Below are 57,671 nucleotides of genomic sequence, written 5' to 3' on the forward strand. Positions count from 1 at the left end.
AGTTCTTAATGCAATAACAAATAATTAAAAAAATTTATGATTACGCGATATAACGTTCCTATAATGTTATATCGCGTAACTATTAAAAGAGAACAATAATGAAGAACCTTTGGCTTTTCTTGGTTAGATATAATGCCTTTTTTTGGTTTATTCTCTTTTTTGTTGCCTCTCTCCTATTAGTTGTCCAAAACAACAGGTACCAACGCTCAGCCTTCATCAATTCTTCAAACGTAGTCGTAGGATCTTTTTACGATAAGTTGAATTCTTGGAAAAGTTATTTGGCTTTGGAAGAAACCAATAAAAACCTGGCGCTGGAAAACTCTGAACTTAGAAAACAACTCCAACACTATTTGTTGACCGACACCTTGGATTCTGTACAGATCAATGATTCCATCGATATGAACAGGTACCAGTTCACGATGGCAGAGGTCGTTAACAACAGTGTACACCAGAAAAGTAATTTCATTACGATCAATAAAGGCTCATTGGCAGGCATTCAGAAAGGATTAGGTGTCATCACTTCCAATGGTGTTGTCGGTATTGTCCTGAATGTATCAGCACATTTTAGTACCATTCAATCTTTATTGCATCCAGATACCCGGGTTTCAGTGACCATGGATACCACAAATGTCTTTGGATCTTTGGTCTGGGGAAATACAACCGACCCGCAGTTTGCCATTGTCAAGGATATCCCAAACCATCTTAAAGTCCAAAAAGGACAAAAGATCTACACGTCAGGGTTTTCCCTGTTTCCGAAAGGTATTGAAATTGGATCGGTGGAAGAAACTGGTATAAGTTCAGGAGGCTCCTTCCTGGACATCAAGATTAAATTGAGGACGAATTTCAGCAATCTAAACCATGTGTATGTGGTGAAGGATCTGCTGGAGAATGAAAAAAATGAATTGGAAGCCGTAACGGAGGATAATGATGGGTAAGGTGATAATTTTCAATATTATTCGATTTATTGTATTGATCGCGATGCAAGTTGTATTGTTCAAGAATATTGGATATTATAACTTAGCGACTCCTTTTCCGTATATCCTGATCATCTTTTTGTTACCCATCGGTACACCAAACTTTGTATTGTATGTATTGGCCTTCCTAACAGGACTAACCGTAGATGCCTTTTATGATTCGATAGGTGTGCATGCTGCAGCCTGCGTAGCCCTGACCTGGTATAGGATATTTTTCCATAGAATTACCTTGGACGTTGATGTTCAGGATTCCTTTGAAACTCCTTCATTAGGCAATATGGGCGCCAAATGGTTCCTTTCCTATATTTCTATCGGAACGTTGATCCACCATTTCGTTCTTCTGCATGTAGAATATTTTAGTTTCTCAAACTATTTAAGCACACTACTGAGCATATTACTAAGCAGTATTTTTACTATCTTGTTAATCATATTGATTAGTATACTTATTTACAAAAGAAAATCTCGCTTATTAAGTAATTAAAAATTACGGTCTTATTCTCATGAACAATAGTTATTTCAACCGTAAGTTCGTTATCCAAGGAATCTTCATTGCTATTGCACTCGTTATTGTAGCAAGACTCTTCTATATACAGGTCATCGACGACAAATACCTTCTATCAGCCAACAACAACGTCATGCGGAAAAAGATCATCTATCCCGCACGAGGTGTTATTTTAGACCGGAATGGTAAAGTCTTGGTCCAGAATGAACCTGTTTATGATATCATGGTTACCCCTAGGGAAGTCAAGGATCTGGACACCCTGTTGCTATGTGACCTATTAGGGATCGACACGGTTGATTTCAATGTTCGGATGAGAAAGGCGAAAGCACACTCACCCTATCGGGCATCACAATTTATGAAGCAGGTTTCATCGACTGTCTATGCCAAATTTCAGGAACACCTGTATAAGTTCAGGGGTTTCTACCCTCTTAACCGTACCGTTCGTAGTTATCCTGATAGTATTGCCGCGCAGTTTTTGGGTTATATCCAGGAGGTGAATGAAAGAGATATTGAAAAATCGAATGGCTTTTATCGCCCTGGAGATTATATTGGAGCATCTGGAGTAGAACGTGCCTATGAAGAACTTTTGAGGGGTAAACGTGGGGTGGAAAACCAAATGGTTGATGCCTTGAACAGACCTCAGGGTAGTTTTATGGATGGTAAATATGACACTCTTGCTGTTACAGGGGATGGACTTGTTTCTTCCTTGGACAAAGACCTTCAGATATTGGCTGAAAAGCTGATGAAAAACAAACTAGGTTCTGTGGTTGCCATCGAGCCTTCCACGGGTGAGATCTTGAGTTTTGTAAGTAGTCCATCTTACAATCCAAATATGATGGTTGGACGTGAATTAGGAAACAATTACATGAAATTGTTGAATGATGAAACCAAACCTATGTTTATCCGTCCCATTCAAGCTTCTTATCCTCCGGGATCCGTTTTTAAAGTGGTTTCTGCTCTAACTGCCCAGCAAGCTGGTGTGATAAATGATCAGACTGTGTTTTATTGTCCAGGTGGATATCGCTATGGTGGTGGACGTGCGATAATGCGCTGTACTCACGTTGATGGTGCAACCGGACTGGTAAAATCCATCAAGATGTCCTGTAATACCTATTATGGGTATGTATATGCCAAAATGATCGACAGCAGAGGAATGAGCGGTCCGAAAGCCTATGACCTCTGGAAGGAAGCATTGGGAAAATTTGGCCTTGGGCATAAATTGGGGATAGACCTTCCAGGCGAAAAACCGGGACTTGTACCTACATCAGACTTTTATACCAAAAGATATGGGAGCGGAAATTGGAGATCTAGTTTTAATATTTCCCTCTCTATCGGTCAAGGTGAACTAGGGATCACACCATTGCAAATGGCCAACATCATGGCCATTGTGGCAAATCGAGGATTCTATTACCGCCCGCACCTCATTAAGGGAATTGGCGAAAAGCAGATCGTGAAGGAAGAATTTACAGAGAAGATCTCTGCTGGTGTTGATGCCAGACACTATGAGCCTGTCATTGAGGGAATGAGCCAAGCAGTGAACCAGGGTGGTACCGGCGCGGCCTCAAGAATAGCTGGAATTGAGATGTGCGGAAAAACGGGTACCGTTCAGAACCCACATGGTGAAAACCACGCCGTATTCTTTGCTTTTGCACCAAGGGATAATCCTAAAATCGCCATTGCGGTTTTCGTAGAGAATGCTGGTTATGGAGGGACATGGGCGGCTCCGATCGCGAGTATGATGGTTGAAAAATACCTGAAGGATACCATCTCCTTGCCTAAATATATTCAGGACAGGATCTATAATGGTAACTTAATGCCGAAGCCAAAAGTGAAGAAAGAGGAAAGCATCAAAAAGAACAGTACTAAGAATAACAATAAACCACAAACGGTACGTACCGCAGCAGTAGACCCAAAGAAAAAAACGGAATCTGCAGTATTAGTGCACCATAGCCAAGTGAGGAGAAACCATGAATAACCTACATAAGAAAAGTTTTTTCGGTAGAATTGATTGGTTGACCATTGGATTGTGGTTGGCTTTATGTTTGATCGGTTGGTTCAATATCCACGCTGCAGTATACGATGCTGAGAATCCAGGTTTATTTAATCTGGCGACCAACTACGGAAAGCAATCCATTTATATCTTTACGGCACTGATCATTGGTATCTGTATCCTGATCATTGATTCCCGATTTTTCATATCCTCGGCCCCTATTATCTATATCATCGTCATTCTGCTTTTGGTGGCTGTATTGGTGGTTGGTCGAAATGTTGGGGGTAACCAGGCATGGATACCTTTAGGTAGTTTTAGGTTGCAACCTTCTGAGTTTGGAAAGTTGGCAACCTGTCTATTGTTGGCCTACTACCTCAGTAACCAGACGAACAAAAACCCCAATATGAAGACCTTGTTCATAGGTGCATGTATTGTATTGTTTCCTGTTGCTTTGGTTATGTTGCAACCTGATACGGGTTCTGCCTTGGCTTTCTTTGCCTTGATCTTTGTGTTCTATAGGGAAGGTTATGTGAGCACAGGATTATTGATCATTGGTGGCTTGGCGATATTCCTTTTCGTCTTGGCATTATTGGTCAATCAATGGATCCTGATCGGTATATTGGCCTTGGTCTGCGGTTTTTTCGCCTTTATGATGCGCAAAAAACGAAAGAACCTGATCAATATGGCGATCCTATTTGTGGTTTCCAGTGTGTATGTGCTCTGCGTGGACTTCGCTTATGAGCAAATCCTACAACCGCACCAAAGAAACCGTATCGATATTATCTTGGGCAAAATGGATGACCCCAAAGGTCAAGGTTATAACCTGAACCAATCGATGATTGCCATTGGTTCCGGTCAGCTTTTTGGAAAGGGCTATCTCCAAGGTACCCAAACAAAATATAACTTTGTGCCAGAACAAAGTACCGACTTTATTTTCTGTACGGTGGGTGAAGAATGGGGTTTTGTAGGTTCTGTAGTATTGATTTCCATCTATGTTGCTTTGCTGGTAAGACTTGTGAATATTGCGGAAAGACAACGTACCGCCTTCGCCAGGATCTATGCATACGGGGTAGCTTCTATCCTATTCTTCCACTTCTTTATCAATATCGGAATGACCATCGGAATCGTCCCTGTAATTGGTATCCCATTGCCTTTTATTAGTTATGGAGGATCCTCATTATGGTCCTTTACCATATTGTTGTTTATTCTGTTGAAGTTTGATTCGACAAGGAAAGGGACGGGGTAGCTTATATTCTCTCTAACACCAATCTTATTGCCTTATCAACAATTTCTTGGGGATTTTTACTAAAAGATTCACTCACTCGACTGGCAAGTATTGCGTTGATGGAGATGGCATGGTGACCAAACATATTACTGAGCGCATAGATCCCCGCAGTTTCCATTTCTAGATTGGTGATGTTTCTTCCTGAAATTTCAAAACTGTTGGCATTCTTGATGAGGTCCGGATAGATATTGTTGGACCTTACATTCCTGCCCTGGGGGCCATAGAAACCTGGGGCTGTCATGGTTATTCCCTTTGGAAGGTCGAATGCAAATTGATCCAAAAGCTTTTGGGACGCCCGGCCTACATAGGGTTTGAATGTTAGGCTATCAAAGTGCTTGACTACGGCATCCTGCAATTGGACTTCGGGCTCGGTATAAGGTTTTCTATAGTATTGCATTAAGGTATCGAATCCTATTGCAAATTCGGAAGCTAATACGGTACCCATGGAAATATTCCCTTGGATAGACCCGGAGGTTCCAATTCGGATAATATCTAAGGATTTGATTTCAGGCTTTAGGGTTTTGGTCTGGAAATCGACATTGACCAAAGCATCCAATTCATTCAGGACGATATCAATGTTATCTGTTCCAATCCCTGTAGAAATAACGGTGATCCTTTTTCCCTTGACGGAACCAGTATGGGTAATAAATTCTCGTCTTCCTTTTTTGATCTCGATATCATCGAAGTATTTGGAAACTTCAGGAACACGGTCAGGATCTCCGACGAAAATTACAGTTTCGGCAATATCAGATGGCAATAAATTCAAATGGTAAATACTTCCATCGGAATTAATAATTAGTTCAGAATCGTTAATCATATGGTTCGCAAGTAATTGATCTCTACCCCCTCAATCTTCTCCATTCTCCCGATCACTTCATTTACCTGTAATTTACGGATTTCGAAGGTAATTTTACAATTCGTATCAAAATCTTGACTCAAAACGACTAGATCTGTTTCCTTAACAATCCGCATGACATCATTCATCTGTAGGTAATCGAACTTCAATTCGTAGACATCATTTACGGTCTTTTCCACGACTTCTGCTTCTGCAAGGGCTTCTTGGGTTGCTGTTTTATAGGCATTGATCAAGCCTGATACTCCCAATAAGGTTCCTCCAAAATAACGAACGACCACCACCAGGATATTTGTGACATCCATGGAGAGCAAAACATTCAATATAGGTCTCCCTGCAGTCCCTGAGGGTTCTCCATCGTCATTTACCCGGAACACTGCACGGTCTGGGCTAAGCCGATAGGCATAACAATGGTGGCGGGCTTTGGGGTGCATGGATTTCAATTCAGCGATAATATCCTTAAGCTTACTTTCGTCCCTGAAGGGATAGGCATAGGCGATAAACTTGCTTCCCTTGTCCCTAAAAATTCCTTCTGAAGGTGCTTCAATAGTTTGGTATGTATCTTCGAATAAACTCACAGCAATGCAATTAATAAAACTGAAATAATGGCCAAAAATAGCCCAATTTTATTGTAAACGCTAAGTTTCTCCTGAAATAGTATCACTCCTGCCATCGCTCCCACCGCAATCACGCCAATATTCATCCCTGTGAAAACTAGGGATGGACTATCAGGCAGTGCTTTGTGCGCTTTCATGTAAAAGACTATGTTTCCAAAATTAAAAACGCCTAAAATAGCGCCGTAAAGGAGGGATTTTTTGTCAAAGTCCTGTTTTTTGACAAATAGGAGGTAAACTAGAAAGAGCAATGCAAATCCTAAAGCCAGGGTAAATACTATCCAAAGGGAGGACATGTAGGTTATCTGGCTGTTTAAGGCTATCTGCTTGAAAAGAATATCAATGATACCCATCCCGAAGAACACCAACAAAGGGTATATCCAAATTTGCTTTCCCTGAACTCGATCATTCTTATTCCAACCTATAGAAAACACGATAGCAACCAATCCTACTGCGATACCAATAAACTTATTGGCTGCAAATTCTTCATTCATCCAGAAATAGGCTGCTAACAATGGAATAAATAGGGATAATCGCTGAGCAACCTCCGTTTTGACAATTCCTCCATAACGGATAGAAAGGGCCAGACATATGAATATAAAGGGTAAAAGGAACCCCAAAGGAACATAGATTGCCCAAGGAAGGTTGGAAGTCCAAGGAACAATTTGGGGTTTCAGCACCAGATAGGTTAGGAAAAGTGCAATGGGATAATTCCAGACCAGGAGTTGTAAGTAGTTCACTCCACGCTGTCTGGCCAATTTGATAATGATGGCAACAGTCACTGAACAGAGAACCGAAATGAGGATATAATGCATTTTTGTACTATTCTTCGAAATGCTACAAATATATCCTTTTCTAGATAGCAAATAGAGTAGGAAAAGGATCAATCAAGTATTGAGAAATCAGAAATTGCTTCAAAACATCATTTTTTTGACTGAGAAATGAGCTGATTTTTGTTAAATTTTTAAATATTTTTTCACCATTTTTATGCGCTATTTTTTGGTGTTTTTTATGCTTTTTTTTAGACGAATTTTATAAGTCAAAATTTTAACAAAATCACATTAATTCGTTTTAAAGGCATATTTTATTATTTATATAGACATATTATCCATAATTTACGACTATTTTTTAGGCTATTTTTATAGTAAATTTTAATGTATTTTTACGTTATTTTTGATTAGTTTTTATAGCATAAAACAATATTTTTTAAAAAAATATTTTGCACTTAAATAAAGAAGCTCTATATTTGAAAACAAATAAACGGGAAATGAACATACAATATACATATACCAACTTTTGGTTCTTTTATTTTAAAGATAAGAGCTGGGACTAGTATATGGTATTTAGAAAATATTGAAGGGTCCCAGCTGAAAAGTTTGGGACCTTTTTTTTGACAAAAAAGTAAAGCATAATAAAGATAATGAGTGAGAAAATAAAGATTGCCATCCAAGGAGTAAAAGCTTCATTTCATGAGGAAGCTGCCTATAAATATTTCGGCAAGGACATAGAAACGCTTGAATGTTCATCATTTAAGAAAACATGTGACCTCCTGAAGCAAGGAAAAGCAGACTATGTCGTGATGGCGATTGAAAATTCAATTGCTGGAAGCATTCTACCTAATTACAATCTTTTAAGGGACTACCGCTTTCATATCATCGGCGAAGTTCATCTTAATATCCAACAGCATCTTTTGGCATTGCCTGGAGTTAAAATTTCAGATGTACAATTTGTCGAGTCCCACCCTATTGCCATTAGGCAGTGTGATGAGTTCCTAAGTGATCACCCTGAGTGGACCATCAAGGAAGGAATGGATACGGCAGCTTGTGCCAAAAAGATCTTGGATGAGAAATTGACCCATACCGCCGCTATCGCAAGTGAAGCCGCCGCAAAACTGTATGGTTTGGAGATCTTGGAAAAGAGAATTGAAACCAATAAAAAGAATTCTACCCGCTTCCTGATCCTTTCAAACGAATTAGAAGAGCAGAAAAATGCTAACAAAGCTTCATTATCTTTCCAGACTTCCCATGCTATTGGTGCATTAGCGATGGTCTTACAATGCTTTGCTGAACAAAATGTCAACCTGAGCAAAATACAATCTATGCCCGTTGTAGGCAGAAGAAATGAATATGATTTCTATGTGGATGTGGAATGGAAAAAACAAGCTGACTATGATGCTGCCATCCGTAAGGTCCTGAAGCACACCGTGAACTTCAGCATCATGGGTGAATACCTGAAAAACGAAAAGATCTAAATCAAAAAATAATTTAACAAGTAAATAATCAAACTAAAATACAATGAAACATTCATTAGACATTCTCCCTTTAAAATCTTGGTTGGATACAGGGGATAAACCTTTAATCATTGCCGGACCATGTAGTGCTGAGACAGAAGAGCAAGTGGTATCTACAGCACATTTATTAGCCAACACTGGAAAAGTGAATGTTTTGCGTGCAGGTATCTGGAAACCTCGTACTAGACCAGGAGAATTCGAAGGAATTGGCAGCATCGGTTTGGAATGGATGAAGAGAGCTAAAGAAGAAACCGGCTTGTTGACCGCAACAGAAGTAGCTACGGCAAAACATGTTGAGGAAGCATTGGCCGCTGGAATTGATATTTTGTGGATTGGTGCTCGTTCTACTGCGAACCCATTTACAGTTCAAGAGATTGCAGATGCATTGCAAGGTGTTGATGTTCCTGTATTGATTAAAAACCCAGTGAATCCAGACCTTTCTCTATGGATTGGTGCATTGGAACGCGTAAATAGAGCTGGAATCAAGAAATTAGCTGCTATCCACCGTGGATTCTCTTCTTTCGAAAAGACAGCTTTCCGTAATGAACCAATGTGGGATATCGCTATCCAATTGAAAGCGATCGCTCCTGAATTGCCTATCATCAACGACCCTAGCCATATCTGCGGTAACCGTGAATTAATCCCTTACGTTACGCAAAAAGCAATGGATATGGATATGCAAGGTTTGATCATCGAGTCGCATATCGATCCTTCAGTTGCTTGGACAGATGCTAAACAACAGGTTACCCCTGCAGCTTTGTCTGAACTATTGGATAATGTAGCTGTACGTAAGCCTGAATCTAACAATCCTGCATTCGAAGATAAATTAGCTGAATTGCGTGGACAGATCGATAAGTTGGATGACCAAATCATCAAACAGATCGCTGACCGTATGAAAATTGCTGAGAAAATCGGAGAGTTCAAAAGAGATAACAATGTAACGATCCTTCAGATCAACCGTTGGGATGAAATCGTTCAGAAACGTATTCAATTAGCGAAGGCCCTTAACCTAAGCGAAGAGTTTACTTCAAAATATTTAGAGTTGTTGCATAACGAATCGATTCGTAAGCAAAACGAGGTTATGAACACTAAACCGGTTGCGGAGGCTTAAGAATGACGGCGAAAAGCTTAATTTTAACTCACCCTTCGCAAGAAATTAAAGGCACGGTTCAACTTACTGGTTCAAAATCAGAGAGCAACCGTGCTCTTATTATCAGAGCATTAAGTAAAGGTGCTGTACGCGTTGAAAATCTTTCTGAAGCAGCTGATACCGTAACTTTAAATGCTGCCCTGAACCAAGCTTCTAATCCTAATCCTGGAATCAACAGCATCGATATCGGTCCTGCAGGTACCGCAATGAGGTTCTTGACTTCTTACCTGAACTTGATCAAAGGAAACTTTATCTTAACGGGAACTGAAAGGATGCAACTGAGACCTATCGGGATTCTCGTGGATGCCCTAAAGGACCTGGGTGCTGATATCCATTATGAAAACAAGGCGGGTTATCCACCATTAAAAATTGAAGGTGGAATGATTCAAGGCAAAGAACAAATTTCAATTCAAGGTAATATCAGTAGCCAGTATATTTCTTCGCTATTGCTGATCGCTCCTTCCTTAAAGAAAGGTTTGACCATTGATATTATAGGCGAATTGACTTCTAGGCCTTATGTAACCATGACTTTGGAAATGCTGAAGGAATGTGGGATCCAATACAATTTTGAAGAAAATAAAATCCAGATTGCTAAGCAGGATTTTACTGAGTCAGTGATCTATGTTGAACCAGATTGGAGTGCAGCTTCATATTGGTACTCTATCGTTGCTCTTTCCCAAAACGGGGAAATTGTGTTGCCTGGATTAAAAGAACATAGTTTGCAAGGCGACATGGCAATCGTTGAAATCATGACGCATTTTGGAGTGGAGTCAAGCTTTGAAAAAGATGGTCTCCATTTGAAAAAAGTGGACAGCAAGTCTGAAAAATCTTTATTCGACTTTAAAGAATGTCCTGATCTAGCTCAAACAGTTGTCGTTATTGCTTCAGCTTTAAAAAAGGACGTTTCATTTACAGGGTTAGAAACCTTGAAAATCAAGGAAACAGATAGAATCCTTGCCTTACAGACTGAAATCGGTAAGTTCGGAGCAAAACTGATCGCAGATGGTGAAACTTATCACTTGAAGACCGCTGATGTACAAGATCCAGGAAACCTTACTATTGCAACCTATGAAGACCACCGCATGGCAATGGCTTTTGCTCCACTGGCATTAGTATTCAATCAAGTTACCATTGAAGAACCTATCGTGGTTGAAAAATCATATCCTATGTTTTGGCAGCATCTAGAAGAACATGGCTTCCAAATCACTGAAAAATAATATTATTATAAGCTAAGCAATTTTCATATCTATTTTTATATATTTACGGGCATTATCGAATTATGGCAGGAAATACTTTTGGAGATTTATTTAAGATAAGCACTTTCGGGGAATCACATGGAAAGGCAATTGGGGTGATAGTGGATGGATGCCCAGCGCTGGTTGAAATTGATGAAGAATTCATTCAATCAGAATTGGACAAACGCCGCCCTGGCCAATCCAAGATCACAACCCAAAGAAAAGAAAGCGATACTGCACAAATTCTATCCGGTACTTTTGAGGGAAAATCTACAGGCACGCCCATTGCCATCGTAATTCCAAATGAAGACCAACGTTCTAAGGACTATTCTCACATTCAAGATAAATTCAGACCCTCTCACGCAGATTTCACTTATCAAATGAAATACGGCATCCGCGATTACCGTGGTGGTGGTCGGTCATCAGCAAGAGAAACTGCAGCTCGTGTAGCAGCAGGAGCAATTGCAAAATTATTCTTAAAACAATACGGAATCGAAATATTTGCCCATGTTTCTGCCGTAGGGAATATCCAGGCTCCTAATCTGGAGCTAAATGATTTAAATGGATTGTTGGAAACCAGGGAGAGCAATATCGTAAGATGTGCTGACCCTGCCAGTGCTTCCGAAATGGAAGAATTCATCAATCAAGTCCGTAAAAATGGAGACACAGTTGGCGGTGTTATTTCCACTGTCATCAGAAAGGTTCCAGTCGGACTTGGAGAGCCAGTATTCGACAAACTTCATGCAGACCTAGCCAAGGCAATGATGAGTATTAATGCTGTTCATGGCTTTGAATACGGATCGGGATTTGAAGGTTCAAAAATGTTAGGCTCAGAGCACAACGACATCTTTGTAAAGGAAGATAATCAAGTAAAAACATTAACCAATTTTTCAGGAGGTATTCAAGGAGGCATTTCTAATGGAATGGATATTACTTTCCGCACTGCATTTAAACCTGTTGCTACGATCATGCGTGATCAGAACACAATAAATGAAGAAGGAAACGAAACAACCATTTCAGGAAAGGGACGCCATGACCCTTGTGTTGTACCTCGTGCAGTTATTATCGTGGAAGCCATGGCTGCCCTTGTAATAGCTGACCATTTATTAAAATATAAGGCCTATTTAAAGAATGCAGAATAGCAATTATATTCTTTCATGTGATATTGGCGGGACACATATCACTTCAGCGATCGTTGAGAAGGATTCTTGGAGAATTCTTAACGAAACCATCACCCGTTCGCATGTAAATTCATTGGAAAATGCTAAATCGATTTTTCTTGACTGGACCACTAACATGAAATCCTGCCTAGAAAAAACTGATTTAGAAGTAGTTAACATTGGAATTGCTGCTCCAGGCCCCTTTGATTACGATAAGGGAATTGCCCTCATGAAGGGTCAATCAAAATACGATAGTATTTATAATATCAAAGTTACTGAGCCTATTTTAGAAGGGCTTGGTCAACAAGATTTCAAAATTCTATACATCAATGACGCTGCTGCCTTTCTACAAGGCGAGGTCTTTGGATGTGGATTAGACCATAAAGATAGGATTTTAGGAATTACTTTGGGAACAGGTTTAGGGAGCGCAGTTTGGAGTCAGGGAGAGAAAGCATTCGATGCTGATCTTTGGGATACGGTCTATAAGGACTCTATCTTTGAAGAATACCTGGTAACAAGATGGTTTGTAAAGCGATTTGAGGAATTAGCAGGATTTAAGGAAAGCGGATTAAGGGAGATCCTTGAAAAACATGCTGAAACCAAAGAAGTAACTCAATTGCTTTCAGAATATCAGGGACACTTATTGCGTTTTATGGAGTTTTTTAGCCAAAAGCATGATTGCAAGTCCTTTGTAATTGGCGGGAACATTGTAAAGGCTTGGGACCGTATTTTCCCAGACAAATCTGTTCTGGAAGGATTTGAGGTTCAGATTGGTCAATACCAAGAGCATGCTGCGATTATCGGAGCGGCATCCCTATTCTCAAACGGTATATAATATTCAGGAACATTTCCTCCTAGAAGATAGGAGGAAATGTTGTTGGATTACTGTCAGACATCATTTGATAAGCCGTTTCCACGACATCATCAACAGCTGGTTTAGTAAAATAGTCTCCATCGGAGCCGTAAGGCGGACGATGAGCTTTTGCAGTCAAGGTTTTAGGTTGTCCATCCAAATGGTAATAACCACCTTGTTTTTCCAATATTTCATGGGTGATATAAGAAGAGGCTCCTCCAGGGAAATCTTCATCCACCACTAATAATCTATTTGTTTTCTTTAAGGATTCAACAGAAATCTTGTCTCTATCGAACGGTTGCAAACATTGAGCATCAATGATTTCTATGGAAACACCCAATTTATCCAATTCCAAAGCAGCTTCTTGCACAATCCTAAGTGTTGATCCATAAGACACTACCGTAATATCAGCACCTTCCCTTATCTTTTCAGCTTTCCCAATCGGAACGGTAAATTCACTGATATTGACCGGCATTTTCTCTTTCAATCTATAACCATTCAGACATTCTACCACTACTGCAGGTTCATCGGATCTAAGAAGCGTATTATACATTCCAGCAGCTTGGGTCATGTTCCTTGGCACACAGATATGCATTCCTCTCAAACCGCCCAAAAGCACTGACATCGGTGATCCAGAATGCCAAATACCTTCCAATCGATGACCACGGGTCCTTACGATCAAAGGAGCTCTTTGCCTTCCTTTTGTTCTATAACTCAAACTCGCTAAATCATCGCTGAGAACAGGCATTGCGTAAATCAGATAATCCAAATATTGAATTTCAGCAATAGGCCTAAAGCCACGAACAGCTAAGCCTATCCCCTTTCCAATTATTGCAGACTCCCGAATTCCGGTATCGAAGATCCTCTGGCTCCCAAATTCTTCTTGCAAGCCTGCGAATCCTTGATTTACATCACCAATCTTACCAACATCTTCTCCGAATGCCAACAGTCGCGCATCTTTATCAAAATTAGCTTTGAAGCAAGCATTCAGTACCTCACGACCATCCACTATAGGAGAATCCTCATCAAATTCAGCAGGAACGGTTTCCACTAACAGTGGAGAATATTTAGTATCAACGAATAGCTTATCGTTGAATCGACCATGGTTAATTTTCTGTTTTTCGCGGAACCATGATATCAACTCTTCTTTCCCTAAAACATCCACTCCACGAAGCTCCCTAATGACGCGTCTGACATTTACATAAACCTCCTTAAGAGAAGGCTCTGTAGTTGACAACAAGGTTTTTAAAGGTATTTCTGCAGCATGATGATTGATCCCTTCCAACTTAGCAATAGCTTCCTGTAGGTCCACCTGCAGCGTTTTTCTATAATCTGCCCAGGCACGTTTCTGTTCTTTCCTCACAAAATCCTTTGCTTCCGAATCGAGAGCTGCCAATTCTTCCTCGGTAGCCATTCCAGAATCTATCAACCAATCCCGCATTTTCTTATTGCAATCAAACTCGGTTTCCCATTCCAATCGTTCATGGCTTTTATAGCGTTCGTGCGATCCGGAGGTGGAGTGACCTTGCGGTTGGGTCATTTCGACAACATGCACCAGGCAAGGTTTACTGTTGTTTCTGGCAAAATCCGCAGCTTTCTCATATACCTCGCAGAGACCGGCATAATCCCAGCCTTTCACGCGAAATATTTCAAATCCAGGACCTGCTTCATCCTCCTGAAAACCTCTCAGCAGAGCAGAGATATCACCTTTGGTGGTTTGGATTTCATTAGGAACGGAGATTCCATAACCGTCATCCCAAATGGAGATCACGACAGGCAGTTGCTTCACACCGGCAGCATTCACCGTTTCCCAGAACACCCCTTCCGAGGTCGCGGCGTTTCCTATCGTACAGAAAACCACCTCTTGTCCATCATTGCTAAACTTATCTTTATGGGAGAGATTAGGATTGTTTTTATAAAGTTTCGATGCCAATCCTAAACCTAGGATCCTTGACATCTGTCCACCGGTGGTGGAAATATCAGAAAAGCAGTTAACCTGCTTGGTTTGGTCGATCCACTCACCGTCCTCATTCAGAAGAGGTGTGGCGAAGTGGGCCACCATTTGTCTTCCCGCAGAAGATGGATCCGCTTCTACATCAGGATTAGCATACAATTGCGAAAAGAAATTATAGACATTGCTGATCCCTAGGGCGAAAGCCAAAGTTTGGTCCCTATAATACCCTGATCGCCAATCCCCAGGTTTAAAAACCTTGGATAGAGCAATCTGAGCCAATTCCTTACCATCTCCGAAAATTCCAAATTTAGCTTTGCCTGTAAGCACTTCCTTTCTTCCCAATAGACTGACAAATCGGCTTTGCGTGGCTAGTTTATAATCTTCTATGAGTACCTGGCGGAATTCCTCGTAGCTTATTTTTGATGTATTATATTGCACTGATCGTGTCGTATTTAATTCTGACATTAAAGTGGTTCCTTTTTTAACAAAAATAAGAAAATAAACGAGTTTATCTTACCCTAATTGTCCTTTAAATCCCATCATTTTTGAATAAAACACTTTACATTAAGACAATAATCCTTACTTTTAGCCGTATTTTCAAAGGACTTATGAGTAACATACATTTTTTTGATGCTAATGCGGGATCCGGGAATTTAGGAGATCTTGAAAAAACACTAGTCATTAACAACCTGCTAACAATCCCTTTAGAAAAGAGGAACAATGATTGGGTAGCGGAGTTTATCGATAATATTGCTGAAGCAAACCTAGCGGTATCCGAACCAGAGATCATCATGAGTACGGAGGGCTTCCCCTATTTCAACCTTCGTTCGGTAGAACCGGGAGAGAACTTCCAAGCCTATGTCATTAAGAATAAATTAGGCAACCTTTTACAGAATGGTTTTGGGGTGGCATTGAATACCAGGAAAGAAAATCCTGACTGGATGTTCAGCTATGGAGATTTATTGAACTATGCCTTGCGCCATGAGTTTTATACCGACGAGCACCATTTCTCGATAAACAACCAAGATTTTGTAATCGGCAGTGATGAAGAGCTTTTGGTCGGACAACCAGCCCAAGAGATTTTACCTGATTATGCACGTCGTCAGATCCGCGAATTCTTACAGTATTCAGGCGTGAAGAACCCGATGGTCATGTTGATCGCCAGAAATTATACGGATGAAGAGAAGGTCACACAAGATCTTGTATTCAACATTACTCCAAAAAACTTTTCGAACGAAAAAGAGTACAAACAAGCGATGAATACCATTTCTTGGTTTTTACCAAAACACTACTCCTTGGTTGGCTTAGAAACAGAATCCGTGGATTCTGGTTTCCAACCATTATAATATTGATGGTGAAGGCAGGGATACCCTACCTTCACCTTTTACCAGACTCAGAATTTACAAATTACTACATCTAGATTTTGCCCCTTCCAAGGCAAGATCCAATATTTTTAACTATGTTTTTATTTAATGTTAGGGTTTATGGCATAATGATCAACGAACGTAATGAAGTTTTGATTAGCGATGAACGAACGGAGAATGTATCCTTCACTAAATTCCCTGGTGGCGGATTGGAATATGGAGAAGGATTGATCGATGCATTAAAAAGAGAATATCTGGAAGAAACCGGGATGGAAGTTGAGGTCATCAAGCATATTTACACCACAGACTTCTATGAAAAATCAAGTTTTAATGATAGTCAAATTATTTCCATATACTATCAAGTAGAGCAAAAAAACAACGTAGAATTAAACATTAGGACAAAATCTTTCGACTTTACCGAAAAATCCCTAGAAGGAAAACTACAAGCGTTTAGGTTAATTCCTTTAAACGAACTGCAAGAAAATGACTTAACATTTAAAACTGACCAGGTTGCGTGGGTTGAATTTTTAAAAAGTACAGATAAAATTCAATTATAATATAAATGTTGCAACTTTTATTTGATTTTATAATAAAAGGTTTTTACTTTTACAGTGGGTCTTGGAGATAGACTGAAGTCTAGTCTAAGATCTATGTTTTGAAAACACCTAGTTCTATAGGGTTTTATTAATAGTTAGTGTGATTTTAAGGCGATACTCCCCGTATCGCCTTATTTATTTATACCCCCCACACATCCTTTACTGAGCTACTTCTCCCCTAGAATCATTAAACCTTGTTACAAGAACCCAAATAAGCCTCTGGGGACACAAAAAAAGCCTTATCCATTAAATGATAAAGCTTTTTGAAAACCTTTAAAGTTTTTTAACCCGAAACTGTCTTTTTTACTTTCCTTTTTAGAACACTTTTTAATTCATTTTGGTTATTTAATCCAACATAAGGATTAGTCAAAACTAAGCGCTCCTTGAAGTTCAATGGTAGATCATTCAGGGATTTATCATCATCAATGATCAAGACTTCCTCCGGTTTTAATTTATGCCTGCTAATCCAATCAATTATCTCCGTTTTTCTACTGACCGTTGAGGTAATTATTTATAAACATACCTTGACTTGAACAGTCTTATATCCAATAACTATTCTGGACAATAAATTCTTCAAATCTATCCCTTGTCAACTCTTCAAATTCTTGCAAAACAGAATAATCTGCCCCCCTATCTCAACAGATAAGCCAATAATATCACTATTGCTCCGCCGATGATAATGATCCATTTATTGATCCCACCACCATGAGCACCCTCTTGGCTCTTAAATTTATAGTCCCTTTTAAATTTATTATCGTCCATGTTTTCCTTTACTTTTAATATATGATGCTTTAAATATTCAATTTACATAAAATTATTCGTGATGATAGGGTTCACCTCTCATTATCGTATAGGCGCGATAGATCTGTTCCACAAAGAACAATCGGACCATCTGATGGGAGAAAGTCATCCTAGACAGCGATATCTTCGCATTGGCGCGCTGATAGACCGTCTCATCAAAGCCATAAGGGCCACCGATCATAAAAACCAAATGTGTCACACTGGATACCATTTGCTTCTCTAGAAACGCGGAAAACTCCACGGAGGTATATTCCTTTCCTCGTTCGTCCAGTAGGATGATAAAATCCTGGTTACTGCAATTCTTAAGCAATAGCTGAGCTTCTTTCTCTTTCTGCTGGCTTTCACTTAAGTTCTTGGAGTTTTTGATATCAGGGATGGTCACAATCTGAAAGTTCACATAATGTTTCAACCTTTTTGTATAGATCTCAATCCCCTTCACAATATGTTGGTCATCTGTCTTCCCGATACAGATCAGCGTAATTTTCATTGGCAATGAATTAATTGAATTACAAAAATAAGATATTAAGTCTGTTCCCGAGGGAGAAGCTCACAAAAAAAGCCTTTGATCTATGACCAAAGGCTCTTATTATAGAATTAAATAAAATTATTTATTTGCAACTAAGGTAATGTCGAAGTTGATTTCTTTAGAGATCAAATCATCAGATTTTCCTTCATAAGTTACACCCCAATCAGCTCTAGTGATGTTGAAATTAGCAGTAGCTTTCACTGCAGTTTCAGTAGATTCAACAACTTTTGCATCAAATGTAATGTTCTTGCTAACACCTTTGATAACCAAGTTACCAGAAATGTTCAGGTCTGCATCTGTCGCACCTGGTTTAACCTCAGTGATCGTGAAAGAAGCTTCAGGGAATTTTTCCGTTGCAAAGAAATCATCAGACTTCAAGTGTCCATCCAATTTTCCTTTGAACTCACCTTCTAGGTCAGTCGATCCAATTGTAGTCATATCCAATACTACATTAGCACCAGTTAATTTACCGTTATCAACGTTTACTGTACCAGATTTAACAGTTACTGTACCTGTATGTTTACCGGTAACCTTTGTACCCGTCCATACTACTTTGGATGCAGCTGTATCAACTGTATAGGCATCTCCAGTTACTTCAGTTTGTGTGATCGAAACTGAATCCTTGGTTTCAGCTTTTTTACCTTCTGGGTTTCCAGCGCATGAAGCCAATACTAATGCCGCAACTGCTGATAATAATGTGATTTTTTTCATCTGTGTGTTTGAACAATTAATTTGAGTACAAAATTATATAGACTTAGTAGATTATCCAATTCTGATTCCTTTTTTAACAATAGGCAGACAATTCAGGTTTAATGCCCAGCTGGCTGTGCCTCAACCCTTCTGATGTCTGCACCTAATGCTTTTAGGCGTTCCTCGATATGCTGATAACCTCTTTCTATCTGCTCGATATTGTAGATTACGGACTTTCCTTGTGCCGATAATGCAGCAATTAATAATGATACACCAGCACGGATATCTGGAGAGGTCATCTCAATTCCACGAAGTTTATTTTGCTTGTTCAAGCCGATAACGGTCGCACGGTGAGGGTCACAAAGAATAATCTGTGCTCCCATATCGATTAATTTATCGACGAAGAACAACCTGCTTTCAAACATCTTCTGGTGGATCAATACATTTCCTTTGGCCTGGATCGCTGTCACCAAAACGATACTCAAAAGATCCGGTGTAAAACCTGGCCATGGAGCATCAGAAATGGTCAATATCGAACCATCGATAAAGGTGTCGATTTCATAATTCTCTTGAGCAGGGATAAAGATATCATCGCCTCTCAACTCAAACTTGATTCCTAAACGGGAAAATACCGATGGAATAATCCCCAATTCCTGGAAACATACATCCTTGATGGTGATCTCAGACCCAGTCATGGCAGCTAAACCAATGAAAGAACCGATTTCGATCATATCTGGAAGCATTTTATGGCTTGTGCCACCTAATTGCTCAACACCTTCAATTGTCAAGAGGTTTGAACCGATCCCAGAGATCTTAGCTCCCATCCTGTTCAACATCTTACATAACTGTTGAAGATAAGGCTCACATGCAGCATTATAGATCGTGGTTACCCCTTTTGCAAGAACGGCAGCCATCACGATATTGGCCGTACCCGTAACTGAAGCCTCATCCAATAGGATATAAGTCCCCTTCAACTGGGTTGCATCCACATTGAAGAAATGGTTCTCTGCATCATAGACAAATTTAGCCCCTAACTTTTCAAAACCTAAAAAGTGGGTATCCAGACGGCGTCTACCGATCTTGTCACCTCCAGGTTTAGGGATAGCAGCCTTTCCAAATCTTGCCAACAATGGCCCAACGATCATGATCGATCCGCGTAGGCTTCCCCCTTTTTTCTTGAACTCCTCCGATTGAAAATAATCTATATTGATATTCTTAGCCTCAAACTCATAGGTATCGTCACTGATTCTGTTTACTTCGACACCCATTGCTGCCAAAAGATCGATCAGTTTATTGACATCCTTAATGTCGGGGATATTGCTAATGGTCATTTTCTCAGCAGTCAATAGTACTGCAGAGATAATTTGTAATGCTTCGTTTTTTGCTCCTTGCGGAACGATTTCTCCTTTTAATGGTTTGCCACCGTAAATTTCAAATGCATTCATAGTTTTTTCATATCAACCATACCTCAGGAATGATTATGCCCAAAGGTCTGTTCAATTCATATCAAGCCCACATGAAAAAAGCAATTGTCCCGTTGCGATTCAATTGCTTTCTTCATCCGGTCTTATTTATAACTTTTTTTCTGTCTGTTATTGTTGTTGTTATTGTTGTTCGAGGGCCTCTTATTGTTATTGTTGTTGTTATTGTTGCTCCTCTTGTTGTTATAGCTGTTTTGCGGCTTGTTCTGCTGCTGATGGCCAGTGCTGCTGCCTGAGGATTTAACACGGTTCCCTGGAGGCGGAGTTTTGAAGTCTAGCTTGGTCAGGACTGTATCGCCCGGAAGAACCAATTCTCCATGCGACAAAGTCTTCAGGTCCTGAAGGATTTGATCATCCGATACAGAATCTTTATTCCAAGTCAGGTATGCCATTTTCATGAAATTGGCAATGCTCAGGGTCATTTTCAATCTAGCTTCTGGATTGCTGATGTTCAATGTTTTATTGATCATGTCCTCCACCGTATGACCATAATGTTTGAACCTGATATTATGGTTCGGGTATTTTAGAGGCTCCGGTTTATGGTGGATATTTTCCTTGGTAGGAATGGGATATGGGGAATCCACATCGATCTTAAAGTCCGAAATAATATAGAGATGATCCCAAAGTTTATGCTTAAAATCAGATACATCACGTAAATGCGGGTTCAATACCCCCATCATATCGATGACAACCTGGGCTAAGCGGTTTCTTTCTTCCCTATCTGACAGCGTACAGATATAGTCGACCATATTCTGTACATTTCTGCCATATTCTGCCAAAATTAATTTTGGTCTAGTGCTGTTATAATCAAAAATCATATGTTTATTTTGCTTTAACCCTATAAAGGCGTTAAATATGTAATTCTAAATTGGGTATCAATTTACTATTCTAAGCTTGGCAAATTTAAGCAACAATTGCTTCTGTCCCAACTCTTTGAAGAAAATAGTTGCTTTTATGTCCGGTTTGTTTCCCTCAAGGTTAATTACCTTACCAAAACCGAAGCGTTCATGTTCCACTTCCATACCGACCTGCAGGCCTGAAGTATCCGATGGTGCAAAGTCTGCACTCGGCTTATGGGCCTTCGGCAAAATCGATGTGGTCTTTATCACTTTTGGCTTAGGCTTCGAGAACACATCACCGCCGGAATTGCCTTCCTTACGCTGCCATTGCACTCTTTCCGAACCAAAATCATCGTCCATCATCCCGCCTCCACGTGGTTTGAAGTCAAGGTCTAGGCAACTTGGATTCAGTTCATCCAAGAACCTGCTCGGCTCACAATTGTTCAAGGTTCCCCAACGGTACCTCGATGTCGCATAGGAAATGTGCAATTTCTTCTCTGCTCTTGTAACGGCAACATAAAACAACCTCCGCTCTTCTTCCAGTTCCGATCTCGAATTCAGGGAAAGTTGCGATGGAAACAGGTTTTCTTCCAGCCCCACGATGTGAACCACTGGAAACTCCAGCCCTTTAGAAGCATGGATGGTCATCAATGAAACCGTGTCCGCATTCGGATCCTTATCCTTGTCATCATTGGTCAATAGGGCAATGTCCTGCATAAAGACATCCAAACCTTTTTCTTCCAGATCTTCTCTTTCCGAAAACTCCTTGATACCGTTCAGTAACTCCTGGATATTCTCATATCTTGCAAGTCCCTCAACAGATTTATCCTCATAGAGATCCTTCAGTATTCCAGAATGCTGCGCGATATGCATCGCAGTATCAAATGCGGTATTGGTTTTTGCAGTCGCCTGGAAACTCTGGATCATCAATCCAAAATTGGAAACCGAGGCAGCGCTTCTACCGTCCAGGAACATTTGGGAATTTGCCACTACATCCCACAAACGCAATTGCTGTTGATCGGCAGCAACCATGATCTTTTCAACCGTTGTATCGCCGATCCCCCGACGTGGATAGTTGATCACACGTTTCAGGGCTTCCTCATCGTTCGGGTTGAAGGTCAGCCTAAAATAAGCAATTAAATCCTTAATTTCCTTACGTTGGTAGAAGGAAGTTCCACCATACAATTTATAGGGGATATTCAATTTCCGCAAAGCCTCCTCCAGCGATCTGGATTGGGCATTCGTCCGATAGAGAATAGCGAAATCTTTATAGTGCAATCCTTTCAGGGATTTTTCCTGAGAGATGGCCTCTGCCACGATCTTTCCTTCCTCATTGTCTGAAAAGGCGCGGCTAACCTTGATTTTCTCCCCATCCTCATTATCCGAGAACACGTTCTTTTCCAATTGATTCTTATTGTTCGCAATAATGCTGTTAGCAGCATTCACGATCATCTTGGTCGAACGGTAGTTCTGTTCTAATTTGAAGACCTTCACATCCGGATAATCCTTCTGAAAATTCAGGATGTTCTGGATATTGGCACCACGGAAGGCATAGATACTCTGGGCATCATCCCCTACCACACAGATATTTTCATTGACCGCAGCCAATCTCTTCACGATCAGGTACTGCGAAAAGTTGGTATCCTGGTACTCATCCACCATCAGGTATTTGAACTGATGCTGGTATTTATGCAGTACGTCCGGATATTTATTGAGCAGCACATTGGTCTTGAAAAGTAAATCATCAAAATCCATCGCTCCAGCACGGTAACAGCGTTGCGCATAGGCCATATAGATCTGGCCCAATTGCCCTCTTCCGTTAGACTGGTCTTCGGCAAGGATTGCCTCATTCTTATTATATTCCTGTGGGGATATTAAATTATTCTTCGCTGATGAAATCCTTCCATATACATGGTTTACGTTATAGAGCTTGTCATCTAGGTTCATTTCTTTCAAAATGGTCCTCAACAAACTCTTCGTGTCATCTGTATCATAGATGGTAAAGTTCTTGGGATATCCCAAAAGTTCTGCTTCGACCCGCAAGATTCGCGCAAACACTGAGTGGAATGTACCCATCCATATATTTTTGGCTTCAGAGCCGACCACTTTCATGATACGCTCACGCATTTCCTTGGCAGCCTTATTGGTAAAGGTCAGCACAAGGACATTGAAAGGATCTACTCCTTTTTGTATCAAATGGGCTACTCTATAGGTAATTACACGCGTTTTTCCAGATCCCGCTCCAGCAACAATCATTACTGGACCTTCTGTTTGTTCAACTGCGGCTCGTTGTGAGGGGTTCAGTCCTGCTAAAAAATCCAAAATACTCTCCTAAATTTATCTTATGTAATGCCTCAAAAATGGGGACTCAAATTTAATAAAAATAGGCATACTATTTTAGAAAATTATCCACAGGGACAAGAAGATAGCAAAAACCTAATCGATTTGATCGAGCAATTGCTGAAATCGTTGCATAAACAGTCCCACATGGTATCCATCGACCAAGGCATGGTGCGCATGTAACGAAATCGCCATCGTTTTTTTTTCCTCACGATCCATTAACTTGGCAAAGGATATCTTCGGACAGGAATCCGGATAATTGAAATTCCTGGCATGAGAAAGCGAGCTAAAGTCTACCCAAGGCAATGCAGAACAATGCACCTCATTGATCCTGGCCCCACTCAGATCTAAGCCAGAAGAAGCCTTCACTTTTTCAACAGCGATATTTGCTCCTTCCAAAAACTTTGCCTCATCTTCATGAAAATCGATATACGAAAAACCAAAGGTGTTATCTGACCTTAACACCGTGCTGGAGATATGGACCTGATCATAGAGATAGAGTTCTCCAGCATCGATCCTCAGCCTGAAATTCTCAATTTCATTCATGGCCTTCAACGCTCGGTACAGGTAGTACATAAAGAAAGACTGGGATTTCTGCTTGGCCTGTTGGTAGGCAATACTTAGGTCCAACTCGGCCGTAATCCCATGAAACGGTTCGGGAAACTGCGAAAAGAATTCAAAGTGCTCTCTTCGTGCCCAATTTTCTACATCAAATTTCTTTCTCATATTGCGACAAAACTAATCATTACTCTTTTTCCGAAAAACGATTGTGGATAATTCCCTAACAAAAACCAAAACCTCCATAGAAGGTTTCAAACTACTAAAGGTTTTTTACATTTGTCCTATAATCATCATAACCATAGATCATGAATAATAGATATGCTTTCCTCATACCACTTTTGGCACTCAGCTTACTTTTTTCCTGTGCTACACAACGGGAGATCCCCAATTCATTTGTCAACCTGAAAGAACAGATTCCAAATCTTGAAATCGACTTAAGGTATTATGGAAGCCATAACTTCCTGGGAAGACCGGTAAAAGGCTATGAAGCCAACAAGGTATTTATCAGCAAAGAAGCCGCCAGTGCATTGGTCCAGATCCAAAAAGAACTGAATGCACAAGGTTTAGGTATCAAGGTTTTTGATGCCTATAGACCGCAACAGGCAGTAAATAACTTTAAGGAATGGGCTTTGGATATTGCCGACACGGCAGCAAAAAAAGAATTCTATCCCGATGTGGACAAACGGAACCTGTTTAAATTGGGTTACATCGCCGAAAAATCTGGCCATAGCCGCGGCAGTACCATCGATCTAACCATCATTAACCTGAAAGACAAAAAAGAACTGGACATGGGAACCGGCTTCGACTATTTCGGCGAACCCTCTCACCATGATTACAGCAACCTCAGTCCTCAACAAAAAGCAAATCGAAAACTACTTAAGGACATCATGGAAAAACATGGGTTCAAATCCATCGAAGAAGAATGGTGGCATTATACCCTGAAAAATGAGCCCTTCAAGGATCAGTATTTTGATTTTAAGGTAAGGTAGGTTTGAGCTTGTTTTTGAACCAGGATTAAAGGGATAAGAGGATAGACCAAGATCATGGTTTGAACCAGGATTAATGGGATGTGAGGATGGACCAAGATCATGGTTTGAACCAAGATTATGATCAAAATATAGTTGGAAAGTCCAGCATACTGTAAGGGCGTATCGCATTCGCCCGCCTTATACAAGCCATCAATAAATACCCATTTTGGGGTATCATCCTATTCAATTTTCACCAAAAAAAAGCACCCTTCCGGGTGCCGTTATATTTTCTTTTCATGATGCGGGCGTATGCAATACGCCTCTACAGTGTTTTTCCAGTCTAAAACGGTGCATCATCCGGCATATCATTCATTCTGGATGGCATGGTTATACCTCCGCCGAAGTCGCCGAAATTACCTGATGGTTGGATTGCATTGCCCATTCCACCGCCGAAATCATTGAAGCTACCACCTTCAGGACCCATTCCGGAGAAATCATCCTCAAGATCGACGAACTTCACATATTTACCTACGAAGCGTAATGGTACAATACCCGTTTCACCGTTACGGTGTTTGGAGATAATTACCTCTCCTACCCCTACGGTAGAACGGCCTTCCTCATCTTCCAACAATCCATAGTACTCTGGACGGTAAAGGAACAGTACCATATCGGCATCCTGCTCAATTGATCCAGACTCACGTAAGTCGGATAGCATCGGACGCTTACTGTTACCAGGTCTAGACTCTACCGCACGACTTAACTGCGATAAGGCCAAAACTGGAATGTTCAATTCTTTCGCTACTGATTTTAGGGCACGTGATATACTACCGATCTCCTGTTCACGGTTTCCGCCACCTTTACCATCGGCTTTACCATGCATCAGCTGCAAGTAATCGACGATTACCATCTGTATATCATACTGAGCCTTCAGACGTCTACACTTAGCACGGAATTCAAACACGTTCAGTGCCGGTGTATCATCAATAATTAAAGGCGCCTCAGTCAAACGACCGATCCTAGAGTGCAATTGCTGCCATTCATGGTCGGCGAGATTTCCTTTTTTCAGTTTCTCCTGTTCAATCTCCGTTTCACCAGCGATCAAACGATTCACCAATTGTACGGATGACATCTCCAAGGAGAATACGGCTACCGCTTTATTATGGTCAACTGCTGCATTTCGCGCTACGGATAACACGAATGCCGTCTTACCCATTGCAGGACGAGCCGCAATAATAACCAAGTCAGAAGGTTGCCATCCGGAGGTCATCCGGTCCAATGCAGTCAGACCAGAAGGAATACCGGTCAAGCCATCTGTCTTCTCACGCAGGGATTCCAGTGAGGAAATTGCTTCACGCATGATATCGTCCATCTTTCTGGAATCTCTTCGCAGGTTGTTTTGGGCAATATCAAAAAGTGATTTCTCCGCATGGTCCAATAGGTCGAAGATATCGGATGTTTCATCATAGGATGAATTGATGATTTCTGTAGAAACCTTGATCAATTCACGCTGAATATATTTTTGTGAAATAATACGGGCATGGTATTCAATATTGGCCGCTGATACCACACGGTCTGTCAACTGCGTGATATAATAGGCACCACCTACCATTTCCAACGCTCCCATTTGGCGAAGTTCTGCCACTACGGTCAAGATATCGATCGGGGAAGTCTTCTGGAAGAGGTTATAGATAGCCTGAAATATCTTCTGATGCGACTCTTTATAGAACGATTCTGGCTTCAGGATATCGATGACTTCACTTAGTGCATTTTTCTCCAACATCAGGGCACCCAACACTGCCTCCTCTAAGTCCAATGCTTGTGGAGGGAGCTTGCCTAATCCGGAGACTAAGTTATTTAAGCTCGTTCTTTTCTTGTTGAAATTTGCACGACTAGGTTGTCCTGACGTACTGTTGTTAAATTCGTTTTCTAAAGACATACTAAAAAATATTTCTCGGCTTGATTCACCCTGTTTTCAAGGATAGGGTAACAAATGTAAGAAAAATAAAAGTCGCCCTACCATCAAGTTTTGAACAGTAAAATTTAGGTGCTTCAACAATCATGCAATAGCAGTTGTAAAACAGGGACTAATAATTAACATCAAATGTGAAGAACCTGTTAATAACTAAATATACGCATTAAAAATCAAGCCTTTACCCGAATGTGGATAAGATGGACCGTTGTGAATAACCTACACGAAAGGGTCATTCAAACAGTTATTTTAAGGCCTTTTGCCCTCTTCAATTCATAGTCAGCGAGTTAAGCTCCTTCAGGTAGTCTTTAAGTTTATGAAAGCATTCCGGGTATCCGTAATTTTTAGTCTTTTGTTGTATATTTGTTGTGTATCAAATAACGCATCTACGGAAAATCCAGACCTCGATTCTGGAAAAAAGTATGAAGCCAAGTAAAATAAATTTCAATAAAATGAGGACAGTTTTAATCACGGGAGCCAGCTCTGGAATCGGAGAAGCTTGCGCCCTGGAATTGGCAAAAGAAAATAAATACAGGTTTCTTTTATGTGCCAGAAGAGTTGAAAAACTGGAAGAATTGATCCAAAAAATCAAAACCATCAACCCTAATACCGAAACCCATAGCTTCAAATTGGATGTCCGCAATGCGGAAGAGGTAGAAACCACCCTATCCAACCTTCCAGCAGCATGGAAAAAAGTCGACATCTTGATCAATAATGCTGGACTCAGCCAAGGTTTGGATTCAATCCAAGATGGACAGATTGGCGATTGGGACCGCATGATCGACACCAATGTCAAAGGCTTACTGTATGTCAGCAAATATGTCATCCCTTTGATGGAAGGCAGCGAACAGGCTCATATCATCAACATGGGATCCATTGCCGGCAAAGAAGTCTACCCCAATGGCAATGTCTATTGCGCAACGAAACATGCCGTGGACGCTTTGACCAAAGCGATGCGCATTGATCTCCTAGCCAAAGGGATCAAGGTCAGCAGTATTGACCCGGGCATGGTAGAAACCGAATTCTCTGAAGTAAGGTTCCATGGCGACAAGGACCGTGCAAAATCAGTTTATAAAGGATTGACTCCACTATCGGGACAGGACATTGCAGAAATCGTCTCTTTTATCCTTTCCAGACCCAAACATGTCAATATCAACGACCTGTTGGTTATGCCAACGGCTCAGGCAAACGGAACACTAGTTATTAGAAAATAAACAAATCATATATGTCATTAGAAGCAAAAATAACCCAAGATATCAAAGCGGCCATGATCGCAAAGGACAATGTTAGATTACGTGGACTGCGTGCGATCAAAGCGGCAATCCTATTGGCTAACACTGAAAAAGGCCATAGCGAAACATTGACCGAAGACGCCGAAATCAAGGTCTTACAGAAATTAGCAAAACAACGCAAGGAGTCTGCCGAAATCTATCAGCAACAGGACCGTAAAGACCTATATACCATCGAAATCGAAGAATTGGAAGTTATCGAAGAGTTCCTTCCAAAACAATTGGACCGTGAGGCAATAGAAAACGTTGTGAAAGGCATTATTGCTGAAACAGGTGCTTCATCGATCAAGGATATGGGTAAGGTCATGGGCGCGGCAAACCAGAAACTTGCTGGTCAAGCTGATGGCAGAACGATTTCTGAAGTCGTAAAATCACTATTAAGCTAATCCATATATGGACTGGAGAATAAAGTCCTTTTCAGAATTAGACTCCCTGGAACTCTACAAGATTTTGCAGCTCCGGATCAATGTCTTTATGCTGGAACAAGATTGTCTTTATCCCGAATGTGATGATAAGGACCTCAAAGGGAAACATCTCTTTGCGATGGACCAAGATACCTGTATTGCTTATGCCAGGTTATTGCCCCCTGATGTCTCCTATCCGAAATGCAGTTCCATAGGAAGAGTGGTGGTCCATGCAGACTATCGGAAGCATCAATACGGTCAGCTCCTGATGAACAGAGCCATTGAACAGATCAAAATGGACTATCCAGACCTCCCTATCCGAATAAGTGCACAGGAATACCTGAAACGATTCTATACTGGTCTAGGATTCCAGATTGAGAGCGATGTCTATCTGGAGGACAATATCCCCCATTTAGAGATGGCCTTATATCCATAAGACTTAATGCATTGCGTATCATAAAAAAGCCCTCGATGTTAATCATCGAGGGCTTTCTATATTAATGATAAAATTTTATCCAATTTGTCCTGGTATTACCTTCTGCTTTGGCTTTACCCTTGTTCGAGGCATATTCGGAATTTTCAAAATATGTCTCGAATAAAACTAAACTGAGGTCAATAAAAATAGCCAAAAAAAAAGCTTTTTTTATCCATCAGACTATCTTGCTTTTACAGGACGTTGGCCAAAATGCCTATCTCTTTCAAAGGTCGACATATGCCTTTCTTTTTTTGCAGGATAGATATCATCCAAGGTAATCATAATACCAGTTTCTTCAACTTCTCCAAACTCATTGTTCCTAGCTGTTCCAAAAACACGCATGGTCGGTGAAAGATTCATATAGGTATTGATCAATGGAGGAATATTCTCATCCAGCTCCCTAACTTTGGCATTCAGCACTTTATAACCTTCCTTATAGTCCAGACCGTCAAAAATGCCTTCATGTTTGGTGATATCAGTTTTATAACCTAAATAAAGATCCTTTACAGGTTCTACCAAATTGTCAGGATCTGGAAAATAATGATTCATGAAATAGATCAGCAAATCCCTAGCTTCCTGATTATAATGCGGATACATGGTCACCTTTCCGAACAGGTATTTCACGTCCGGATTGATCAGGACCAATGCCCCAAGACCATCCCAAAGGTTATCCAAGGAGAAAATTCCCTTTCTATTGTCGATTGCTGGTTGGTATTTGGGTTGAACCCAAGAACGTCCCAATTCAATGGTATAAGGCAGGAAATCTTTTTTGAATTTTTCGGAAAAGTCAAAATAATGTGCTGTTGAAAGGTGAATTTCACCATCCTCAGCCGTTGCTTGATCACATTTTATCACGCGGTACCCAGCAATGATTTCTTCATCTTCTGGATTCCAAGCGATCAGTTGATCGTAATTATGTTTAGAAGTATCGTTTTCGTCAATATCAAGAGGTAGACCTGTACCGCCGCCAGCTCCCCTAAAGGTCAGCTCTCTCAATCTACCAATCTCGCGCATTATATGAGGTGCGGTATGATAGTTCACTAGATAGACCTCATTACTGCCGTTATTGGTATAACGGACAAAGGCTTCCTTAGTAAGTTCTTTCTTGATTAGATCTCTATCTACCGGTTGAATTATTTCTTGCATAAATTATTTTTTACCATGAGCCATGGCATAAACCATTTCTTTTACTTCAGCTGCCCATTGACGTTCATTCTTACTGGTGTCAAAATGGGTATAGGGAATCTTCTCCCCAATCCTGATGGTTATGTCCTTTCCTCTTTGGGAGAACATCTCATCAGGTAAATATAACATTTCAATATTTGCTTTTAATCCTATTTTGTGTCTTATTCTTGATAGGTTGTAAAAGAAATTCGAGTTACGTCCTTCAATATAGACAGGAACGATATCTTTTTTATATTTTTTGGCTTTCGATATAAAGCTTTTTTTCCACTCGAGGTCTACGATCTCCCCTTTAATCTTCCTTGAGACAAGTCCAGCAGGGAAAACAAGCAAAGCATGGTCCGATGCATAGGCATTCTCAATTGCAGCAATAGCTGTTTTACTTTGACTACCGACTTTATTTACAGGAACGAATAAGGGTTCGAGGTTGCGGACATTCATCAGAATGTCATTGACCAAAAATTTCACATCTTTTCTATACTTCCCGATGGCCTGCATAAAAGCTACCCCATCTAAACCACCTAAGGGGTGATTGGAAGCAAAGATGACACTTTCATCTAAAGGAATATGCTCAGCGCCTTCCAAATGTACGTTAACCTTAAGCTCTTTTAATAATGAGTCTACAAAATCTAATCCCATGTCATCATGATACGTTCTCATGATGTAGTTTATCTCATCTTCGTGGATTGTCTTTGTTAAATAACTCAATAATGGCTTGGGTATCCATTTGGCTAAACCTGGACTTTTCTTTCGTATTACTTCCCTGATTTCAATAAACTTCTCTTGCTTTTGTAAGCTCATATTCTATAATACACTTTTATAAAAGTTTTGTAAAATTACATAATTAGTTTTAAGATGACTAAAACATCTTTTTATTTTATATCAAAATAATATTTTCACTACCTTAGCGATAATCGCATATTTAAACTAAAATTAAACGTTTTGCGTTTATTGTAGTTTAATAAATAAAAGGTTTCATGTATATCGGTGAAAACATATCAACGCTCTATACCGAAGTTCACCCGAACGATACGGTTGCTTTTTCGTTAGATAAAGTCAATGAGCTGCATTTCCATCAACTTCCTGTAGTTAAGGGTAAAGAATACCTCGGGCTTATTACCGAGGAGGACCTGCTATCGGCTGAAGATGAGGAAACTTTGATCAAGGAACTGAAACTTACCTTTCCATTTATCTATCTATACGATTATCAGCACATCTATGATGCCCTACAATATCTGGAGACCTATCAGTTTGACCTTTTGCCTATTGTCAACAAGCAAAAGGAATATGTTGGGGTCATTACCCAGAAAGATCTATTGAGATCGGTCAACCAAACGATCTCCAACCAGGATAAGGGCGCGATCATCGTCCTAGAGATGGAAGATCGGGACAATAGTTTGACCCATGTGGCCCATATCATAGAATCTGAGAACAGCAAGATTTTGAATACGGGAATCAGACCGATTGAGAATTCCAGCAAGGTTGAACTCACCATCAAGGTCAACAAAAACAATATTTCCTCAGTCTTGGCCTCTTTATGGAGACATGACTATGTGGTAAAAGCGACCTTCAACGATGGCTCTGATCAGAATGATATCCAAGAAAGATATAATCTTTTAATGAACTATTTGAACATTTAATTCTTAGAATTTTTCATCTTTGCGCAAAATATTATCAAAAGCATGAAAGAGCTGTCCATAGCAGTATACGGTCGAGAGTTTAACCAATCCGTGATTGGATATGTCATTGAACTATTTACCTACCTGCGTGAAAAGAATGTGCAAGTTTACATCCATCAGGATTTCCACAGTTTCCTTAAGCGCTTATGCAAGCTAGATTTTACCTTTAAGAAATTCAAGTCCCATAAAGATCTTCCTGCGGACATTGCCTTTATGCTCAGCCTAGGGGGCGATGGTACCATGCTCTCTGCCGCAACGTTGATCAAAGATTCAGGTATTCCATTGGCGGGGATCAATTTCGGTCGTTTGGGATTTTTGGCGAATATCTCCAAAAACCACATGGAGGAAGCATTGGACCAAATCCTTTCCAACAATTATCAGATCCAAAAACGTGCCTTGTTACAGGTAGAAAGTTCGGATGGTACCTTTATAAAGGGGGAGGATTTTGCACTGAACGATATTACGGTTTTTAGGTCGGACTCTTCCGCCATGATTACGGTACATGCAGTTTTGGACAATGAACTGTTGAACTCTTACTGGGCTGATGGTCTGATCATCGCGACCCCAACGGGTTCTACAGCTTATTCCTTAAGCTGCGGCGGCCCCATCATAATGCCTGGCAGTGGGAATTTTGTGATTACCCCTATTTCTCCACACAATTTAAACGTACGTCCTATCGTGGTGAACGAGAATATGCAATTGCGTCTTGAGATAGAGAGCAGGACAGAGAAATATATTTTGAGCTGTGATTCAAAAAGCCATACCTTGAGTACCAAAACCAGCTTATTGATCACAAAGGCACCTTTTAGTATAAACCTTATCCGATTGGCAAATGACCAATATTTTGGCATCTTGCGTGAAAAATTGCTCTGGGGTATCGATGTCCGAAATTATTAATAGGAGCTTCTATTCACTTTAATTCAATAAAATTTTTACAGGGATAATCTTAAAACCTGTATCTTTACGATAAAATCTGAAACTATTGGGACCAACATTCGAGATGAAAAGCGAATCAATTTTATTTTTTAATTCATTTGCAATCATTCCTATCATAAAAAATTTAGGACAAAAACAGCTTGGCCTCCTGATTGGATTACTTAACCTACATCATCAACTCCTTCTAGATTTACGATGCTTGATTGGCGATTCTGGATTTCCAGAAAGTCGAGTGGCATGGTCTGGATTAGGGTCGACACAAAACTATTCAAGCATAAATGAAATTATCTAATGAGTTTTAAAGATAAGATAGATAAAAACAGATTACCTCAGCATATTGCCATCATCATGGACGGCAATGGCCGTTGGGCAAAGGAAAAGGGCGAGCTTCGTGTCTTTGGCCATAAAAACGGCGTTACTGCAGTCCGTGAAGCATTGGAGGCATCTGTTGAAATAGGCCTCAACTATTTGACCTTATATGCCTTTTCCACCGAAAACTGGAACAGACCGCAATTTGAGGTGGATGCCTTGATGGAACTCTTAGTAAACTCATTGAACCAAGAACTACCCACTTTCCAAGAAAACAATATCCGTGTCAACAGTATTGGCCGCATGTCCGACTTACCTGCCCATTGTCAGGTGACGCTTCAATCTACCATTGAACAAACCAAGAACAATACTGGCTGTACATTGACCCTTGCCTTGAGCTATGGATCCCGCCAAGAGATCCTGGATGCGACAAAAACGATCGCTGAAAAAGTTAAAAAAGGTGAAATTTCCGTAGATGATATCAATGAAGAAATGTTTAGCAACAATCTTTATACACATGGCATCCCCGACCCTGACCTATTGATCAGAACCAGCGGTGAAGAGCGCATTAGCAACTATATGTTGTGGCAAATAGCCTACTCTGAGCTGTTTTTCCTCCCTATCATGTGGCCTGAGTTTTCTAGGGAAACTCTATTTGAATGTATTTACCTATATCAAAATAGAGAAAGAAGATTTGGGAAAACTAGTGAACAATTATAAGAAATCATTACTTTTGCAACATTTTAATTTCGACAGGCTTACTGTCAGAAATTCGTAATATTTCTTTTAACAAAAATTAACAAGACTTTGCTGTACTTTAGCAGACATAATAAAAAGTAGATGAAGCGTATAATTAAACTTTCTATTTTACTCACCTTCTTAATTTGCAATTTCGCGCAGGCTCAGATAACAGGAAATAGGCCTTTGAATTTGAACAATCCAGATGACATTACTTATTTGGACCCTAAAAACTATGTTATCGGTGGAGTAACCGTTACTGGAGCACAGTACCTAGACTCCGAAGTCCTCGTCACCATCTCCAAATTATCAGTTGGGCAATACATCGAGGTTCCGAGCGAACAAACATCAAATGTAATCAAGGATTTGATGGCGCAAAACCTATTTGAAGACGTTCAATTATATGCTACCAAAATCCAAGAAGAAACGATCTTCCTAGAAATCAGGGTGGTGGAAAGACCACGATTGACCAGGATCGACATCAATGGACTGAGCAAATCGCAAACAGAGGAAGTCCGCAAGCGGTTAAATACCAATGCCGGTAAAATTGTCAATGACAACCTCCTATTAACGACCAAAGCCACTATCGAGAAATTCTTAAGGGAAAAATCCTTCCTTTATCCTGATATCAAGATTACGACGAAACCTGACTCTGCTCAAGCAAACAACGAAATTGTCGTGGTGGATGTGGAAAGAAATAAAAAGATTAAAGTCAACAGTATCAATTTCACTGGAAATGAAGAATTCAGCAATAAGCAGTTGACTAAATTCATGAAAGGTGTACGTCCTAGAGCATGGTTTAGAGTATTCGGACCAGGGAAGTTCAAGGATGATAAATATGAGGAAGCAAAAACAAACCTGGTTGCCAAAATGCAAGACAAAGGTTTCCGTGATGCTCAAATCTTAAAAGATACCGTAAGACGTCATGACAACAACGAAGTTGCCATCGACATCGATGTATATGAAGGTCCTAAATATTACGTAGGTAATATCTCATGGTCAGGAAACTCAAAATTCAAAGACTCTACCTTAAATATCCTATTGGGTATCCAACACGGTGATGTTTACAGTGAGGAAAAATTAAACTCCAAATTGAGTGGTCCGACCAGGAACTCGGATGATATCGCTGCGATTTACCAAAACGACGGTTACTTAACATTCAGTGTTCAACCGGTGATCAAACGTATCTACCAAGATACCATCGATCTGGAAATCCAGATGTTTGAGGGTAAGCAATATACGATCAACAATGTAATCCTGAAAGGTAATGATGTGACGAACGACCGTGTTGTCCTACGTTCTATCTATACCAAGCCGGGTCAAAAATATTCGCGTGAGCTATTGGTAAGAAGTGTTCGTGAGATTTCCCAATTAGGGATGTTTGATGAGCAGAAGGTTCAACCTATGCCGACCAACCTAAACTACGAAGAAGGTACGACAGACATTGAATTCTCGGTGGCTGAAAAACCATCCGATCAGGTTGAGCTATCCGGAGGTTATGGTGCTGGTCAGGTAATCGGTACATTGGGTCTGACCTTTAACAACTTCTCTACCAGCAATTTCTTCAAGAAAGAATCATGGAAACCACTTCCAAGAGGAGACGGACAGAAATTGAGCATCCGTGGACAGACTTCAGGAAAACGCTATCAATCTTATAGCTTCTCCTTCTCAGAGCCATGGTTAGGTGGTAAGAAACCTATTTATTTTGGTTTGAGTGCGTATATCTCGAATTCACAATTACAACGTTATAACTATTTGGAAAACCGTTATGAGGATTATGAGGGTATCCCTAAAATCCAGATGCACGGTGTGACTGCGACATTAGGTAAACGTCTTCAATGGCCAGACAACTATTTCCAGATCAACAGTTCATTGTCTTACCAACGTTACTTCTTGGATAACTATGGTGGTATCTTCGTTTTCTCGGATGGTACAGCATACAACATCAACTTTACCCAAGAGATCAGCCGTAACTCTATCGATGCGCCGATCTATCCTACTTCTGGTTCACATATCAAGTTCTCGGTTCAATTGACGCCTCCATATTCAATGTGGAACAACATGAACTATGAAACTGCTCCAGACAATGAAAAGTATAAATTCACGGAATACCATAAATGGAAATTTGATTCCCAATGGTATACCAAGATCGCGGGTAAATTGGTATTGAAAGCACAGGCGCAGTTTGGTTACTTAGGAAATTACAGCTCACAGGCACCAATTTCCCCATTTGAGCGTTTTAAATTAGGTGGTGATGGTATGCAAGGGTTTGACTTCTTACAAGGATCTGAGATCATTGCGATGCGTGGATATGCGAATGGTGCGTTGATTCCAGCATCTACAGGAAGCAACCAACAAGGTATCGCCATCCAGTCTGGTAGCCCGATTTATGCGAAGTACCAGATTGAATTACGTCACCCGATCATGTTAAATGACCAAGCAACGGTATTTGCCTTGGCATTTGCTGAAGCAGGTAATACTTGGAACAAATTTGATGAAGTAAATCCATTCAAGGTTCGTCGTTCAGTAGGTGTTGGTGCACGTATCTTCTTACCGATCTTCGGTATGTTGGGTATTGACTACGGTCATGCATTGGATCCAATCCCTGGATTGACTACGGATCGCTGGAAACAAAACTTCACATTCAGTATTATCCAAAATATGGGTGGGTTCTAATTAAACTTTTTAATAATTAAATTGTCTTAAACATAGAATTTAAAAAATAATATGTCGATGAAAAGAATAGGAATATTAATCGTGATGTTAACCATGTTGGGTTCAGTTTCGTTTGCCCAGAAATTAGCATATGTAGATTCAGAATATGTCATGAAACATATCCCTGAATATAATTCAGCTCAGAAGCAATTAGATGATCAATCTAAGGTATGGCAAGCTGAGGTTGATAAGCAATACGCAGAAATAGAACGTATGTATCAATCCTATCAAAAGGATCAGGCGAACTTAAATCCAGATATGCGCAGACGCCGCGAGGACGAGATCGTAAATAAAGAAAAGGCCGTAAAGGAATTCCAACGCAGCAAATTTGGTTTCGAAGGAGAACTTTTCAAACAACGTGAAAACTTGATGAAACCTATACAGGCTCGTGTTAGCAAAGCTATCCAAGATGTAGCAGCTGCAGGTCAATTTGATTTCATTATGGATAAAAGAAGTGAAAATGCGTTCCTTTATGCCAATCCAAATTTGGATAAAAGTAACGATGTTATCACGAAATTAGGGTTGAAACCTAATCCTTCTTTAGCGAACTAATAATTTTTATTATAATTGCGAACTAATTTATTATTTAACATAAAACAAGAATATCCTTATATCCGAAAATATAAGACTAACAAAAAAAGCATGAAAAATTTATTGAAAAGTGTAGTATTAGCAACAGGAATTTTATTGGCGGGTAACGCAGTAAATGCACAACAAAAAATTGGACATATCAACACAGCTGAAATTGTTCAGTCTACCAATGAGTTCAAAGCTGCTGAAGGTCAAATGCAAACCTTACAAGAGACTAAGCAAAAGGAAATTCAAGGTATGATCAGTGAGTACCAAAAGCAACAAAACAATGCGAACGAGAAATTGAGAAACCGTAGTGAAGCGAACAAAGAAACTGTAGATGCAGAGGTTCAAACTATCGCTAACACTATGCGTGAAATGGAAACTCGTATCCAAAGTGTTCAACAAGCTGCACAAGAAGAAATTGGTAAAAAACAACAAGAATTATACGCTCCTATCGAGCAAAAAGTTATGACTGCTATCAATGCTGTAGCTAAGGAAAAAGGCTATGCTTATGTTTTTGACATCTCTTCTGGTAGTGTTCCTTACTTCCAAGGTGGTGACGACTTGACTGCAGACATCAAAACTAAATTAGGTGTTTCTGCTACTGCTGCACCAGCTGCTGCTCCAAAGAAATAATTCCGAAAGCTAAAGGATAAAAAAAAGATCAACCCCTGGGTTGATCTTTTTTTATTTCCATCCGATTGGACCGGGAATGATCAGCTTATAAATTTCCTTTTTTCATTTCATCCATGGCGAAATTGGCTGCGCGAGCTGTCAAGGCCATGAAGGTCAGGGAAGGATTTTGTGTGCCGGTCGAAGTCATGCTGGCACCATCCGTGACAAAAACATTCTTACAGTCATGTACCTGATTCCATTTGTTCAGAATGGAAGTTTTAGGGTCGTTCCCCATCCTCGCTCCTCCCATTTCATGGATATCTAATCCCGGGTTCTGCTGACTGTTGTGCTGACTGATATTCTTCGCACCGATATAATCTAACATCTCCGCTCCTTGATCCAGGAAGTCTTGCATGCTCTTTTGGTCATTATCGTCATAGCCAACATTAAAGATGAGCTGCGCCATACCGTATTTATCTTTAAGGTCAGTACTTAAACGAACATGGTTTTCCGCTTTTGGAATGGTCTCACCTTGCATCATCATACTGATCCCCCATCCACCTACTTCAGACAGGTTATCTTTAAAGTCTGCCCCAACTTGCATTTCACTACTTCCTCCACGGCCACGATAGGCACCAAAGAAAGAGGCATAACCTCGAAGGAAGTCCATTTCCTGTTTCTTCACATTCCTGAAGTTGGGGATAATAGGTTGTGTAGGCCTGCGACCGTAATAATACATATCCTCAAAACCATCAATGTTCGCAGAAATTGAACCCAGGTAATTATGGAAAGCGATATATTTACCAAGTAGACCCGAGTCATTACCTAAACCATTTGGAAACCGCTTGGAGGTCGAGTTCAATAAAATCTGGTTACTTGCGATGGTAGAAGCATTCACAAAAATAACCTTCGCGAAATATTCGGAAGTTTTCTGGGTTTCGGCATCAATTATCCTCACTCCTGTGGCTTTCTTTTGGTCCTCACTATAGATAATAGATTCCACGATGGAATTAGGCCTGATGGTTAAATTTCCTGTTTTAGCGGCCCATGGCAAGGTAGATGCATTGGAACTGAAATAACCGCCAAAGGGACATCCCCGTTGACACATGGTCCTGTTCTGGCACTTGGTCCTTCCCTGTGCGATATGGATTGGCTGAGGGTCTGTAATATGGGCACAGCGCCCAGCAATGACCTGCCGATCCTTATACTTGCTCGGTAATTTCTTTTGGATCATCTGTTCCACCGCATTTAGGTCAAATGGAGGAAGAAATTCACCATCGGGCATGGCTGCATTGCCATCTCGATTTCCTGAAACTCCAATGAATTTTTCTACATGACTATACCAAGGGGCAATATCGGCATATCGGATAGGCCAATCTACGGCAAATCCATCCCTGGCAGGCCCTTCAAAATCATGATCGCTCCATCGCTGTACCTGTCTTGCCCATAACAGCGACTTACCGCCTACATGATACCCCCTGATCCAATCAAAGGGTTTTTCTTGCACATATTCCTGATCCTTGTCCTTGGTAAAGAAATGCATGGCATCCTCATTGAAGGCATAGCATCTGGAGGCAATAGGATTCTCCTGTTTAATTTTAAGCGGCACCCGATTATGATGATCAAATTGCCAAGGATCCATATATGCAGTTGGATAATCCTTGACATGCTGCACATCAAAACCACGTTCCAAGACTAAGGTCTTGAAGCCTTTTTCACAGAATTCTTTTGCTGCCCATCCTCCGGAGATCCCCGATCCAATGACGATAACATCAAAGTTGTCGTTACTATTTGCCATCTCTTGATTGTTTGTAAGATTTTAGCCTGTACCCAAAATAGCCTGAATGATCAGATATTCACCATCTTTGACACAGGAAGCTTGTTTTTTAAGGTTGATAATAGCTTGCAATATACAAAATGGGGCTTAATTATCAGGGCTATTTGTTGTATCAATTATTATACTTAACTTGATTTCCAGGCTCTTAATCATTATTGAATCCTGTCAATTATTTTTAATCTTTCTAAATAATTTATTATGCATGCATAGTATAATCTGATTAATTATATTTGTTAACCTAAGTATTAAACTATGATCAGTCAACTCATTTTTGGTATTATCTTGCTGGCGGCCCTGTTCTTATTTTACAGGAATGCGAGTAAAATCTATAGAAATATAAAGCTAGGTAAATCGGTTGATCGCTTTGACCAGCCTGGAGAACGCATCAAGATTATGCTGTTGGTAGCTTTTGGACAGAAGAAGATGTTCAAGCGCCCCATCCCAGCTTTGCTCCATTTATTTGTGTATGTAGGTTTTGTCATCATCAATATCGAGATGCTGGAAATCGTGATTGATGGGTTATTTGGCACCCATCGTGTATTTTCAGAAGCATTGGGCGGTCTATATGATTTCCTGATTTTCTCGTTTGAGATCTTGGCATTCTTGGTTTTGATGGGATGTGTGGTCTTTATGATCCGCAGAAATGTGCTGAAGGTCAAGCGCCTGAATCAAAGCGAACTGAACAATTGGCCAAAAACGGATGCCAACCTGATCCTTACAGCAGAGATCTTATTGATGGCTGCCTTTTTAACGATGAATGCTGCAGATCTAAAATTACAGGTCCTTGCAGTTGATGGCTATCATGCAGTGGGTTCCTTTCCAATCAGCTCCAATTTAGTTGGCATCCTTCCGGATTCGCCGGAGGTATTGATTGGGATTGAAAGATTCTGCTGGTGGTTCCATATCATTGGGGTCTTGGCTTTCCTGAATTACTTACCGATCTCCAAACATTTACATATCCTATTGGCATTCCCAAATACCTATTTCAGCAGATTGGAACCAAAAGGCGAGTTCAACAACATGCCATCTGTGACCGAAGAGGTGAAAGTGATGTTGGATCCTAGTCTCCCGCCCCCTACTGGCGAACCAAGCCGATTTGGGGTCAAGGATGTTCAGGACCTGACCTGGAAGAATCTTTTGGATGCTTATACCTGTACGGAATGTGGCCGTTGTACATCGGCATGTCCTGCAAATATGACCGGGAAATTGCTGTCTCCACGAAAGATCATGATGGATACCCGTGACCGTGTAGCAGAGGTTGGAAAGAATATAGACAAGAATGGAAGCTTTGTAGAGGATGGAAAGGCCTTATTGGACACTTATATCAGCAGAGAGGAAATTTGGGCTTGTACAAGCTGTAATGCCTGTGTGGAGCAATGTCCAGTCAATATCAATCCACTGGAGATTATCATAGGACTAAGGCAGTATGCAGTGATGGAAGAATCACAGGCCCCATCCAGCATCAATAACATGTTCTCTAACTTAGAGAATAACGGTGCACCGTGGAAATATGCACAGGCAGACCGTGCGAATTGGGCAAATCAATAAAATTTAAAATCATGGAAAATCAATTACATATACCTACAGTTGCAGAATTAGTTGCCAAGGGCGAAAGTCCAGACCTGTTGTTCTGGGTTGGCTGTGCAGGAAGTTTTGACGAACGTGCGCAGCGCATTACCAGGGACATCTGCAAGATCCTCCAACATGTAGGCATCAAATATGCCATTTTAGGGACCGAAGAAAGCTGTACCGGCGATCCGGCAAAGCGTGCAGGGAATGAGTTTTTATTTCAGATGCAGGCAATGATGAACATCCAGGTACTGGATGGTTATGAAATCAAAAAGATCGTTACGGCCTGTCCGCATTGTTTCAACACCATCAAGAATGAATATCCAAGCTTAGGCGGCCATTACGAAGTGATCCACCACTCGCAGTTGATCCAATCCTTGATCGATGAGGGAAAACTGAGACCAGCCGATGGCCATGAATTTAAAGGGAAGAAGATTACCTTCCATGACCCTTGTTATCTAGGACGTGGAAACGGGGTATATGAAGCTCCACGTAAAGCGCTAGAGGTACTGGATGCTGACCTTGTGGAACTAAAACGCTGTAAATCGAACGGTTTGTGCTGTGGTGCTGGTGGCGCCCAGATGTTCAAGGAACCTGAAAAGGGTAACAAGGATATCAATGTAGAGCGAATTGAAGACGTCATTGAATCCAAAGCGAGCATCGTTGCTGCCGCATGCCCATTCTGCATGACCATGTTGAGCGATGGTGTCAAAGTAAAAGAAAAAGAACAGGAAATCAAGGTGCTGGATATTGCGGAGATTACGGCAAAAGCCAATAACCTGTAGGGAAACATAATGGTCCAGTAGTAAGGGCTAAAAAATCCCCTTTGTTGATAATCAAAGGGGATTTTTTGTTGGGGTTAATATAGGGGAACAAAAAAAGAAGCTATCTAAGCAAGATAACTTCTTCTATCATTTTCAGGGTGCCCAGGAGCAGATTCGAACTGCCACACCCAATCGGGCGCCACCCCCTCAAGATGGTGCGTCTACCAATTTCGCCACCTGGGCTTAGACATCGCAAAAATACTCTTTATTTTGATTTTTGCAACGAATTTAGACCTTTTCCTTCTTCAGATTTTTATTGATCAATGTTTGGATTATTCCATCAGCCAGACCGATACGTGGCGCCATGATATTCTTCAGGTGCCCTACTTTCATAATGGTCAAGAAGATCTCGGAGGCCGGAATAATAACGTCAGCCCTATCTTGCTTTAATTCAAGCACATTGATCCTATCTTTCAATGAATAAGAGTTCAGGTATACATATAAAGCTTTCAGTTTCGCATATGAAATTGGCTTATCAGCTTTTTCATTAGCTAAACGAGATAGCTTGTTGATGTTACCTCCACTTCCTATACCATAAATATTCTTATACCCTTTGGTAATGTTCTTCACCCATAACTTCATATCATCCCATGTCTCCGGACTATCTTGATTATCCAAGATACGGATAGTACCTAGGTTAAAGGATCTAGAAGCCACCAAGTCACCATTGGCGAACAATGATATCTCGGTACTACCGCCACCTACATCGATATATAGATAAACCTTATTTCTGTCCATGCTGGTATGGCTATGCACATTGTATATGATCTGGGCCTCTATTGCCCCATCAATGATATCAATGTCCACGCCTGCTTCCTTACATGCCTTGACAACATCCTTTCCATTGTCTGCATCACGCATGGCAGATGTAGCGCAAGCCATATAATCGGAAACCTTATAGACATCCATGAGGTTCCTGAAAGCACTCATGGTCTTGATCATGCTCTCAAATTTTCCTTCAGAAATATGTTGATGTATAAAGGCGTCGTCTCCCAATCGAAGGGGAACCCGAAGTAAAGTGTTTTTGTTAAATGTGATTTCGTTCTCTCTTACAATAATATCGGCAATCAACAGGCGGACTGCATTTGAACCGATATCAATAGCGGCATATCTCACGTTATATTAGATTTGAAAAGTTTAACAATGTTAAAAATCCTAAATTAACTAAATGTAAACTTTATATTAAATAGAAGTTTTATTTATTTGGTTCTAGAATCTCTAACTGCCAAAGAATTTGGTCTTTAGTGACAAAGTAAGGTTCATCTTCCCGAATTGTGCGATAGACTTCATCGAATAATTCCATGTAATTCCCTAATTCAGCAGGAACAAACCTAGAAACCAAATTACCTTCTTCATCCGGACTGGTCAAGACCCCTTCCATTCCTTCAGGCTCGATTCCATAGGCAGGATTGTTAGGGAGCATCCCATCGATCAATTGTGCTTCTTGCACGTCGGTTCTATTTTTGATGAAACTACCCTTGGTGCCATGGAGCACAAAACTAGCTTGAGGATTGGCCACTAAAAGACTAGCTGTGATATACACATTCAAGCCAGAGGTATAATTCAGGATAATACAACCATAGTCATCCACGATGGAACCTGGCCTATAAACGCCCCGAACCTTGGTCATCGCTTTAGGCTTGCCAAATAAGGAAATAGCCTGGTCAAGTAAGTGTGAACCGAGGTCGTAAATGACCCCGGATGCTGGGATTTTAGTTTCTTTAAACAGCTTTGGACCCAACTCTGGTTTAAAGCGATCAAAGCGAATGTGCAATTCGATAGGACGGCCAACCTCATTGTTCTCTATGACCTTCTTCAGTGCCAGGAAATCGGCATCAAAACGGCGGTTATGGAAAGGTAAGATATGTTTTCCCATATCATTTGCCACCTTAAAGAGCACATTTGCTTCCGGTGCAGTTGGTGCAAAAGGCTTTTCGATCAGCACATGTTTGCCGGCCTTCAGAGCTTTTAACGCGAACTCAACATGGGTATCGTTGGGAGTGTTGACAATGACCAATTCAATCTCAGGATCGTTGATCAAGTCATCTACTGAATCATAGCTGATGATATTTGGGTATCTATCCTGCGCCAATTTCTTGGTTCGCTCTACAATTCCTCTTAATTCGAAGTTTGGGTTAACCTCTATAAATGGCGCATGGAATACCCTTCCGGACATTCCATACGACAATATACCTGTAACTATTTTGTTTTCTGTCATTTATCTTTGCTTAGTGATGCGCATGGGCATCTGCTTTACCACCTACGGCAGTAAACAACTGAGCAACAGTTTCTGTTTGGGATTGTGCAAAATCACGCAAATCTTTATTGGTATTACGAGAAAGTCTTCTGAATTGTTCTTTTACCAAAGCAACTTGATGTTGGATATGGCTTAAGTACTCCTGGTCAGAATAAACTTTAGCATGTTGTAAAGCCAAAGGAGCTGCAGAATCTGCGATAGTAGAATCATTAACAACAACTGGAGCTTCATTCGGTTCAACGGCAATATTTTCTTGACCTTCACCTGTGAATTTCTCCGTTCCTAGGATTGGGAAATCAACATGGTATTTAGTCGCCAATGAATCCATTTGAGGAAGGATGTCAGAGAAAAATTTAGCAGCTTTTGCGGCAGCATCTTTCGCCTGTGCATTACCCACTGTAGCTACATGCTCTGCGTAGGATACCTCATAAGGTGCGATGGACCCTACTTGTCTGAAGAAAGCATACGCATCACCATCAACCAATGTCGTATGTGTGTATTTCAATTGGTTTTCATCAGCCGTTTTGAAAACACAAGAAGATAAAGAAGTACTTGCAAGAACTGCTGCAACTAATAATGTATTTAATTTCATCGCTTTATTATTTTAAAAACACACAAAAATAAAAAAATATCCCTATTAATGCCTATTTCTATCTAATTCAAAATCAATCTAAGCTAAATTTCTTCCTGCATTCACCACTCCATAAATGGTACGGCCGATTAATTTGCGGTATGTTTCTGCTTTAGACTCTTCCATTTTCTGCTTTTCAAGCAAACGGATGGCATAATGCTGGATAATCAACAATGGAAGGATAATTTTTTCTCTCTCTAAAATAGAAGCTCTTTCCACTGGATAATTTTCCATTAATTCTTTCATGCCGGTCAGTTTTAACAGATATTTCTTGGTTAAATCGAACTCATCTTTCAACATTGTCCAGAATTCACCAAATCTTGCATCGTCTTTCATGTAGGACGTGATATCAAAATTGGACTTTGTCATGGACATCATACAGTTGTCGATTACCGTATTGAACATACCTGAAGTTTCGTACAGGTTCTTCACATATGACCAAAGGTTATTGTCCTCTGCCCATTGCAAAGCCGAACCTACACCAAAGAATCCAGGGATATTCTGTTTCAACTGGCTCCATGAAGTCACAAAACTGATGGCACGAAGGTCTTCCAACCTCAATTCCCTACCCGAATTTCTCTTCATCGGCCTGCTGGAGATATTCATGCTGGATAGTGATTTCAATGGACTTAAGGTTTCCAGATATTTCAGGAACAAAGGATGATGCCTTAATTCCAAGAATTTCTGATGGCTCTCTGCTGCCATGCGATCGATTACATCCTTCTGCTTTGCTGTCAATGTATCGCCTACCCTTTGCTGCAGATCAGAGATCAAACCTGCATGTAGCAATTGTTCAATATTATATTTTGCAGAATCCAACGAGCCATACTGACTACTGATGGTCTGACCTTGGATCGTCAATTGAATGTGGTTGTTTTCGATCTCCTTACCCATGGAAGCATAGAAACGCTGGGTTTTACCACCGCCACGCGCTGGAGGGCCACCACGACCGTCGAAGAATATCAGATCCACATCATACTCCCTTGAAATGGCTGTCAATTCGATCTTAGCTTTATAGATCGACCAGTTGGCCATGAGGTAGCCGCCATCCTTGGTACTATCAGAGAAACCCAGCATAATGGTCTGTTTGTTTCCTCTTTTCTTCAGGTGAGCCGCATACACGGGATTTGAATATAAGCTGCGCATTACGTCGGCTGCATGCTTCAGATCATCAACGGTTTCGAATAGAGGAACAAAATCCATGGTTAGATCTTTCTTGGTCCAGCCCTCCCATAGGAATAGCTGCATCAAGCCCAAGATATCGGATGCCTGTTGGCAATTGGAAATTATAAAGCGTTGAACAGCTCTTTCACTTCCTGTGGATTGGATTTCCTTGATCAATCGGATAACCTTAATGGTATCTTCGACAAGTGGATCTATGCCATCTTGCAATTCTAGGTTTGCTTCGGTGAATTTGATGTGTTTTTCCTTCTCTTCTTCCGAGCCTTCAATCTCTTTTAGTTTAATTCCCGTCTCTTTTGGATAGGTTTTTACCAACCAATCAAAGGTACTACGCAAGGCACTGCTGTCTTGGCGAATATCTAAAGTCGTGAAATAGCAGCCGAAAGTTTGGACTTTTCGTCTCAAATCTTCCACGATCTCTACAAACAGTCCGTCATGGTTTTCTTTCAGAACGCGAATGATCTCGGTCAGGTTGTGCAAGATCCTTTCTGTTTCATCAACAGGTTTATCACTTGGGTTGAAACTGTTTTCATAGAACAGCTCTTGTAGCTCTTCCATGTACTGTTCCACCCCACGGAAGGTAATCCTTCTTTTTACGATCCTGAAATCACGATAATAACATCTAAAGAGAATGGTTCTCAACAGATTTGCCACCTTTTTCGTGCTTTCCCAGGTCACATTTGGATTCCCGTCACGGTCGCCACCTGGCCAAAATCCTAACTCGATAAGGTGATTGACATCCTTAGGATTGATTTCCAGCTCATCTTCTATTTTAGCTTCGATTCCCGATGCTACGCTATAAAAGACGTTTTCAAGGAACCAAGCCAAACTGATGGCCTCATCCACCGGAGTCGGACTTTGCTTATTGATAAATGGGGTTTTCCCTAATTGCTGAAGCAACAGGTGTATGGTTGGAATATCGTTTTTCTTGAGTTCATCAATCAGGTCATTGATGATGGACAGCACTGGACCAGGATAGAACTGGGTCGGGTGTGCGGTCAAAACTAACCTAACGGACATATCCTTTAATCTGGAAACGACCTGTTTCTTTAATTGGGGATTTGTCTGGGCCAGATTGAAAATGGATTCCAATCCGCCGGTTTCATCGCTTTTTCCTACGGCCCTGAAGGCAGAATCTTCCACCGCATCAAATAAAACAACCTGACGTTCTATATATTGAACAATGCGAAATAACAAGTCTAGACGGTCATCTTCCTGAACGTACTGCTCATATTGACCGAAGAAACTATCGATGATAACCTCAGGCGATAAATGCTCCTCCACTCCTTTTTCACAATGGGTCGTAAAAAATGGTAGAATAGTCCCCGTATGCTTTACCCTTTGAAAGGGCAAAGTCAAGAACAAACTTTTATATAAATCGAACCTCGTGAGGACTTCATTCTGAAAAGCTATTGTCTTTTGGCTTAATCTCATAGTAAGTAACGTATCTTGATTTTTGATAGTTGATTTGTGAACAAACACAAATATATCATTTTAATATCTTTTTAAGTAACTAATTGTATTATTTACACTAACTAAACAAAAATATTGCTATTTTGATAACGCAGGCTATGTATTTAAATATGGAAACTTTAAAATCAATCTCATATTTCCTCAGTTTAAGGAACGGATCATTAAAATTTTCACGACATGGGTTCAATCGCTTGGATAATTAAAGATTTTATTGAATTTCATGCATTTTACTCCATTATTTAACCACTGCTTACGTATCTTTGTTTCGACAAAACATGAAAAAAACCAAAGAATTAAGCAATTTCTTCTACAGTCAGTATTTTGCTGACGGTCTTCGCATTACCATTGGTTGTGTTGTTCCCATTTTGATCTGTGCCTCTTTGGGCAAATTCCTCTTGGGAACCTATATTTCTTTGGGGGCATTATTAGTGGGACTTTCCGACACACCTGGAGCTCCATCGCATCGCAGGACCGGGATGGTCGCTTGCTTAATCGTATGTATCCTGACCCAGTTCATCACCTTTTTAGCCAATGGGAATATTTGGATCATGGCTGTCGTATTGGGCTTTCTTTGTTTTACCTATTCCATGTTTGCCGTCTTCAATGCACGGGCAGCCACCGTTGGATCGATGGGGATCCTGATCATGCTGATCTATGTCGATGATGTGAACAGCTTCCAAGAGGAAATCATGCTCCTCTTCTATTTCTCCCTAGGTGCTATTTGGTATATGCTCATCAGTTTCTCGATTACCCAGGCTAGACCCTATCGATTGGCCCAACAGGAGCTTTCAGAAACCATTAGGCACGTAGGTGATTTCATTAGACTTCGCGCAAATTTCTATGATATAAATAAATCTATTGATGAGAACTACACTAAACTCATCGATAAACAGATTGAAGTACATGAGCATCAAGAAAATGTGCGGGATCTCCTTTTCCAAAGCAAAAGGTCCATTAAGGACACCACCAAAATTGGCCGGTACCTGACCTTGACCTTTAATGATGTAGTAGATCTATTTGAACAGTCCATGACCACGCATTATGATTATGAATTGATCAGAAAGGAATATGGCCATACGGGTATCTTAAAGGATTTTAAGCACCTATTGCTTAAGACAGCAAACGAATTGGACCACCTTGCCTATCAATTGAATGCCAATCGTGTCCCAAAGCCGCTGTACAATTTTAAGGAGGATATTGAAAACATCATGCGCTCCATCGATGCGCTCGAGAAAAAAGAAAATATCAATAGTATCCCGCTGAAAAAGATCTTGATCAGCGTGAGGAACATCAGCATTTTTATCCATAATATCTATAATTATGCGGTTGTAAGACCGAACAACATCAAGAAACAGGAAATCGAGGAAGCATCTAAGTTTATCCAAACCGAACATATCGACTTGAGAAAATTGAAGGATAACCTTTCCTTCAATTCAAGTATTTTCCGACACGCTCTACGGATGGCTATCGTAATGGCCATTACCTATGTCGTTTTCAATCTGGATTTTTTCAATATCGGCACTATGGGAAGTTATTGGATATTACTGACCATTATGGTGATCTTGAAACCAGGGTTCGGATTGACCAAAGAAAGGAACTTCCAACGCCTCTTGGGGACTATCATAGGGGGAATCATAGGCGCAATAATCTTGATGACCGTACATTCGGAGGTGGCCAGGTTTGTTATTTTGATATTCTTTTTCTTGATTGCCTATAGCCTATTCCGAGTAAATTATATTATGGCAGTCATGTTCATGACACCATACGTATTGATTATGCTGAGCTTTTCAGGACTCAACACTTTTGAGGTTGCTAAGGAAAGGATTTTCGACACTTTCCTGGGTGGTATGATCGCCTTCTTATCGAGTTATATTATTTTTCCAAATTGGGAAAGTTTCCAGGTCAAGAACAATATCAGGCAATTGTTGATTGCCAATTATAAATACCTCGCTCAGGCGGTTAGGATTTTATCAGGCGAGGAGATCACGGTGACCAGCTATAAGCTTTCGCGCAAGGAACTCTACATTGCTTCTGCCAATATGGGTTCTACATTCCAGAGAATGCTCTCTGAACCTAAATGGAGGCAAAAGAGCACCAAAGAGGTCAATAGATTGGTTATCTTAAACCATATCCTTTCCTCCTATGGAGCCACCTTGCTAACGCAATTAACGGAAGCTACAGATACTAACTACACCAAGGAACACTTGACTCTCTTGAAAAAGGTGCTGCAGAATGTCAGCAAATCTATCGAGGCTGTTCCCATTAAAGGTGCAGATGAATTTATTCCTGTAAGTGATTTTCCCGAGATTACGCCTGAAACGTTGAACCCCGTGGAAACCAAATTAATTACAGAACAATTGCAATTTTTAAATAAAATTTCCTCAGATTTATACAAATCTACCTTGGATGTGATGGAGAAAGAAAGTGCTATCCATCCTGGACAAATAGAAATGGCTAATGGACAACTTAATTGATGTATTGATAGTAGGCGGAGGTCCGATTGGGATCGCCTGTGGAATTGAAGCAAAGAAAAACAACTTAAGCCATGTAATCATTGAAAAGGGCTGTTTGACAAACTCCCTATACAATTATCCGATCAACATGACTTTTTTCTCCACCTCGGAGCGATTGGAGATCGGCGACACGCCTTTTGTCACAACAAACCCTAAGCCCAGACGTGCAGAAGCTTTGGAATATTATCGTCGGGTAGAAAAGAAGTTCAATTTAAAAACCCATCTATTTGAAGAGGTATTGACCATCAACAAAATTGATGGCACTTTTCAGGTCACTACCACCAAATCGATCTATAGAGCCAAAAATGTAATCGTAGCTACAGGTTTTTATGATATCCCAATGTACCTCGGAGTACCGGGTGAAGGTTTGGATAAGGTAAGGCACTATTATGATGACCCTCATTATTATGCTAACCAAAAAGTTATTGTTGTTGGAGCCAGCAATTCTTCCATTGATGCAGCACTTGAAACCTATAGAAAAGGTGCAGATGTTACATTGATCATCAGAAGCAAGGAAGTAAGTCCAAGGGTAAAATATTGGGTCCGCCCAGATATCGAGAACCGCATTGCAAATGGAGAGGTTAAGGTCCATTACCGATCAAATATTGTAAGTATCGGGGAAAGAGAAGTTCAGGTCTCGACTCCAAAAGGACTGATCAGTATCGAAAATGATTTTGTTTTGGCACTGACAGGCTATCGACCAAACTTTGAATTCCTTGAAAAGGTCGGTATCGATGTTCCTACAACGGCACCTTGTATTCCCGCTCATAATCCCGAAACGATGGAAACAAACATAGAAAACCTCTATCTGGCTGGAGTCGTTTGCGGAGGGTTGAACACGCACCTATGGTTCATAGAAAACTCTAGGATCCATGCTCACCTCATCGTGAAAAATATTGTGGAAAAGAACCTAAACTCTTAGGCCATTGATAAAGATTTTTGCCAATTTTTTCTGAAGGTTCAGGATATAATCAAACTCTTCTTTGGATGGTGGCAGGAAAAGATTCTTAAATTCCTGAAGGATACCTATACGCATCCCCAATAAAGAAATCAACAAGATCTTGGCGGTTATTTCAATTTCTTCGACTTCGATCTCTTTGGTCTCCAAACCTTTTCGCAAAACGAGGCAGACCTGTTTGATTTCCTTTTCGAACAGAGAAGGTAAAATCGCTTCGATATCTGGTGGCATCTCATTTCTTAGCGAATAACTGAATTCGAACAGATTAAAGTTGTCTTTGATAATGCGTAATCTGGTACAAAGGAAAGCATCCATAGCTTCATTGACACTTTTGGATTGGGAGATTTTTTCCGTGGTTTCATTCACGATCTCATCAACCGCCATTTCAAATACTGCGGCGTATAATCTATTTTTATCCGGAAAGTAATAGTAAAGTAAGGCTTTAGAAAATGATAGATCTTGGGCAATCTCTGCCATGGTCGTTTTGGCTAATCCATAATGTGCAAATCTACGCTTTGCCGCCTCCAATATCTTCACCCTTTTCGCATCTGCATTTTTTGCCATACACAATAAAATTAGTTTATAATTTGCCGTTTACCTATCTTTACAGCCTTGTAAACTAAGATAGATTAATTTTTCGAACTTTTAAAGGATTCGGTCAAAAAAATGAAAAACGCGACTCAAGAGAATAAATCCCTAAAAAACCTAAATACTTTTGGTATTGAGGCCATGGCAAATCAATATATTAAAGTAGAAGATGAGCAGGTTTTAAAAAACTTATTTTCTGCAGGAGCTTTTGAAAACGAATTTTTCATCTTAGGCGGTGGAAGCAATGTACTTTTCACCAAAGACTACCCAGGACTCATCGTCCATGTGGCCAATAAAGGGATACAACATTTCATTGAAGGAAACCAAGTATTCGTCACTGCTGCTGGCGGAGAAGTTTGGAACGACCTCGTTTGGTACTGTATAGACCATGATTTCCCAGGTTTGGAAAACATGGCCCTGATTCCAGGAACAGTTGGCGCATCCCCTATCCAGAACATCGGCGCCTATGGACAGGAATTGATGCATATCTTCTATTCATGCCGTGCATTTGATTGTAAAACTGGGGAGTTTATCACTTTCAACAATGAAGATTGCCGATTCTCCTATCGTGACAGTATCTTCAAAAGGGATTATAAGGGTAGATTCATTATCTGCAGTGTGACCTACAAGCTTGAACTGTTTGGAAAGATCAACACGAGCTATGGAGCCATTGAAAGCGAATTGGAGAAAAGGGGAATTCGTACTCCAAGCATCAAAGATGTCGCAGAGGTGGTATCCTATATCCGTGTTGAAAAACTTCCTGATCCTTCCACTATAGGCAATGCAGGCAGTTTTTTTAAAAATCCAATTATCACGAAAGCACAATTTTCAGAACTTCAAAAACAATTTCCCGATATCGTACATTATACCATGGACCCCGACCATGAAAAGCTTGCGGCAGGTTGGTTGATAGAGCAATGTGGCTGGAAGGGAAAATCGGTTGGGCAGGTTGCCGTGTGGAAAAATCAGGCTTTAGTCCTCACAAACATCGGAAAAGCATCGGGTAATGAAATATTTGAAGTATCGTCTACTATTGTGGACGATGTCAATACACAGTTTGGAGTACTTTTAGAACGTGAAGTAAACATACTATAAAAGTTTTCCACATTTTCGTGACTCCGATATTTTTTTTATTATAAAACAATAATCATCGATTATAATACAATAAAAGGCGATACAGGTTTTTAATCTACTTTCGTATTGCGAAAATTCCTTCTACTAAAATATCGATATCCACAATTTTATTAATTTACTGCACAAGAATTGTACATAGTAGCGTAGAAATATTATGGCTTAATAATTTTTTCGGTTGTTCAGCTTAAATCAGGCTCTTGCCTGAAACACATCGCATCATTTAACTATACTATAATCGCTAATTGTATGAACAAGATCGAATTTAACTCACTAGTTGTTAAGCACTCTGAATCACTTCGAAGTTATGCCAGAAACTTCACCCGTGATCATGAAGATGCTAACGACTTAGTACAGGACACCTTACTAAAGGCCGTCACGTACTTCAAGAACTTCAGGGACGGAACCAATTTGAAAGGTTGGCTTTATACCATTATGAAGAACACCTTTATCAATAATTACCGTCGCATAGTAAAAACGAATTCCTTTATCACAAAGGAGGAAGAAATCTCACAAATTAACCTAGTTGTATCTGCAGCAAAAAACAATGGTGAAAACAAATTCATCATGGAAGACATCAACTATGCTCTTTCCAAGTTATCCGATGAATATTATGTTCCTTTCACCATGTATTTCGAAGGTTATAAATACCATGAAATATCTGACCATTTGCAGATTCCAATAGGAACAGTAAAAACAAGGATACATGTAGCAAGAAAGTCCATGAAAAAGACACTTACTGCATATAAATTCAAAGAGAATTAATTCTCTTTAAGCATCCGAAAAAAAATATTATTAAAGGTTTAGGTAGATTAAGCCATATCCCCTTAAAACTTTTACGCTAATTTAAGGGAAGCCTAAAAAGAAATTCGAGATAAGCTTATTCGCTTATCTCGAATTTTGAAAGTTTTACAAACTCCTGAATACGCTCCGAAATTTCTTCACTGCTCAAATTCTGCAATCTTTCTGTTCCGAATTTCTCCACACAAAAAGAAGCCAAAGCAGATCCAAAAATAATCGCGTTCTTCATATTGGTAAAATTAACGGACTGTAGCTTTGCTAAATATCCGATAAAACCACCTGCAAAAGAATCTCCGGCTCCTGTTGGATCAAATACATCTGCTAATGGTAATGCAGGCGCTGAAAAGATTTGGCCTTCTCCAAACAACAAAGCTCCGTGCTCACCTTTTTTAATGATCAGGTACTGAGGTCCCATCTGAAGGATCTTCTCTGCTGCTTTCACCAATGAGTACTCTCCAGACAATTGTCTCGCTTCTGCATCGTTAATTGTCAACACATCAACTTTCTTCAACACCTCTTTCAACTCATCTAATGCCACATCCATCCAGAAGTTCATGGTATCCAATACCACTAACTTCGGTTTCTTATCCAAACGTTTCAAAGTTGCCATCTGTACCGCTGGGGTCAAGTTACCCAACAACAGATATTCACAGTCTTGATAAGAAGCAGGGATTTTAGGATCAAAATCAGCCAATACGTTCAGTTCAGTGATCAATGTATCACGGCTGTTCATATCATTATGGTATTTTCCAGACCAAAAGAAAGATTTTCCTCCAGGAATAACTTCAATACCTTCAACATTGATCCCTCTTGATTTGATGATGTTTAAGTTATCATCTCCAAAGTCTTCACCAATTACAGAAATTAATTTAACATCTGGGAATAGATAAGATGCTGCTAATCCAGCAAATGTTGCTGCTCCACCTACGATTTTATCTGTTTTGCCAAATGGGGTTTCAATGGCATCGAAAGCAACTGTTCCAACGATTACTAAACTCATGGATATAAATTATGTTATAAAAAAAATGCCGGCGATTGGCCGGCTGTTTTATCTTGCTCCTGAAGCTGGGCTCGAACCAGCGACCCTCTGATTAACAGTCAGATGCTCTAACCAACTGAGCTATTCAGGAATTCGAATTGATAAGGTTGCCCTCATCTTCAAAGTGGTACAAAAATAGGTTTTTAATAATTAATTCACAAACAAAAAATTGAAAATTTATTAATAAAAAGCCTTTCAATACGTAATCCACTCATATCCAACGAAAATTATCTTATCAATTCGATCTACTAAATATAACGATTGACTAAATTCTCTAGGAATTCTTGTTTTCCACTTCTCATTTCTGGCTCACCGTTCTCTACCGCATAGCTTCTCAGATCCTCTAAAGTCAATTTGCCTTGTTCATACTCCGCTCCTTTTCCTTTGTCAAAACTTGCATAACGATCCTTACGGATTTTTTTGAACTCAGATTTCTGAAGGATATTATCTGCTGTAACCAATGCTCTGGCAAAGGCATCCATCCCGCCAATATGAGCATAGAACAAATCTTCTGGGTCAGTTGAATTTCTTCTGATCTTCGCGTCGAAGTTCACTCCACCGCCTTGTAAGCCTTCTGCTTCCAAAATAATCAACATCGCTTCTGTCAATTCATTCAGATCATTTGGGAATTGATCGGTATCCCATCCGTTTTGGTAATCCCCACGGTTGGCATCGATTGAACCTAACATTCCTGCATCCGCTGCAACCTGTAATTCATGTTGGAAAGTATGACCAGCTAATGTTGCATGGTTAACCTCAATATTCAATTTAAAATCATCCAAAAGATCATATTGCCTTAAGAAACTGATAACCGTCGCGGAGTCATAATCATATTGATGTTTTGTTGGTTCACAAGGCTTCGGCTCAATAAAGAATGTTCCTTTGAAACCATTTTTACGTGCATAATCTTTTGACATATGTAGGAATTTTGCCAAATGCTCCTGTTCGCGTTTCATGTTGGTATTCAACAGGGACATATACCCCTCTCTACCACCCCAGAACACATAGTTTTCACCTTTTAAGGCTATTGTTGCATCTAAAGCTGCTTTCACTTGAGCCCCAGCATGCGCCAAAACATGGAAATCAGGATTGGTGGAAGCCCCATTCATATAACGATGATGGCTGAAAAGATTGGCTGTGCCCCATAACAACTTAATTCCACTTTCTTTTTGTTTTTCCTTCGCATATTCGACGATTGCCGCCAGATTGGAATCATTTTCATTGACATCATTACCATAGTCCACCAAATCTACATCATGGAAACAGTAATATGGCAATTGCAATTTCGTCATAAACTCAAAAGCGGCATCCATCTTATCTTTTGCGCGATCTAGTGTTTTCGATTTTTCATCCCAAGGAAAGAAATGGGTCTGCCCACCAAAAGGATCCGCTCCGTTTCCATTGAATGAATGCCAATAGGCACATGCAAATTTAAAATGCTCCTCCATAGTCTTTCCGCCGATTACTTTTTTAGCATCATACCAGCGAAATGCCAATGGATTATCGGAATCTAAGCCTTCGTACTTGATTTGCCCGATATTCTTGAAATACTCTTTTTCTCCAATTAAAACTTTCATATTTATAGTTGATTATAATTTCTGTAATAAACTTTCCTTCCAATTTGCATAGAGGTCATTATAGATATCCTTATGCTGAGGTTCGATGGTCTTTATCTTTTTCAAGCCCGAGAAGGCCTCTTTTTTATCTTTATACAGCTGTGCTCCAATTCCTGCTCCTAATGCCGCTCCAACGCTTCCGTCATTCTCATAAAGTTCGACTGGTACATTGGTTACACCAGCAAAGGATTGCTGAAACACAGGGCTCAGGAACATATTGGCATAACCGGCCTTAATAACCGTAGGATGGATTTCATTTTCCTTAATGATATCTAGACCATAACGAAACGAATGGGCTATCCCTTCTTGGACGGCACGCCAAATATGGGAGGCATCATGTCGCACAAAGTCGAGATTCTCAACATGCCCATTGACAGTTTTATTGTTCAGCATGCGCTCAGCACCATTCCCAAATGGCAATACTACAATCCCTTCAGAACCAATAGCAACTTCAGCAGCTTTTTGGTTTATCTGATCGTAATCCAGGCCTTGAGCTGTCAGCTTTTTGATCCAACTATTTTGGATACCGGTTCCATTAATACATAATAGCACACCGATATTACTTTGCTCTTTCCTATGGTTGACATGGGCAAAACTGTTCACCCTTGATTGCTTATCAAAAATCAAATGGTCCGCAACCGCATAGATCACACCAGAGGTACCGGCCGTTGCAGCGACTTCTCCAGCATCAATTACACCAAGGGATAAAGCATTATTAGGTTGATCTCCTGCCTTATAGCTTACTATCGCTTTCTCCGAAAGTCCTAATTCAGTGGCTACAGCCTTATCGATGGAACCATAGTTTGAAAAGATTGCTTGCACTTCAGGGACTAAAGACTGATCTATACCATAATAATCCAATAAAGTATCTGATAAGGTGTCTTTTTCGAAATCCCAAAGAATGCCTTCAGAAATGGAACTCGGATTAGAATTGATCTGCTTAGTCAGGCACATACATAGAAAATCGCCTGGAAGCATAAACTTATGAATCCTTTCATACAATTCAGGCTCATTGTTCTTTACCCAAGACAGTTTTGATGCCGTAAAATTACCAGGAGAGTTAAGATGGGATCTTAGAAAACCTTTAGGTTCCAAGGATTGGAAAGCCTCGTTTCCAATTTCCACTGCCCTACTGTCACACCAAATAATGGAATTGCGCAGTACTTTCTGGTCCTTATCAACCAGCACTAGGCCATGCATTTGATAGGCAATTCCAATGGCAGCGATATCCTTCGGATCATATTGACCACTAGCATTGGCTTTCAATATGGCTTTCTTGGTATTTTGCCACCAAAGTTCAGGGTCTTGTTCAGCCCAACCTTTTTGCTGCGAAATGATTTCA

52 protein-coding genes and 2 tRNA genes (2 of these 54 cut by a window edge) are annotated in these 57,671 nt (G+C 40.3%); 28 read left to right on the plus strand and 26 right to left on the minus strand.

All coding sequences use genetic code 11. The features are described 5' to 3' along the window. The 5 genes from ACWIB3_RS06920 to rodA all read left to right on the plus strand — a co-directional run. Positions 1-17, plus strand: the 3' end of a protein-coding gene (locus ACWIB3_RS06920) for a rod shape-determining protein (protein ID WP_093098220.1). Its footprint begins 1,006 nt before the window's first position; 17 of the gene's 1,023 nt are visible here — the last part of the coding sequence; its start codon lies off the left edge, out of view; the stop codon is at positions 15-17. A gap of 81 nt (positions 18-98) precedes the next feature. Continuing rightward, positions 99-935, plus strand: a complete 837-nt coding sequence (mreC, locus tag ACWIB3_RS06925; RefSeq protein WP_185214001.1) for a rod shape-determining protein MreC — start codon at positions 99-101, stop codon at positions 933-935. Beyond that, complete coding sequence (gene mreD, locus ACWIB3_RS06930; protein ID WP_237219514.1) at positions 925-1,455, plus strand: rod shape-determining protein MreD; 531 nt, start codon at positions 925-927, stop codon at positions 1,453-1,455. The genes mreC and mreD overlap by 11 nt, the downstream gene beginning before the upstream one ends. A gap of 19 nt (positions 1,456-1,474) precedes the next feature. Continuing rightward, positions 1,475-3,451: a penicillin-binding protein 2 gene (gene mrdA / locus ACWIB3_RS06935; RefSeq protein WP_454291248.1), complete on the plus strand. Its 1,977-nt coding sequence runs from the start codon at positions 1,475-1,477 to the stop codon at positions 3,449-3,451. Next, positions 3,444-4,712: a rod shape-determining protein RodA gene (gene rodA / locus ACWIB3_RS06940; protein WP_185214003.1), complete on the plus strand. Its 1,269-nt coding sequence runs from the start codon at positions 3,444-3,446 to the stop codon at positions 4,710-4,712. The genes mrdA and rodA overlap by 8 nt, the downstream gene beginning before the upstream one ends. Position 4,713: 1 nt before the next feature. On the opposite strand, the gene ACWIB3_RS06945 is transcribed toward rodA, so the two are convergent. The 3 genes from ACWIB3_RS06945 to ACWIB3_RS06955 are packed head-to-tail and all read right to left on the minus strand — an operon-like array spanning position 4,714 to position 7,033. After that, complete coding sequence (locus ACWIB3_RS06945) at positions 4,714-5,568, minus strand: nucleoside phosphorylase (protein WP_313261200.1); 855 nt, start codon at positions 5,566-5,568, stop codon at positions 4,714-4,716. Beyond that, positions 5,565-6,182, minus strand: a complete 618-nt coding sequence (locus ACWIB3_RS06950) for an IMPACT family protein (protein WP_454291249.1) — start codon at positions 6,180-6,182, stop codon at positions 5,565-5,567. The genes ACWIB3_RS06945 and ACWIB3_RS06950 overlap by 4 nt, the downstream gene beginning before the upstream one ends. Beyond that, positions 6,179-7,033 (minus strand): EamA family transporter, encoded by an 855-nt coding sequence (locus tag ACWIB3_RS06955; protein ID WP_313261199.1) that lies wholly within the window; start codon positions 7,031-7,033, stop codon positions 6,179-6,181. Before ACWIB3_RS06955 ends, ACWIB3_RS06950 begins: the two co-directional genes overlap by 4 nt. A 605-nt stretch (positions 7,034-7,638) precedes the next feature. Between ACWIB3_RS06955 and ACWIB3_RS06960 the strand changes: the two genes are divergently transcribed. The 5 genes from ACWIB3_RS06960 to ACWIB3_RS06980 all read left to right on the plus strand — a co-directional run bounded on the left by ACWIB3_RS06960 (position 7,639) and on the right by ACWIB3_RS06980 (position 12,888). Next, a complete protein-coding gene (locus tag ACWIB3_RS06960; RefSeq protein WP_185214007.1) occupies positions 7,639-8,469 on the plus strand; it encodes a prephenate dehydratase in 831 nt (276 codons plus the stop codon). Between the two features lie 43 nt (positions 8,470-8,512). Then, a complete protein-coding gene (locus tag ACWIB3_RS06965; protein ID WP_185214008.1) occupies positions 8,513-9,619 on the plus strand; it encodes a chorismate mutase in 1,107 nt (368 codons plus the stop codon). 2 nt (positions 9,620-9,621) lie between these two features. Next, positions 9,622-10,875 (plus strand): 3-phosphoshikimate 1-carboxyvinyltransferase, encoded by a 1,254-nt coding sequence (gene aroA, locus ACWIB3_RS06970; protein ID WP_454291250.1) that lies wholly within the window; start codon positions 9,622-9,624, stop codon positions 10,873-10,875. A gap of 62 nt (positions 10,876-10,937) precedes the next feature. Then, positions 10,938-12,035, plus strand: coding sequence for a chorismate synthase (gene aroC, locus ACWIB3_RS06975; protein WP_254528072.1), 1,098 nt, complete (start codon positions 10,938-10,940; stop codon positions 12,033-12,035). Then, positions 12,025-12,888: an ROK family protein gene (locus ACWIB3_RS06980; RefSeq protein WP_313261193.1), complete on the plus strand. Its 864-nt coding sequence runs from the start codon at positions 12,025-12,027 to the stop codon at positions 12,886-12,888. Before aroC ends, ACWIB3_RS06980 begins: the two co-directional genes overlap by 11 nt. A 19-nt stretch (positions 12,889-12,907) precedes the next feature. On the opposite strand, the gene ACWIB3_RS06985 is transcribed toward ACWIB3_RS06980, so the two are convergent. After that, the gene (locus ACWIB3_RS06985) at positions 12,908-15,325 is read right to left on the minus strand and encodes an alpha-ketoacid dehydrogenase subunit alpha/beta (RefSeq protein WP_454291251.1); all 2,418 of its coding nucleotides are present in this window, start codon (positions 15,323-15,325) and stop codon (positions 12,908-12,910) included. Positions 15,326-15,468: 143 nt separating this feature from the next. Between ACWIB3_RS06985 and ACWIB3_RS06990 the strand changes: the two genes are divergently transcribed. Both ACWIB3_RS06990 and ACWIB3_RS06995 read left to right on the plus strand, forming a co-directional pair. Next, positions 15,469-16,206: a hypothetical protein gene (locus ACWIB3_RS06990; protein ID WP_185217594.1), complete on the plus strand. Its 738-nt coding sequence runs from the start codon at positions 15,469-15,471 to the stop codon at positions 16,204-16,206. A 113-nt stretch (positions 16,207-16,319) separates the two neighbouring features. Continuing rightward, the gene (locus tag ACWIB3_RS06995; RefSeq protein ID WP_313261191.1) at positions 16,320-16,781 is read left to right on the plus strand and encodes an NUDIX domain-containing protein; all 462 of its coding nucleotides are present in this window, start codon (positions 16,320-16,322) and stop codon (positions 16,779-16,781) included. Between the two features lie 322 nt (positions 16,782-17,103). Here ACWIB3_RS06995 and ACWIB3_RS07000 read toward each other — a convergent pair whose 3' ends face one another. The 8 genes from ACWIB3_RS07000 to ACWIB3_RS07035 form a co-directional block, all read right to left on the minus strand. Next, positions 17,104-17,331, minus strand: coding sequence for an HAD domain-containing protein (locus ACWIB3_RS07000; RefSeq protein ID WP_454291296.1), 228 nt, complete (start codon positions 17,329-17,331; stop codon positions 17,104-17,106). A gap of 119 nt (positions 17,332-17,450) precedes the next feature. Further along, positions 17,451-17,582, minus strand: coding sequence for a hypothetical protein (locus ACWIB3_RS07005; protein ID WP_262890811.1), 132 nt, complete (start codon positions 17,580-17,582; stop codon positions 17,451-17,453). A gap of 52 nt (positions 17,583-17,634) precedes the next feature. Beyond that, on the minus strand, positions 17,635-18,108 hold the full coding sequence (gene rlmH / locus ACWIB3_RS07010; protein ID WP_185214015.1) for a 23S rRNA (pseudouridine(1915)-N(3))-methyltransferase RlmH: 474 nt from the start codon (positions 18,106-18,108) through the stop codon (positions 17,635-17,637). A 117-nt stretch (positions 18,109-18,225) separates the two neighbouring features. Beyond that, positions 18,226-18,858 (minus strand): YceI family protein, encoded by a 633-nt coding sequence (locus ACWIB3_RS07015; protein WP_185214016.1) that lies wholly within the window; start codon positions 18,856-18,858, stop codon positions 18,226-18,228. Between the two features lie 98 nt (positions 18,859-18,956). Then, complete coding sequence (gene murA / locus ACWIB3_RS07020) at positions 18,957-20,282, minus strand: UDP-N-acetylglucosamine 1-carboxyvinyltransferase (protein WP_185214017.1); 1,326 nt, start codon at positions 20,280-20,282, stop codon at positions 18,957-18,959. Between the two features lie 122 nt (positions 20,283-20,404). Then, positions 20,405-21,136 (minus strand): DUF4290 domain-containing protein, encoded by a 732-nt coding sequence (locus ACWIB3_RS07025; RefSeq protein WP_185214018.1) that lies wholly within the window; start codon positions 21,134-21,136, stop codon positions 20,405-20,407. Positions 21,137-21,193: 57 nt separating this feature from the next. After that, a complete protein-coding gene (locus ACWIB3_RS07030) occupies positions 21,194-23,479 on the minus strand; it encodes an ATP-dependent helicase (protein ID WP_185214019.1) in 2,286 nt (761 codons plus the stop codon). Positions 23,480-23,593: 114 nt separating this feature from the next. Next, the gene (locus ACWIB3_RS07035; protein ID WP_454291252.1) at positions 23,594-24,223 is read right to left on the minus strand and encodes a CatA-like O-acetyltransferase; all 630 of its coding nucleotides are present in this window, start codon (positions 24,221-24,223) and stop codon (positions 23,594-23,596) included. 140 nt (positions 24,224-24,363) lie between these two features. Here ACWIB3_RS07035 and ACWIB3_RS07040 point away from each other — a divergent pair, with 140 nt between their 5' ends. Continuing rightward, positions 24,364-25,047: a M15 family metallopeptidase gene (locus tag ACWIB3_RS07040; RefSeq protein ID WP_254528079.1), complete on the plus strand. Its 684-nt coding sequence runs from the start codon at positions 24,364-24,366 to the stop codon at positions 25,045-25,047. Positions 25,048-25,366: 319 nt separating this feature from the next. Here ACWIB3_RS07040 and dnaB read toward each other — a convergent pair whose 3' ends face one another. Continuing rightward, positions 25,367-26,962, minus strand: coding sequence for a replicative DNA helicase (dnaB, locus tag ACWIB3_RS07045; RefSeq protein WP_185214022.1), 1,596 nt, complete (start codon positions 26,960-26,962; stop codon positions 25,367-25,369). A 485-nt stretch (positions 26,963-27,447) separates the two neighbouring features. Here dnaB and ACWIB3_RS07050 point away from each other — a divergent pair, with 485 nt between their 5' ends. From ACWIB3_RS07050 to ACWIB3_RS07060, 3 genes are read left to right on the plus strand one after another with little or no spacing between them, the layout of a single operon-like run. After that, the gene (locus ACWIB3_RS07050; RefSeq protein WP_185217599.1) at positions 27,448-28,209 is read left to right on the plus strand and encodes an SDR family NAD(P)-dependent oxidoreductase; all 762 of its coding nucleotides are present in this window, start codon (positions 27,448-27,450) and stop codon (positions 28,207-28,209) included. Between the two features lie 11 nt (positions 28,210-28,220). Continuing rightward, complete coding sequence (locus tag ACWIB3_RS07055; RefSeq protein WP_185214024.1) at positions 28,221-28,670, plus strand: GatB/YqeY domain-containing protein; 450 nt, start codon at positions 28,221-28,223, stop codon at positions 28,668-28,670. Positions 28,671-28,677: 7 nt separating this feature from the next. Beyond that, the gene (locus ACWIB3_RS07060) at positions 28,678-29,124 is read left to right on the plus strand and encodes a GNAT family N-acetyltransferase (protein WP_185214025.1); all 447 of its coding nucleotides are present in this window, start codon (positions 28,678-28,680) and stop codon (positions 29,122-29,124) included. 219 nt (positions 29,125-29,343) lie between these two features. On the opposite strand, the gene ACWIB3_RS07065 is transcribed toward ACWIB3_RS07060, so the two are convergent. After that, complete coding sequence (locus ACWIB3_RS07065) at positions 29,344-30,309, minus strand: GNAT family N-acetyltransferase (RefSeq protein ID WP_185214026.1); 966 nt, start codon at positions 30,307-30,309, stop codon at positions 29,344-29,346. Between the two features lie 3 nt (positions 30,310-30,312). Beyond that, positions 30,313-31,146: a 1-acyl-sn-glycerol-3-phosphate acyltransferase gene (locus ACWIB3_RS07070; RefSeq protein ID WP_185214027.1), complete on the minus strand. Its 834-nt coding sequence runs from the start codon at positions 31,144-31,146 to the stop codon at positions 30,313-30,315. Positions 31,147-31,322: 176 nt separating this feature from the next. Here ACWIB3_RS07070 and ACWIB3_RS07075 point away from each other — a divergent pair, with 176 nt between their 5' ends. The 6 genes from ACWIB3_RS07075 (at position 31,323) to ACWIB3_RS07100 (ending at position 37,931) form a co-directional block, all read left to right on the plus strand. Next, the gene (locus ACWIB3_RS07075; protein WP_185214028.1) at positions 31,323-31,985 is read left to right on the plus strand and encodes a CBS domain-containing protein; all 663 of its coding nucleotides are present in this window, start codon (positions 31,323-31,325) and stop codon (positions 31,983-31,985) included. A 42-nt stretch (positions 31,986-32,027) separates the two neighbouring features. After that, a complete protein-coding gene (locus tag ACWIB3_RS07080; protein ID WP_308214528.1) occupies positions 32,028-32,921 on the plus strand; it encodes an NAD kinase in 894 nt (297 codons plus the stop codon). Positions 32,922-33,251: 330 nt separating this feature from the next. Next, positions 33,252-33,989 carry an isoprenyl transferase gene (locus tag ACWIB3_RS07085; protein WP_185214029.1) on the plus strand — a complete coding sequence of 246 codons (738 nt, stop codon included), beginning with the start codon at positions 33,252-33,254 and terminating at the stop codon, positions 33,987-33,989. A 120-nt stretch (positions 33,990-34,109) separates the two neighbouring features. Further along, positions 34,110-36,683 carry an outer membrane protein assembly factor BamA gene (gene bamA / locus ACWIB3_RS07090; protein WP_254528084.1) on the plus strand — a complete coding sequence of 858 codons (2,574 nt, stop codon included), beginning with the start codon at positions 34,110-34,112 and terminating at the stop codon, positions 36,681-36,683. 57 nt (positions 36,684-36,740) lie between these two features. Then, positions 36,741-37,274 (plus strand): OmpH family outer membrane protein, encoded by a 534-nt coding sequence (locus ACWIB3_RS07095; protein ID WP_185217602.1) that lies wholly within the window; start codon positions 36,741-36,743, stop codon positions 37,272-37,274. A 102-nt stretch (positions 37,275-37,376) separates the two neighbouring features. Then, positions 37,377-37,931, plus strand: coding sequence for an OmpH family outer membrane protein (locus ACWIB3_RS07100; RefSeq protein WP_254528086.1), 555 nt, complete (start codon positions 37,377-37,379; stop codon positions 37,929-37,931). A gap of 85 nt (positions 37,932-38,016) precedes the next feature. On the opposite strand, the gene ACWIB3_RS07105 is transcribed toward ACWIB3_RS07100, so the two are convergent. Further along, positions 38,017-39,708, minus strand: a complete 1,692-nt coding sequence (locus tag ACWIB3_RS07105) for a GMC family oxidoreductase (protein ID WP_313261182.1) — start codon at positions 39,706-39,708, stop codon at positions 38,017-38,019. Between the two features lie 291 nt (positions 39,709-39,999). Between ACWIB3_RS07105 and ACWIB3_RS07110 the strand changes: the two genes are divergently transcribed. Both ACWIB3_RS07110 and ACWIB3_RS07115 read left to right on the plus strand, forming a co-directional pair. Continuing rightward, positions 40,000-41,295 carry a 4Fe-4S dicluster domain-containing protein gene (locus ACWIB3_RS07110; protein ID WP_454291253.1) on the plus strand — a complete coding sequence of 432 codons (1,296 nt, stop codon included), beginning with the start codon at positions 40,000-40,002 and terminating at the stop codon, positions 41,293-41,295. Between the two features lie 11 nt (positions 41,296-41,306). Beyond that, positions 41,307-42,101, plus strand: coding sequence for a (Fe-S)-binding protein (locus ACWIB3_RS07115; RefSeq protein WP_185214035.1), 795 nt, complete (start codon positions 41,307-41,309; stop codon positions 42,099-42,101). 138 nt (positions 42,102-42,239) lie between these two features. On the opposite strand, the gene ACWIB3_RS07120 is transcribed toward ACWIB3_RS07115, so the two are convergent. The 5 genes from ACWIB3_RS07120 to ACWIB3_RS07140 all read right to left on the minus strand — a co-directional run bounded on the left by ACWIB3_RS07120 (position 42,240) and on the right by ACWIB3_RS07140 (position 47,644). Beyond that, positions 42,240-42,323 (minus strand) — tRNA-Leu (locus tag ACWIB3_RS07120). Positions 42,324-42,368: 45 nt separating this feature from the next. Next, the gene (locus tag ACWIB3_RS07125; RefSeq protein WP_185214036.1) at positions 42,369-43,256 is read right to left on the minus strand and encodes a Ppx/GppA phosphatase family protein; all 888 of its coding nucleotides are present in this window, start codon (positions 43,254-43,256) and stop codon (positions 42,369-42,371) included. Positions 43,257-43,335: 79 nt separating this feature from the next. Beyond that, positions 43,336-44,358 (minus strand): Gfo/Idh/MocA family oxidoreductase, encoded by a 1,023-nt coding sequence (locus ACWIB3_RS07130; RefSeq protein ID WP_454291254.1) that lies wholly within the window; start codon positions 44,356-44,358, stop codon positions 43,336-43,338. Positions 44,359-44,368: 10 nt separating this feature from the next. Next, positions 44,369-44,989, minus strand: a complete 621-nt coding sequence (locus tag ACWIB3_RS07135; protein WP_185214038.1) for a hypothetical protein — start codon at positions 44,987-44,989, stop codon at positions 44,369-44,371. A gap of 78 nt (positions 44,990-45,067) precedes the next feature. Further along, on the minus strand, positions 45,068-47,644 hold the full coding sequence (locus ACWIB3_RS07140; RefSeq protein WP_454291255.1) for a phosphoenolpyruvate carboxylase: 2,577 nt from the start codon (positions 47,642-47,644) through the stop codon (positions 45,068-45,070). Between the two features lie 314 nt (positions 47,645-47,958). On the opposite strand from ACWIB3_RS07140, the gene ACWIB3_RS07145 reads away from it, so the two are divergent. Together ACWIB3_RS07145 and ACWIB3_RS07150 are read left to right on the plus strand one after the other, a co-directional pair. Continuing rightward, entirely contained in the window at positions 47,959-50,157 is a 2,199-nt protein-coding gene (locus tag ACWIB3_RS07145) for an FUSC family membrane protein (protein WP_454291256.1), read from the plus strand. Beyond that, positions 50,141-51,118 carry a YpdA family putative bacillithiol disulfide reductase gene (locus tag ACWIB3_RS07150; RefSeq protein ID WP_313261179.1) on the plus strand — a complete coding sequence of 326 codons (978 nt, stop codon included), beginning with the start codon at positions 50,141-50,143 and terminating at the stop codon, positions 51,116-51,118. The genes ACWIB3_RS07145 and ACWIB3_RS07150 overlap by 17 nt, the downstream gene beginning before the upstream one ends. On the opposite strand, the gene ACWIB3_RS07155 is transcribed toward ACWIB3_RS07150, so the two are convergent. Beyond that, positions 51,107-51,718: a TetR/AcrR family transcriptional regulator gene (locus ACWIB3_RS07155; protein WP_185214042.1), complete on the minus strand. Its 612-nt coding sequence runs from the start codon at positions 51,716-51,718 to the stop codon at positions 51,107-51,109. The two genes, ACWIB3_RS07150 and ACWIB3_RS07155, sit on opposite strands and share 12 nt — an antisense overlap. Before the next feature lie 102 nt (positions 51,719-51,820). Here ACWIB3_RS07155 and murB point away from each other — a divergent pair, with 102 nt between their 5' ends. Both murB and ACWIB3_RS07165 read left to right on the plus strand, forming a co-directional pair. Continuing rightward, on the plus strand, positions 51,821-52,837 hold the full coding sequence (murB, locus tag ACWIB3_RS07160) for a UDP-N-acetylmuramate dehydrogenase (protein WP_454291257.1): 1,017 nt from the start codon (positions 51,821-51,823) through the stop codon (positions 52,835-52,837). Positions 52,838-53,122: 285 nt separating this feature from the next. After that, positions 53,123-53,638: an RNA polymerase sigma factor gene (locus tag ACWIB3_RS07165; protein WP_185214044.1), complete on the plus strand. Its 516-nt coding sequence runs from the start codon at positions 53,123-53,125 to the stop codon at positions 53,636-53,638. Positions 53,639-53,753: 115 nt separating this feature from the next. On the opposite strand, the gene ACWIB3_RS07170 is transcribed toward ACWIB3_RS07165, so the two are convergent. The 4 genes from ACWIB3_RS07170 to ACWIB3_RS07185 all read right to left on the minus strand — a co-directional run. Beyond that, on the minus strand, positions 53,754-54,674 hold the full coding sequence (locus tag ACWIB3_RS07170; RefSeq protein WP_185214045.1) for a PfkB family carbohydrate kinase: 921 nt from the start codon (positions 54,672-54,674) through the stop codon (positions 53,754-53,756). Between the two features lie 56 nt (positions 54,675-54,730). Next, positions 54,731-54,804, minus strand: a tRNA-Asn gene (locus ACWIB3_RS07175). A gap of 157 nt (positions 54,805-54,961) precedes the next feature. After that, a complete protein-coding gene (gene xylA, locus ACWIB3_RS07180) occupies positions 54,962-56,290 on the minus strand; it encodes a xylose isomerase (protein WP_454291258.1) in 1,329 nt (442 codons plus the stop codon). A gap of 12 nt (positions 56,291-56,302) precedes the next feature. Next, positions 56,303-57,671, minus strand: the 3' portion of a protein-coding gene (locus tag ACWIB3_RS07185; protein WP_454291259.1) for a xylulokinase. It continues 107 nt past the right edge of the window; 1,369 of the gene's 1,476 nt are visible here — the last part of the coding sequence; its start codon lies off the right edge, out of view — the gene reads right to left on this strand; its stop codon occupies positions 56,303-56,305.

The sequence above is a fragment of the Sphingobacterium sp. NPDC055431 genome (assembly GCF_053644255.1).

Bases quoted from the DNA above. Each gene is read 5' to 3' on its own strand.
- mreC (WP_185214001.1), top strand. From the start codon at position 99: ATGAAGAACCTTTGGCTTTTCTTGGTTAGATATAATGCCTTTTTTTGG.
- mreD (WP_237219514.1), top strand. From the start codon at position 925: ATGATGGGTAAGGTGATAATTTTCAATATTATTCGATTTATTGTATTG.
- mrdA (WP_454291248.1), top strand. From the start codon at position 1,475: ATGAACAATAGTTATTTCAACCGTAAGTTCGTTATCCAAGGAATCTTC.
- rodA (WP_185214003.1), top strand. From the start codon at position 3,444: ATGAATAACCTACATAAGAAAAGTTTTTTCGGTAGAATTGATTGGTTG.
- ACWIB3_RS06945 (WP_313261200.1), bottom strand. From the start codon at position 5,568: ATGATTAACGATTCTGAACTAATTATTAATTCCGATGGAAGTATTTAC.
- ACWIB3_RS06955 (WP_313261199.1), bottom strand. From the start codon at position 7,033: ATGCATTATATCCTCATTTCGGTTCTCTGTTCAGTGACTGTTGCCATC.
- ACWIB3_RS06960 (WP_185214007.1), top strand. From the start codon at position 7,639: ATGAGTGAGAAAATAAAGATTGCCATCCAAGGAGTAAAAGCTTCATTT.
- ACWIB3_RS06965 (WP_185214008.1), top strand. From the start codon at position 8,513: ATGAAACATTCATTAGACATTCTCCCTTTAAAATCTTGGTTGGATACA.
- aroA (WP_454291250.1), top strand. From the start codon at position 9,622: ATGACGGCGAAAAGCTTAATTTTAACTCACCCTTCGCAAGAAATTAAA.
- aroC (WP_254528072.1), top strand. From the start codon at position 10,938: ATGGCAGGAAATACTTTTGGAGATTTATTTAAGATAAGCACTTTCGGG.
- ACWIB3_RS06980 (WP_313261193.1), top strand. From the start codon at position 12,025: ATGCAGAATAGCAATTATATTCTTTCATGTGATATTGGCGGGACACAT.
- ACWIB3_RS06985 (WP_454291251.1), bottom strand. From the start codon at position 15,325: ATGTCAGAATTAAATACGACACGATCAGTGCAATATAATACATCAAAA.
- ACWIB3_RS06990 (WP_185217594.1), top strand. From the start codon at position 15,469: ATGAGTAACATACATTTTTTTGATGCTAATGCGGGATCCGGGAATTTA.
- ACWIB3_RS06995 (WP_313261191.1), top strand. From the start codon at position 16,320: ATGTTTTTATTTAATGTTAGGGTTTATGGCATAATGATCAACGAACGT.
- ACWIB3_RS07005 (WP_262890811.1), bottom strand. From the start codon at position 17,582: ATGGACGATAATAAATTTAAAAGGGACTATAAATTTAAGAGCCAAGAG.
- rlmH (WP_185214015.1), bottom strand. From the start codon at position 18,108: ATGAAAATTACGCTGATCTGTATCGGGAAGACAGATGACCAACATATT.
- ACWIB3_RS07015 (WP_185214016.1), bottom strand. From the start codon at position 18,858: ATGAAAAAAATCACATTATTATCAGCAGTTGCGGCATTAGTATTGGCT.
- murA (WP_185214017.1), bottom strand. From the start codon at position 20,282: ATGAATGCATTTGAAATTTACGGTGGCAAACCATTAAAAGGAGAAATC.
- ACWIB3_RS07025 (WP_185214018.1), bottom strand. From the start codon at position 21,136: ATGATTTTTGATTATAACAGCACTAGACCAAAATTAATTTTGGCAGAA.
- ACWIB3_RS07035 (WP_454291252.1), bottom strand. From the start codon at position 24,223: ATGAGAAAGAAATTTGATGTAGAAAATTGGGCACGAAGAGAGCACTTT.
- ACWIB3_RS07040 (WP_254528079.1), top strand. From the start codon at position 24,364: ATGAATAATAGATATGCTTTCCTCATACCACTTTTGGCACTCAGCTTA.
- dnaB (WP_185214022.1), bottom strand. From the start codon at position 26,962: ATGTCTTTAGAAAACGAATTTAACAACAGTACGTCAGGACAACCTAGT.
- ACWIB3_RS07050 (WP_185217599.1), top strand. From the start codon at position 27,448: ATGAGGACAGTTTTAATCACGGGAGCCAGCTCTGGAATCGGAGAAGCT.
- ACWIB3_RS07055 (WP_185214024.1), top strand. From the start codon at position 28,221: ATGTCATTAGAAGCAAAAATAACCCAAGATATCAAAGCGGCCATGATC.
- ACWIB3_RS07060 (WP_185214025.1), top strand. From the start codon at position 28,678: ATGGACTGGAGAATAAAGTCCTTTTCAGAATTAGACTCCCTGGAACTC.
- ACWIB3_RS07065 (WP_185214026.1), bottom strand. From the start codon at position 30,309: ATGCAAGAAATAATTCAACCGGTAGATAGAGATCTAATCAAGAAAGAA.
- ACWIB3_RS07070 (WP_185214027.1), bottom strand. From the start codon at position 31,146: ATGAGCTTACAAAAGCAAGAGAAGTTTATTGAAATCAGGGAAGTAATA.
- ACWIB3_RS07075 (WP_185214028.1), top strand. From the start codon at position 31,323: ATGTATATCGGTGAAAACATATCAACGCTCTATACCGAAGTTCACCCG.
- ACWIB3_RS07080 (WP_308214528.1), top strand. From the start codon at position 32,028: ATGAAAGAGCTGTCCATAGCAGTATACGGTCGAGAGTTTAACCAATCC.
- ACWIB3_RS07085 (WP_185214029.1), top strand. From the start codon at position 33,252: ATGAGTTTTAAAGATAAGATAGATAAAAACAGATTACCTCAGCATATT.
- bamA (WP_254528084.1), top strand. From the start codon at position 34,110: ATGAAGCGTATAATTAAACTTTCTATTTTACTCACCTTCTTAATTTGC.
- ACWIB3_RS07095 (WP_185217602.1), top strand. From the start codon at position 36,741: ATGAAAAGAATAGGAATATTAATCGTGATGTTAACCATGTTGGGTTCA.
- ACWIB3_RS07105 (WP_313261182.1), bottom strand. From the start codon at position 39,708: ATGGCAAATAGTAACGACAACTTTGATGTTATCGTCATTGGATCGGGG.
- ACWIB3_RS07110 (WP_454291253.1), top strand. From the start codon at position 40,000: ATGATCAGTCAACTCATTTTTGGTATTATCTTGCTGGCGGCCCTGTTC.
- ACWIB3_RS07115 (WP_185214035.1), top strand. From the start codon at position 41,307: ATGGAAAATCAATTACATATACCTACAGTTGCAGAATTAGTTGCCAAG.
- ACWIB3_RS07130 (WP_454291254.1), bottom strand. From the start codon at position 44,358: ATGACAGAAAACAAAATAGTTACAGGTATATTGTCGTATGGAATGTCC.
- ACWIB3_RS07135 (WP_185214038.1), bottom strand. From the start codon at position 44,989: ATGAAATTAAATACATTATTAGTTGCAGCAGTTCTTGCAAGTACTTCT.
- ACWIB3_RS07140 (WP_454291255.1), bottom strand. From the start codon at position 47,644: ATGAGATTAAGCCAAAAGACAATAGCTTTTCAGAATGAAGTCCTCACG.
- ACWIB3_RS07145 (WP_454291256.1), top strand. From the start codon at position 47,959: ATGAAAAAAACCAAAGAATTAAGCAATTTCTTCTACAGTCAGTATTTT.
- ACWIB3_RS07150 (WP_313261179.1), top strand. From the start codon at position 50,141: ATGGACAACTTAATTGATGTATTGATAGTAGGCGGAGGTCCGATTGGG.
- ACWIB3_RS07155 (WP_185214042.1), bottom strand. From the start codon at position 51,718: ATGGCAAAAAATGCAGATGCGAAAAGGGTGAAGATATTGGAGGCGGCA.
- murB (WP_454291257.1), top strand. From the start codon at position 51,821: ATGAAAAACGCGACTCAAGAGAATAAATCCCTAAAAAACCTAAATACT.
- ACWIB3_RS07165 (WP_185214044.1), top strand. From the start codon at position 53,123: ATGAACAAGATCGAATTTAACTCACTAGTTGTTAAGCACTCTGAATCA.
- ACWIB3_RS07170 (WP_185214045.1), bottom strand. From the start codon at position 54,674: ATGAGTTTAGTAATCGTTGGAACAGTTGCTTTCGATGCCATTGAAACC.
- xylA (WP_454291258.1), bottom strand. From the start codon at position 56,290: ATGAAAGTTTTAATTGGAGAAAAAGAGTATTTCAAGAATATCGGGCAA.